The following is a 57,512-nucleotide window of genomic DNA, read 5'->3' on the forward strand; positions in this document are numbered from 1 at the left end:
AAACCCCACAGGTAACCCCTGTGGGGTTTTGTCTTTTGTGAGAGCCCATTGCGGGCGCCTGTCGAGTCCGCTCCAGGCCCGTGCATCGGTCTCCCGGCAGAATTGGAGCGTTTGCCCCGATAGGGCACACACTCAAGCAGTTACGCCTGACAACAATAGCAAGGTGGTCCCACTCCTTCCCATCCCGAACAGGACAGTGAAACGCCTTTGCGCCGATGATAGTGGACGGACGTCCGTGAAAGTAGGTCATTGTCAGGCTTTGATTCCAAGAACCCCGCAGCTCGCGCTGCGGGGTTTTTTCTTTTGTCTGGTTGCGCGATGAGGTAGAAGGCTGTCGCCGCGGCTGCGCGCCGCCAGGCCTTTTTGGCGTGCGGTTGCGGACCGTCAATCAGGCTGCGAGCCGCGCCAGCATTGAATGTGCACAAATAACAACGGGCGTGGGCGGGGTAGCTTTGTGCGGTAAGATTGACCGAGTCAATTCGTTGGAGCGTTATCGTGAGTGATCCCCAGACCCCCGTGCCCGGAACGACGTTAGACCTGCGCACGTTGACCCACGTTGCCTACGGCTTGTACGCCCTGGGCTTCCTGACGAGCGGTTTCCTGGGCATCGCCACGCTGGCAGCCGTAGTGCTGATGTACCTGAAGCGCTCCGACGCCGCAGGTACCGTCTATGCCGCTCATTTCGACTGGTTGCTGCGTACCTTCTGGTGGGCCCTGCTTTGGCTGGCCATCAGCGGCATCGCGACGCTCATCTTCATCGGCTGGATCGGCCTGGCCGCGACTGTGATCTGGGTGTTGTATCGCTTGATCAAAGGCTGGCTGTCGCTGCTGGAAGGCTCCGCGCCGACCACCTACGCCTGAGGGTAGGTGGTCAAACAGAAGGCCGGCATATGCCGGCCTTTTGCTTTGTCGAACATGCCAACTGCCTGAAGAGGCGCGCCAGGCTTGGCTTTCGGGAAACGCTGGTGTGGGGAATCAGGCCATGCCGGTGAGGTTGTGGCGTGGCTGTCGCGGTGAGAGAAAGCTGCGCTGGGGAGGCGAGCTCGCCCAGGAATGAACCGGGGCGTCGCGACGATATGAAGGCAGGGACGTACGGGGTACGCCCTTTGCCTGCTTACTTCAGATGTGCGTTGACCAGCTTGGTCAGTTCGAACATCGTGACCTGATCTTTACCGAAGATCGGGCGCAGCTTGGCATCGGCGTTGATGTTGCGCTTGTTGCTGGCATCTTGCAGGTTGTGCTTCTTGATGTATTCCCAGATCTTTTTGGTGACCTCGGTACGCGGCACGGCTTCCGAGCCGATGACGGCGGCCAGGTCGGCGCTGGGGGTCAGGGGCTTCATGAATGCAGCGTTCGGCTTGCGCGCGGTCGCGGGTTTGGAGGTTGTGGCCATAATGCGGCGCTCCTTCTCTGGCTGTTGGAAAAATTGTCCTGCGGCCGGAGCATAACGTGTCTCTCTCGTAAAGACAAAGGCATTTATCCTCTGTAGCAACTAAAATGCACAGACTGTCCCCTCTATATCGTCATTCTGTAACCTCCTATGTACGCACGATCTCCTTTGGAATCAATTCGCCTCTTTCATGACGAATTGACGGCGCTGCGGCGCGATTTGCATGCGCATCCCGAGCTTGGCTTCGAGGAAGTCCGGACCTCCGGGATCGTGGCGGGCGCGCTGGAGGCGCTGGGGATCGAGGTGCACCGCGGCATCGGCAAGACCGGTGTGGTGGGCGTGATCCGCGGCAAGCGCTGCGACAGCGGGCGCATGATAGGCCTGCGTGCCGACATGGACGCCTTGCCCATGACCGAAGACAATGACTTCGGCCACAAGTCGACCAAGCCCGGCCTGATGCACGGTTGCGGTCACGACGGTCACACCGCGGTGCTGATCGGCGCGGCCAAATACCTGTCGCAGACACGCAATTTCGATGGCACCGCGGTACTGATCTTCCAGCCAGCGGAAGAGGGGCGCGGCGGCGCGCGCGCCATGCTGGAAGACGGCCTGTTCGATACCTTTCCGTGCGACGCGATTTACGCGCTGCATAACTGGCCGGGCCTGAAGCCGGGCACGATAGGCATCAATCCCGGGCCGATGATGGCCGCCGCCGACCGCTTCGAGATTCTGATCACCGGACGCGGCGGCCACGGCGCGCATCCGTACCAGACCATCGATCCCGTCACCATCGCGGGGCAGATCATCACCGCGTTGCAGACCATCGTGTCGCGCAACGTCAATCCGCTGGATTCGGCGGTGGTGTCCATCGGATCCCTGCAGGCCGGGCATCCCGGCGCCATGAGCGTGATTCCGCGCGAAGCGAGAATGGTCGGCACGGTGCGCACGTTCCGCAAGTCCGTCCAGGAAATGGTGGAGACCCGCATGCGCGAGTTGGTGTCCGCGATTGCGGGCGCTTTCGGCGGCACCGCCGAGGTCACTTACGAACGGATCTACCCTGCGACCTTGAACACGCCGCAGCACGCCAATCTGGTGGCCGATATCGCCACCGAGATGATAGGCAAGGAGAACGTCGTGCGCGATCTGACGCCGTCGATGGGCTCCGAGGATTTCTCTTTCATGTTGCAGAGCAAGCCTGGCGCATACTTCCGCCTGGGCCAGGGCGGAGCCGATTCCGGCTGCGTGCTGCACAACTCGCATTTTGATTTCAACGATGCCGTCATCCCCTTGGGCAGCGCGATGTTCAGCGCGCTGGCCGAACGGGGCATGCCGCTGGCAGATTAAGAAGCCTTCCCATGTCTACTCAAAGCACGACTCAGCTCACCATCACCCGGCCGGACGACTGGCACCTGCATCTGCGCGACGGCGCTGCCCTGGAGGCCGTGGTGGCGGATACCGCGCGCCAGTTCGCGCGCGCGATCATCATGCCCAACCTGAAGCCGCCGGTCACGACCACCGAGCAGGCGCTGGCCTATCGCGGCCGCATTCTGGAGGCTTTGAAGAAGGCGGGCGGCAATCCGGATGCCTTCACGCCGTTGATGACGCTGTATCTGACCGACAACACCACGTCGGAAGAGATTTTCCGCGCCTACGAGTCGGGCCAGGTTTATGCGGTGAAGCTGTATCCTGCGGGCGCCACGACCAACTCCGATGCCGGTGTGACCGATCTGCTGGGCAAGTGCACGAAGGCGCTGGAAGCGCTGGAAAAATGCGGCATGCCGTTGTTGGTGCACGGCGAAGTGACGGACCCGTCGATCGACCTGTTCGACCGCGAAGCCATCTTTGTCGAGCGCGTGATGAAGCCGCTGCGCCGCGCCTTCCCTGCCTTGAAGGTGGTGTTCGAACACATCACGACGAAAGAGGGCGCGGAATACGTGCGCGACGCGGAAGGCCCCATCGCAGCCACGATTACGCCGCAGCACCTGCTGTACAACCGCAATGCGATTTTCCAGGGCGGCGTGCGGCCGCACTTCTACTGTCTGCCGGTCCTCAAGCGCGAGACGCACCGCCTTGCGCTGGTCGAGGCGGCGACCAGCGGCAGCCCGCGCTTTTTCCTGGGCACCGACAGCGCGCCACACGCGCGCGGGTTGAAGGAACATGCCTGCGGCTGCGCTGGTTGCTACACGGCATTGCACGCGATGGAGCTGTACGCGACGGCGTTCGATGCTGTCGGCAAGTTGGACAAGCTGGAAGGCTTCGCTAGTTTCCATGGCCCGGATTTCTACGGTTTGCCGCGCAACACCGGCACGCTGACGCTGGTGCGCGAGACCTACCAGGTGCCGGAGGAAGTGGCGTTCGGCAACACGACGTTGGTTCCGCTGGCCGCGGGTGAAGCGCTGACCTGGCGCGCACGGGGCTAGGCAACCGGGTTGCCCGGCTGCTCCCGGACAAGAAAATGCCCCCGAGATCCCGGGGGCATTTTTCATGCGCCTCTATATGTATATAGAGACAAGCTGATTACAGCGTACCTTCGCGGCGCGCTTCCAGCAGTTCCCAGCGGGCGAAGCGCTCTTCGAGTTCGCCTTCCAGCTTGGCGAGTTCGCCGTTGATGCGTTCGACTTCGGCGGGCGCGTCGCGGTAAAGGCTGCCATCGGCGAGCTTGCCGGCGAGCTCGGCCTGTTGCGCTTCCAGGGCGGCGATGGCGTCAGGAAGGCCTTCCAGCTCGCGCAGCTCCCAGGAGTTCATCTTGGCGGACTTGGCCGGTTTGGGCTTGGCGGCCTTGGCGCGCGCGGCGGCATCGTCGGCAGGCCTGGCGGCAGGAGCTGCGTCTTCGGCCGGGGCCGCGGGCGCGGGCCGCTGCGCGACCCATTCGTCGTAGCCGCCCACGTAATCGCGCCAGCGGCCATTGCCTTCGTAGGCGATGGTCTGGGTGACGACGTTGTTCAGGAAGGCGCGGTCATGGCTGACCAGCAGCACCGTGCCCTGGTACTCCTGCAGCAATTCTTCCAGCAGCTCGAGCGTTTCGATGTCGAGGTCGTTGGTGGGTTCGTCCAGCACCAGGATGTTGGCGGGACGGGCGAACAGGCGCGCCAGCAGCAGCCGGGCGCGTTCGCCGCCGGACAGGCTGCGCACGGGCGAGCCGGCGCGGGCGGGCGAGAACAGGAAGTCGCCGAGGTAGCTCATGACGTGCTTGCGGGCGCCGCCGATTTCCACCCATTCGCTACCCGGGCTGATGATGTCGACGAGCGTGGCGTTTTCGTCCAGCTGCGCGCGCATCTGGTCGAAATACGCAACCGCGACGTTGGTGCCAAGCCGCGTCGTGCCGCTGTCGGGCTGCATCTCGCCCAGGATCAGCTTGAGCAGGGTGGTCTTGCCCGCGCCGTTGGGGCCGATGATGCCGATGCGGTCGCCGCGCAGGATGGTCGTGGAATAGTCGTCCACCACGATCTTGTCGCCGAAGGCTTTGTTCACATGGTCGAGTTCGGCGACCAGCTTGCCGGAGCGCTGGCCTTCGGCCAGGGCGAGCGAAACGTCGCCGACGCGTTCGCGGCGCTCGGCGCGTTCGACCCGCAGCCGTTCCAGGCGGCGCACGCGGCCTTCGTTGCGGGTGCGGCGGGCCTCGACGCCCTTGCGGATCCAGACTTCTTCCTGCGCCAGCAGCTTGTCGAAGCGGGCCTGTTCCAGGCGCTCGGACTCGAGCCACTGGGCCTTGCGCTCTTGCCACTGCGAGAAGTTGCCGGGAAAGCTCAGCAACCGCCCGCGATCGAGTTCAACGATGCGAGTGGCCACCGCATCCAGGAAGCGGCGGTCGTGGGTGATGATGACCGCGGCGCCTTTCCAGGCGCGCAGCATGTCTTCCAGCCAGGCGATGCCTTCGAAGTCCAGGTGGTTGGTGGGTTCGTCCAGCAGCAGCAGATCGGGCTCGTCGACCAAGGCGCGAGCCAGCGCGACGCGCTTGCGCGTGCCGCCCGACAGGCCCGCGATCTGTACGTCAGCGGGCAGGCCGAGCTTTTCGAGCACCGAGCGCACGCGCGAGGGGCGCTGCCAGTCTTCATGATCGCCCTCGACATTGCAAACCACATCGAAGACGGTGGCGTTTTCGTCGAGTTCGGGTTCCTGTTCGACCGTGGCGACGCGCAGGCCCGAACTGCGGGCGATGTCGCCGTCGTCGGGCTGGGTCCTGCCGTCCAGCAGCCTCAGCAACGAAGACTTGCCGGCACCATTGCGGCCGATGAGGCCTATGCGCTCGCCCGCCTGGATGGCGAAATCGGCATGGTCCAGCAGCGGGTGGTGGCCATAGGCCAGCTGGATGTCGGTAAGGGTGATGAGAGTAGCAAGGGCCATGTGATGGGTATTGTCTGCGGCGTCTGAGCGGATCAAGGCGTATTGTCGCAGGAACCCCGCAACGCCGTTTGCGCGGCAGGGTATCGAGGTCTCTTCGGGGACGGAGCCGGCAGGTGTAATAGAATACGCACCGCAAGGCGGGTCGGACGATCGCGGTGGATGCGAATCCATCGAGGAAGGTCCGGACTCCATAGGGCAGGGTAACGGCTAACGGCCGTCCGGCCGCGTCTTCGGGCGCGGTTGAGGAATAGGGCCACAGAGACGAGTCTGCGGGGCGGGCGCGCAGCGCGCGCACAGATACGGCCATCTCCGTATCGCGCCGTCCGGCAACGGGCGGCGGCATCGCAGGGTGAAACGCGGCAACCTCTATCCGGAGCAACATCAAATAGGCATGCGTGCGGTCTTCGGACCGCGTAGGGCGGCCCGTCCAAGCATGCGGGTAGATGGCTAGAGCGGCTCAGCAATGATCCGTCCAGAGGAATGATCGTCCGCCAGGGAAACCTGGTGTACAGAATCCGGCCTATAGACCCGTCTTGCAACTCATTCTCAACGCGAGCCGGGTCCGGGCTGGAGCCCGGCGTCGCGCTGGCCGGGCCGGACCATTTTTGGGGCCGCTCCAATCGGCGGGGCCGGCTGGAAGCCTTGCCAACCGGAGCTAACGACCGACCGTAAAACAATGCAAAGCCATTGTTAGCCGCCACTTCTGAAGAAGGACTTTTAGATAGTGCCGCAACCTCCTGATTTATTGGGAGGTTTTTCTTTTTGCGGATTTACATGTTGATCTAAGTCCTTGTTGTGATTGAAAAAATTGCAACCACGCGCTTGACCGCCCCGATCCCATACCGTAGAGTGGGAAATAGTAGGAAATTGTGCAATTAAGTGGGGTAAAAGTGGTGTTTCAGGGAAGCAGCGCGCTCACGCTGGATGCCAAGGGACGGATCTCGATTCCGACCCGGCACCGTGACGCGCTCATGTCGCAGGCCGATGGCCGGCTGACCCTGACACGCCACCCTGACGGCTGCTTGCTGGTCTACCCGCGGCCGGAGTGGGAAAAGAAGCGCGAGCAGATTGCCGCCTTTCCCATGACGGCGCGCGCGTTGCAGCGGCTGTTGCTGGGCAACGCTCAGGACGTGGAACTGGACGGCTCCGGCCGGGTCTTGATCGCTCCTGAACTGCGCAACGCTTCCGGTATGACGCGCGATGTGATGCTGCTCGGTCTGGGCGCGCACTTCGAGCTGTGGGACGCCGCTACTCTGGCCAGCCGCGAGGCTGAGGACCTGGCCAAGGGTATGCCGGATGTGTTGAATCAGTTTTCGTTCTGAAAAAGTTATGGAATTCGAACATCGGCCCGTTCTGCTGGAGCCGACGGTGGACGCGCTATTGCTGCCCGACTTCGGCGGCAAGGGTGCGGCACGGTCGCATCAGCATGCCGGGCCGGCTGCGGCTACGCGGGCGGAAGACGGCGTCTTCGTCGACGGCACCTTCGGGCGTGGCGGGCACAGCCGCGAATTGCTTGGCCGTTTGGGGCCGAGCGCCAGGCTGGTGGTGTTCGACAAGGATCCGGAGGCGATCGCCGTAGCCAGGCAACTGGCGGCAGCGGACCCGAGGGTCACCGTGGTGCATGGCGGCTTTGCCACCATGGCCGAAGAATTGGAGCAGCTCGGCATCGGCAAGGTCGATGGCGTGATGCTGGATCTGGGCGTTTCCTCGCCTCAGATCGATGATGCCGAGCGCGGTTTCTCGTTCATGCGAGATGGCCCGCTCGATATGCGGATGGACACCACTCGTGGTCCCACGGTGGCGGATTGGCTGGCGCAAGCCAGTGTGGATGAGATGCGGGAGGTCATAGCGGATTATGGCGAAGAACGGTTTGCTTTTCAGGTTGCAAAGGCGATTGCTGCTCGCCGCGCAACAAGGCCGCTGCGCACCACGCTCGAACTTGCCGAGTGCGTCGCCAGCGCCGTCCGCACGCGCGAAAAGGGGCAGCATCCGGCCACACGCACCTTTCAAGCTCTACGGATTTACATCAATCGGGAACTCGAAGAGCTCGCGCGCACCCTCGCGGCAGCTCTAGACCTGCTCGCCCCGGGAGGGAGGTTGGCGGTGATCAGCTTTCATTCGCTTGAAGACCGCATGGTCAAGCAATGCATCGCGGCGGCGGCTCGTCCGGCTGCCGCGCATGCGCGCCTGCCCCTGCGGGAAAGCGAAATGCCCCAACCGGTCCTGCGTTCCCTGGGCCGCGTGCTGGCCGAAGACGACGAAGTCTCGGCCAACGCCCGCGCCCGTTCCGCCGTCCTGCGCGTTGCCGAACGCACCGAGACGCCGCTGCCCGCCGAGGGTGGTTTTGCGTTCGTGAAGATCGGCTCGCTGCCGGGCAGCGACCTGGCACCCCCGCCGCGCCGCGGCAAGGGAGGGCGCCGCTAATGGGTCGCGTCAACCTGATCGTTGCGGCTTTGCTGATGCTGTCGGCCATTTCCCTGGTCACCAGCCGGTATCAGTCGCGCCAGCTCTTCATCGAGCTGGGACGTGATCAGGCGCAGGCGCGCGACCTCGAAACCAATTGGCGGCGCCTGCAGCTGGACCGCGCCGAACTGGCCCGCAACGCGCGGGTCGATGCCATCGCACGCGACGGCCTGAAGATGATCTCCATCGTTCCGGACCGCACGCTGTACATGAACCAGCCGCCCGTCTCCGCCAACGGAGGCGCGCAATGAAACGCGTCCCTTTCTTCGACAACCCTGTGCTGCGCGGGCAATTGCCCACCTGGCGCGCGCGCCTGGTGCTGATCCTGCTGTTCGGCGGATTCACCGTGCTGGCTGGCCGCGCCCTGTTCCTGCAGGGGCTGTCCACCGAATTCCTGCAGCAGCAGGGCGAGCGGCGCTATGAGCGCACGCTGACCCTGGCCGCCACGCGCGGCAAGATCATGGACCGCAATGGCGCCGTGCTGGCCTCCAGCGTGCCGGCGCGCGCCATCTGGGCGATTCCCGAAGACGCCAAGCAGGCCACCCCGGCGCAGATGGATACGCTGGCGAAGCTGCTGGAAACGCCGCCGGCCGACCTGCGCCACCGCCTCGTCGACGAAGACAAGAACTTTGTCTACCTGAAGCGCCAGGTCTCCATGGACGTGGCCGACAAGATCAAGCAATTGGGCATGCCGGGCGTGCATCAACAGCCCGAGACCCGCCGCTACTACCCGGACGGCGACGTGATGGCTCACGTGGTGGGCTTTAACAGCGTCGAGGACCAGGGGCAGGAAGGCGTTGAGCTGACGTTCAACCAGCAGTTGTCCGGCCGCCCCGGCAGTCGCCGCGTGATCAAGGACCGGCTCGGCCGCGTGATCGAAGACGTGCAGGCCGTGACCCTGCCGGTGGATGGACGCGACCTGCGCCTGTCGATCGACACGCGCTTGCAGTACCTGGTGTTCAAGGCGTTGAAGGACGCGATGGACAAGCACCAGGCCAAGGGCGCGACCGCGGTGGTCGTGGACGTGCACACGGGCGAGATCCTGGCCCTGGCCAACGTGCCGACCTTCGATCCCAACAAGCGCGAGACCTTCCACGGTTCCAAGCTGCGCAACCAGGCTATCACCGACACCTTCGAACCCGGTTCGATCATGAAGCCGTTCACCGCCGCGCTGGCGCTGGACCTGGGCCGCATCAGCACCAAGACCCTGTTCGAAACCGGCAACGGCCGCTTCCAGTACCAGGGCAGCACGATCAGCGACGTGAGCCGCAACGGCACGCTGGACGTGGCGGGCGTGCTGCGCAAGTCCAGCAACATCGGCATGACGATGATCTCCGAGAAGCTGGAATCCCGCGAAATGTGGGACCGCTTCACCGAACTGGGTCTGGGGCAGGCGCCCCAGGTGGGATTTCCCGGCGCGGCGCCCGGCCGCCTGCGTCCGTGGGACCGCTGGCGCCTGATCGAAAAGGCCACCATGGCCTACGGCTACGGCCTGTCGGTGTCGCTGCTGCAGGTGGCGCGCGCCTATACCGTTTTCGCCCGTAACGGCGACATGGTGTCGCTGACCCTGGTCAAGCGCGACAGCGACCCCACCAGCGTCAAGATCTACACGCCCAAGACCACCGAAATGGTGCGCGGCATGCTGGAAGCGGCCGCCGGCCCCGAAGGCACCAAGGCCGCCCAGGTGCAGGGCTACCGGGTCGCCGGCAAGAGCGGCACGGCGCGCAAGATCGTCGACGGCAAGTACAGCATGCAGCGCTATCGGAGCTCTTACGTGGGCTTCGCTCCGGTATCCGATCCGAAGATCGTCGTGGCCGTGTCCATCGACGAGCCGACGGTCGGCGGCTATTACGGCGGCGCTATCGCCGCGCCCGTGTTCTCCCAGATCGTGGGGGGGAGCTTGCGGCTGATGGGGGTGCGCCCGGACGCACCCTTCGAATCCACAATTGTTGCTGGTCTTAAGGAGCCAGGCAGATGAGCGCCAAAGGCTTCCTCTCCAACCCTGTCGCCACGGTTGCCGAAACCGTGGCGTGGTTGCATTCGCGCGTGTCGTTGACCGCGCACCTCAAGCTGGACTCCCGCGATATCGAGCCGGGCGATGTATTCGTCGCGTGCCCGGGCCTGTCCAGCGACGGACGTCTCTATATAGAGAAGGCGTTGGCGCTGGGCGCCAGTGCAGTGTTGTTCGAAGCTCCCGCCAACGAGGCCGTGACGGCCGTGGCGGACCACGCTGCAATGCTGCCGGTGACCGGCTTGCGCGGCCTGCTGGGCGAGTTGGCCGACACCTGGTACGGCCGGCCCTCGGCCGAGCTGGCGGTGGTGGCGGTAACGGGCACCAACGGCAAGACGTCATCGGTGCAATGGATTGCCCATGCGCTGAGCCGCAATGACAAGCCCTGCGGCACCATCGGCACCCTGGGCGCCGTGTTGCCCGATGGGCAGACGCTGGGCGGCGACCTGACGACGCCCGACGTGCTGACCGTGCACCGCACGCTGGCCGCGATGCGCGACGCCGGCGCCAAGGCCGTGGCCATGGAAGCCTCTTCCATCGGCATCGAACAGGGCCGCATGGACGGCGTGCGTGTTGCGCTGGCCGCCTTCACCAACCTGACGCGCGACCATCTTGACTACCACGGCACCATGGAACGGTACGAAGCCGCCAAGGCGCGCCTGTTCCGCTGGCCGGGCCTGACCGCCGCCGTGATCAACGCCGACGACGAAGCCGGCCGCCGCCTGATCGCCGACCTGCCTGCCGGCATGGCGATGGGCTACAGCCTGAGCGAAGCGCAGGACATTCCCGCCGGCATGCGCGCGCGCGATCTCCAGGCTACCGCGCAGGGGCAGATCTTCACGCTGGTGTCGCCGCATGGCGAGGCGCAGATCGTGACGCGCCTGCTGGGCGCGCATAACGTATCGAACCTGCTGCTGGTTGCGGGCGTGCTGTATCAGCTGGGCCTGCCGTTTGCGCAGATCGCGCGCGAACTGGCGGCGACTGACCCCGTCGACGGCCGCCTGCAGACCGTCGAACCGGTGGCGCATAGCACCCAGGCCAGCACGGGCCGCGGCCCGCTGGTGGTGGTGGACTATGCCCATACCCCGGATGCGTTGTCACGCGCGCTGGCGGCCTTGCGCGCCGTTGCGACCGCCCGATCGGGCCGCTTGATCTGCGTGTTCGGCTGCGGCGGCGAGCGCGATCCGGGCAAGCGTCCGGTGATGGGCCGCATCGCTGCGGACTTGGCCGACCATGTAGTCGTGTCCAGCGACAACCCGCGCACCGAGTCGCCCGAAGCCATCGTCGAACAGATCCTGACGGGTATTCCCGACAACGTGACGCCCGACGTGCAAGTGGACCGCGCACGCGCCATCATGCAGACCATCTGGGCCGCGGCGCCCGATGATGTGGTGCTGCTGGCCGGCAAGGGCCATGAAACCTACCAGGATATCGGGGGCGAGAAGCTGCCGTTCGATGACCGGGAGTGGGCGCGGCTGGCGCTGCTGTTGCCGCAGGTCAAGGGCGTGTCGACCGACACCCGCCGTATCGGCGAAGGCGAACTGTTCGTGGCGCTGGTGGGCGAGAACTTCGACGCCCATAACTATCTGGATCAGGCCGAAGCGCGCGGCGCGTGCGCGGCCGTGGTGGCGCATGCCGTGCCCGACGCCAAGCTGCCGCAACTGGTGCTGGGCGATACCCGCGTCGCGTTGATGCGCATCGGCGCCGCGTGGCGCGCGCGGTTCACGCTGCCCGTGGTGGCGGTGACCGGCAGCAATGGCAAGACCACCACCAAGGAAATGATCTCGGCGATGCTGGCCGAGTGGCAGGGCGAGACGGGCCGCCTGGCGACCGCCGGCAACCTGAACAATGACATCGGCGTGCCGCTGACCCTGCTGCGCCTGCGGCCGGAGCACCGCGCCGCCGTATTCGAACTGGGCATGAACCACCCCGGCGAGATCGCGCAGCTGGCCGCCCTTGCGGCGCCCTCGGTGGCGCTGGTCACCAACGCCCAGCGCGAACACCAGGAATTCATGCACAGCGTGGAAGCGGTGGCGCACGAGAACGGCGCCGCCATCGCGGCGCTGCCCGAGGACGGCGTTGCCGTGTATCCCGGCGACGAGCCGTATTCGGCGATCTGGGATGCCCTGGCCGAGCCGCGCCGCGTGCTGCGTTTCGGCCTGCAGCCCGGCCTGGACGTGTACGCCGAGCAGATCCTCGCCGACGTGAACGCCACGCGTTGCCGTGTGGTGACGCCGGTGGGCGTTGCCGACCTGACGCTGCCGGTGCCGGGCCTGCACAACCTGCGCAATGCGCTGGCCGCCATTGCCAGCGCGATCGCCGCGGGGGCTCCGCTGGACGGCGCGGTGCGCGCACTGGCTGGTTTCAGCCCGGTCGCGGGGCGCATGCAGCACAAGAGTATGAGTGACGGAACGTTGCTCATTGATGACACTTACAATGCCAACCCCGACTCGGTCCGCGTAGCCGTGGACGTGCTGGCCCGCATGGCCGGCAAGCGCGTCCTGGTGCTGGGCGACATGGGCGAGGTCGGGGACAACGGCCCCGCCATGCATGTCGAGGTGGGCAATTACGCGCGTGAGCAAGGGCTCGACGCGCTCATCACGCTAGGCGAAGCCAGCCGGGCGGCCGCCGCCGCATTCGGAGTGGGCGCACACGCCTGCGCATCGGTAGACGAAGTGGTTGCCGCCATGCGCGGCCTGCGCGCGTCCTGCGTATTGGTAAAGGGATCGCGCTTTATGCGCATGGAGCGGGTAGTGACGGCTTTTTCTACGAATGAAGGTGTGACGGCCAAGGGGCAGGGAGAGCAGAATGCTGCTTGAAATCGCCCGCATGCTGTCTGACGATGTGCGCGCACTGGGGGTGTTCGAATACATCACCCTGCGCGCTGTTCTGGCATGCGCGACTGCGCTGTTGATTGGCCTGGTGGCGGGTCCGCGCGTGATCCGCAAACTGACCGAGATGAAGATCGGCCAGGCCGTGCGCTCCTACGGTCCGGAAACCCATCTGGTCAAGACCGGCACCCCCACCATGGGCGGCGTGCTCATCCTCATTTCCATCGCCATCAGCACGCTGCTGTGGGCGGACTGGACCAACCGCTTCGTGTGGGTGGTGTTGCTGGTGACCTTCGGCTTCGGCTGGATCGGCTGGATGGACGACTACCGCAAGGTGGTCTATCGCGATCCCGAAGGGATGCCCGCGCGCCAGAAGTTCTTCTGGCAGGCCACCATCGGCATCGTGGCCGCGGTGTATCTGGCTTTCGCTGTGTCCGCGCCCGCCAACACTGAACTGTGGCCCCTTTTCAAGGCCTGGGTGGGCAGCGGCTTCACGATGCCGCTGCCGACGCGCGCTGACCTGATCGTTCCGTTCTTCAAGAGCGTGAGCTATCCGTTGGGCGTGCTTGGCTTCGTGGCGCTGACCTGGGCGGTCATCGTCGGCACCAGCAATGCCGTGAACCTGACCGACGGCCTCGATGGCCTGGCCATCATGCCTACCGTCATGGTGGGCAGCGCGCTGGGCATCTTCGCCTATGTGGTCGGTCGCGTGGACTATTCCAAGTACTTGCTGTTCCCCTACATCCCGGGCGCGTCGGAACTGATGGTGCTGTGCGCCGCGATCGGGGGCGCCGGGCTGGCATTTTTGTGGTTCAACGCGTATCCGGCCCAGGTCTTCATGGGCGACGTCGGCGCGCTTGCTCTGGGTGGCGCGCTGGGCACCATTGCGGTCATCGTGCGCCAGGAAATCGTGCTCTTCATCATGGGCGGCGTGTTCGTGGTCGAGACCCTTTCCGTGATGATGCAAGTGACTTGGTTCAAGTACACCAAGCGACGTTATGGAACAGGTAGACGCATTTTCCGCATGGCCCCGTTGCATCATCACTTTGAAGTGGGCGGCTGGAAGGAAACCCAGGTGGTCGTGCGTTTCTGGATCATCAGCATGATGCTGGTGCTGATTGGCCTCTCTACCCTGAAGTTGCGATGAATACGATGGAAACCTCCCGCGCAGACGCGCCGCTCGTCCTAATCCTCGGATTGGGCGAGACGGGTGTCGCCGCCGCTCGCTGGTGCGCCCGCCTGGGCACCCGCCTGCGCGTGGCCGACACGCGCGCCGAACCGGGCGGGCTGGCTGCGCTGCGCGAATCGCTGGCGCAAAGCGAAGTGGAATACCGCTTGGGCTGCGACGAGTCGTTCGACACGGCGCTGCTGGACGGCGTGAGCCAAGTGGTGCTGAGCCCGGGCTTGGCGCCTGCCCAGGCGCCCGCGGCCGATCTGCTGCGCGAGGCCGAGGCCCGCGGCATCGAGATCGTCGGCGAGATTGAATTGTTTGCGCGCGCGCTGGCCGATCTGGCTGAAACGCGCGAGTACCGGCCGCGCCTGTTGACCGTGACAGGTACCAACGGCAAGACCACCGTTACCGCGCTGACGCGCCAACTGATCGAAGCCAGCGGTCTTTCGGCCGTGGCGGCGGGCAACATCAGTCCCGCGGCGCTGGCCGCGCTGATGGAAGCGCTGGATGCCGAATCGCTGCCGCAGGTCTGGGTGCTGGAGCTGTCCAGCTTCCAGCTGGAAACCACGCGCTCGCTGATGGCCGACGCGGCCGTCGTGCTGAACGTCACCCAGGATCATCTGGACTGGCATGGCAGCATGGAAGCCTACGCGCAGGCCAAGGCCCGCCTGCTGAAGATGGCCCGGGTCGCCATCGTCAACCGCGACGATCCGTACACCGTGGACATGGTTGCCACGCTGAACGCGCTGAATGTGCGCAGCTTCGGCCGCGACGTGCCGGAGCTGGTCGGCGACATGGGCCTGGAGCTGGGCCAGGGCGTGGCGTGGCTGGCGGCCTGCGAACCCAACGATTTCGATGAACCCGCGCCGCCGGTGCGCCGCAAGAAGGACGCGCCCGAGCCGGTGCGCGCCAAGGGCCGCATGAGCCGCCTGATGCCGGTGGACGCCCTGCGCATCCGCGGCATCCACAACGCCTTGAATGCGCTGGCTGCGCTGCAGTTGGCGCGCTGCCTGGACCTGGGCTGGGGCCCGATGTTGCGCGCGTTGCGCGAATACACGGGCGAACCGCATCGCGCAGCCTTCGTGCGCACGATCGGCGGCGTCGACTACATCAACGACAGCAAGGGCACCAACGTGGGCGCTACCGTCGCCGCGCTGGAAGGTCTGGGCCAGCCCGTCGTGCTGATCGCCGGCGGCCAGGGCAAGGGCCAGGATTTCTCGCCGCTGATTCCGGTGGTGGCGCAGCACGCGCGCGCCGTGATGCTGATTGGCCAGGACGGTCCCGAGATCGGCCGTGTGCTGGCGTCGACCGGCGTGCAGTGCGTGACGGTTGAAACCCTGCGCGACGCCGTGCGCGGCGCTGCCGAGTTGGCTCAGCCCGGCGATGCCGTGCTGCTGTCGCCCGCCTGCGCCAGCCTGGACATGTTCCGCAACTATCCGCACCGCGGACAGGTGTTCGTGGAAGAGGTCGAAGACCTGGCCCGCGACCGTGGAGAGATCGCATGAGCTTGATCGCCGATCTCACCGCCAGCGTCAACGCCGTACGGCCCGGCCGTACCCGCATGCGCAATTTCGATCTGCCGCTGGTCATCGCGGCGTCGACCTTGCTGCTGCTTGGCCTGCTGATGGTGTATTCGGCGTCGATCGCGCTGGCCGACGGCCCGCGCTATGCGTCCTATGGCCGCTACTACTTCGTGATCCGCCATGGCTTGTTCATCAGCGCCGGCCTGGTGGGCGCGGCGGTGGTGCTGGCCGTGCCGATCCGCGTGTGGCAACGCCTGGCGGTGCCGCTGTTCGTGGTGGCCATGGTGCTGCTGGTGGCGGTGCTGATCCCCGGCATCGGCCGCGAAGTCAATGGCGCGCATCGCTGGATCCCGCTGGGTCCGCTGAACTTCCAGCCCTCCGAATTGATGAAGCTGGCCGCACTGCTCTACGCCGCCGACTACACCGTGCGCAAGCAGGAACACATGCAGGCCTTTGCCCGCGGCTTCCTGCCCATGGCATTCGCGCTGGCCGGCGTCGGCATGCTGCTGCTGCTGGAACCCGACCTGGGCGCCTTCATGGTGATCGTGGCGATTGCCATCGGCATCCTGTTCCTGGGCGGCATCAACGGCAAGTACTTCAGCAGCCTGCTGGCCGTGCTGGTCGGCACCTTCCTGATGCTGATCTGGCTGTCGCCGTGGCGCCGCGCGCGCCTGTTCGCGTATCTGGATCCCTGGAACGAAGACAACGCCTACGGCAGCGCTTACCAGCTATCGCATTCGCTGATCGCCCTGGGCCGCGGCGAATGGCTGGGCGTGGGCCTGGGCGCCAGCGTCGAGAAACTGCATTATCTGCCGGAAGCGCATACCGACTTCCTGATGGCGGTGGTAGGCGAAGAATTGGGCTTTGCCGGCGTGATGCTGGTCATCACCCTGTTTGCCATCATCGTTTATCGCGGCTTCGACATCGGCCGCCAGGCCATCGCCATGGAACGCACTTTCGCGGGCCTGGTGGCGCATGGCGTGGCCATGTGGTTCGGCGTGCAGGCCTTCATCAACATGGGCGTCTGCCTGGGCCTGCTGCCCACCAAGGGCCTGACCCTGCCCCTGATGAGCTATGGCGGCTCCGGCATCGTGATGAACCTGTGCGCGTTGGCCATGCTGATCCGGGTCGACGTGGAAAACCGCGTCATGATGCGTGGGGGGCGAGTATGACCTCCCGCACCATCCTGATCATGGCTGGGGGCACCGGCGGACACATCATGCCGGGCCTGGCCGTGGCCGACGTGCTGCGCGAGCGCGGCTGGCGCGTGCTGTGGCTGGGCAATCCTGAAAAGATGGAAGGCCGGCTGGTGCCGCCGCGCGGCATCGAACTGGTGCCGCTGCGCTTCCAGGGCGTGCGCGGCAAGGGCGCCTCGGCGCTCTTGAAGCTGCCGTTCCTGCTGCTGCGCGCCTTTGGGCAAGCGTGGTCACGCCTGTCCGACGTGCGGCCCGACGTGGTGCTGGGCATGGGCGGCTATGTGGCTTTCCCGGGCGGCGTCATTGCGGCGCTGCGCGGCACGCCGCTGGTCGTGCATGAACAGAATGCCGTGGCCGGCACCGCCAACAAGTGGCTGGCCAGGATGGCCCGCCGCGTACTGAGCGGTTTTCCCGGCGTGCTGCCCAAGGGCGAGGCCATGGGCAATCCGGTGCGCGCGGACCTGTGCGCGTTGCCGGATCCCGCGCAGCGCTATGCTGGCCGCAGCGGCCCGCTGCGCCTGCTGGTGGTGGGCGGCAGCCTGGGCGCCCAGGCGCTGAACACGACCTTGCCGCAGGCGTTGGCGCGTCTGCCGCAGGAAAGCCGGCCGGTGGTGGTGCACCAGGCCGGCGAACAGCATTTGCCCGCGCTGCAGCAGGCCTACGCCCAGGCGGGCGTGGAGGCCGACTGCCGCGCATTCATCGATGACATGGCGGGCGCCATGGGCGAAGCCGATCTGCTGATCTGCCGTGCGGGCGCCATGACGGTGTCCGAAGTGGCCGCGGCGGGCGTCGCGGCCTTGTTCGTGCCGTTCCCGCATGCCATCGATGACCACCAGACCGCCAACGCGCGCTTTCTGAGCGACGCGCAGGCCGCCTGGCTGCAGCCGCAGACCGGCCTGACGCCCGAATGGCTGGCGCAGTGGCTGGGTCTACGCTCCCGACAAGAACTTCAAGCCGTGGCCGAACGGGCCCGCGCGCATGCGCGCCCCGAAGCCGCGGCCCATATCGCCGACGTCTGTGAACAAGCAGCGGGGCGCGCATCATGAAACACAGAATTCAACACATCCATTTCGTAGGCATCGGCGGCTCGGGCATGAGCGGCATTGCCGAGGTGCTGCTCAACCTGGGCTACACCATCAGCGGTTCCGACCTGAACGAGTCGGCCGTGACGCGCCGCCTGGCCGGCCTGGGCATGAAGATCGCGATCGGCCACGTGGCCAGCAACGTCACGGGCGCCGCCGCCATCGTCACCTCCACCGCGGTGGCGGGCGACAACCCCGAAGTGATCGCCGCCCGCGCGGCGCGCATTCCGGTGGTGCCGCGGGCCATCATGCTGGCCGAGCTGATGCGCCTGAAGCGCGGCATTGCCGTCGCCGGTACGCACGGCAAGACGACCACGACCAGCCTGGTGGCCAGCGTGCTCGCCGCTGGCGACCTGGACCCGACCTTCGTGATCGGCGGCCGCCTGAACTCGGCCGGCGCCAATGCGCGCCTGGGGCAGGGCGACTACATCGTGGTGGAAGCCGACGAATCCGACGCCTCGTTCCTGAACCTGCTGCCGGTGATGGCCATCGTGACCAATATCGATGCCGATCACATGGACACCTACGGGCATGACGTGGCGCGCCTGAAGAGCGCCTTCATCGAGTTCACGCAGCGCCTGCCGTTCTACGGCAGCGCGGTGCTGTGTTCGGACGACGCCAATGTGCGCGAGATCATGCCTTTTGTGTCGCGGCCCATCACGACCTACGGCCTGAACGAAGAGGCACAGGTGCGCGCCTACGAAGTGCAGCCGGAAGGCACGCGCATGCGCTTCAACGTGCAGCGCACGCACCGCGACACCTTGTTGCCGCCGCTGCAGGTCGAACTGAACCTGCCGGGCCTGCACAACGTGCGCAACGCGCTGGCCGCGATCGCCGTGGCGACCGAGCTGGGCGTGGCCGATGCAGCCATCTGCGAAGCGCTGTCGTCCTTCCGCGGTGTGGGCCGCCGCTTCACGCAGACGGGCGAATTCCCTGTGCCGGCCAGCCACGGCGGCGGCACTTTCACGGTGATCGACGATTATGGCCATCACCCGGTGGAAATGGCCGCCACGCTGGCCGCCGCGCGCGGCGCCTGGCCCGACCGTCGCATCGTGCTGGCCTTCCAGCCGCACCGCTATACGCGTACCCGCGACTGCTTCGAGGATTTCGTGCGCGTGCTGGGCACGGCCGACGCGGTGCTGCTGACCGAGGTCTATGCCGCGGGCGAGCCGCCGCTGGTCGCGGCGGACGGCCGGGCCTTGTCGCGCGCCCTGCGCGTGGCCGGCAAGGTTGAGCCGGTGTTCGTCGAGGACGTGGCGGAACTGCCGCAGGCCATCGTGGATTTCGTGCGCGACGGCGACGTGGTGATTTGTATGGGAGCGGGTTCGATCAGCAAGGTCCCCGCCCAAGTTGGAGAACTGGCATGAGCACGCAATTCGGCAAGGTGGGTGTGTTGTACGGCGGTCGCTCCGCTGAGCGCGAAGTGTCCTTGATGTCGGGCGCGGGCGTGCACCAGGCGCTGGTCAGCGCCGGCGTGGACGCGCACCTGTTCGACACGGGCGAGCGCAGCCTGTCCGAGCTGGCCGCCCAGGGCTTTGACCGCGTGTTCATCGCTTTGCACGGCCGCTACGGCGAAGACGGCACCATCCAGGGCGCTCTGGAATTGCTGGGCATCCCCTACACCGGAAGCGGCCCGCTGGCCTCCGCGCTCGCCATGGACAAGACCATGACCAAGCGCGTCTGGCTGCAGCATGGCCTGCCCACGCCTGACTTCGAATTGCTGGACGCCGACACCGAGCTGCGCCTGGTGCCGGACCGCCTGAGCTTGCCTCTGATCGTCAAGCCGCCGCACGAAGGTTCGACGGTGGGCATCACCAAGGTGGTGGGCTATTCCGACATGAAGGAAGCCTACGCCGCAGCCGCGCGTTTCGATGCCGAAGTGCTGGCCGAGCAGTTCATCACCGGCCGCGAGCTGACCGTGGCGGTGCTGGGCGGCGGCAAGACCGCGCGCGCGCTGCCCGTCATCGAGATCGCCGCGCCCGGCGGCAACTACGACTACGAGCACAAGTACTTCTCCGACGACACGCAGTATTTCTGCCCGGCCACGCTGCCGCCCGAAGTGGCCGCGGAAGTCGCCGAGATCGCGGTCAAGGCTTACCAGGCGCTGGGCTGCGAAGGTTGGGGCCGCGCCGATTTCATCCTCGACCGCGACAACCGGCCGTGGCTGCTTGAAATGAATACCTCGCCTGGCATGACCAGTCATTCACTCGTTCCCATGGCCGCCAAGGCGGTGGGAATCAGCTACGCCGAACTGTGCGTGGCGATCTTGTCCGAGGCTGCGTGCAAAGTGCGCAGCCCGGCCCGCAACGCTTGACCCGGATACTCTGTGTGGAACGACGCTCGCACCACCAACCTGATCGCCAACACGCTGGCCGTGCTGGCGGTTTGCGCCATGCTCATCGCGGGCGTGGTGTGGGTGGCGCAACGCCCGTTCTTCACGCTGCAGGCCATCGAGCTGGAATCGATGCCGGACACCGAGCTGCACTACGTGTCCACGGGGGCGGTGCGATCGGCGATCGCGGGCCGCTTCAAGGGCAATTTCTTCACGGTGGACCTGGACGACGCGCGCGAGATCTTCGAATCGGTGCCGTGGGTCCGGCACGCCACCGTGCGGCGGATCTGGCCCAATGTGTTGCGCGTGCGGATCGAGGAACAGCAGCCCCTGGCGCTGTGGAACGAGAACCAGATGATCAACACCTGGGGCGAGGCGTTCACGGCCAACACGGGCGAGGTGGACGACGAGACGGTGCTGCCGCAGTTCTCCGGTCCGGAGGGGACCGAGTCGCTGGTCGTGCAGCGTTACGCCGAGTTGGCGCGCTGGTTCGCTCCACTGGACATGCACGTCACGCAGTTGGACCTGAGTCCGCGCTACGCCTGGCGCGTGGTGCTGTCCAATGGCATGTCGCTGGACCTGGGCCGCGATCCGGGCGCCGATGCGCCGGATCCGCATGGCCTGCCGGGCGCCTTGCCGTTTGCGGCCCGCATTCAACGTTTTGTGCAGGCGTGGCCCGCCGTTGCCGGACGCCTGGAAGGGCGCACCGTGACGCAGGCCGACCTGCGCTATCCCAATGGTTTCGCCCTGGCGCTGGCCCCGTTGCCGCCGTCGGAAACCAAATCCAAATCCACACCGAAACCTCCCAAGAAACGCTAACGCCATGACCCGTGACATCAAGGACCTTATCGTCGCCCTCGATATCGGCACCAGCAAGGTGGTGGCTGTGGTGGCTGAAATTTTGCCTGAAGGGCGATTCGAAGTGCTGGGCCTCGGCCAGCACGAATCGCGCGGCATGCGCAAGGGCGTGGTCGTCAATATCGAGACCACTGTGAATTCCATCCAGCGCGCGCTTGAAGAAGCCGAGCTGATGGCAGATTGCAAGATTCGCGACGTCTACACCGGCATTGCCGGCAGCCATATCCGCAGCTTCAATTCCAGCGGCATGGTCGCCGTGAAGGACAAGGAAGTCACCGCCACCGACGTTGCCCGCGTCATCGAGACCGCCAAGGCGGTGAACATCCCGACCGACCAGCAAGTGCTGCACGTGCTGACGCAGGAGTTCATCGTCGATGGCCAGGAAGACATCCGCGAACCCATCGGCATGAGCGGCCTGCGCCTGGAAGTGCGCGTGCACATCGTGACGGGCGCGGTCAGCGCCGCCCAGAACATCGTGAAGTGCGTGCGCCGCTGCGGCCTGGAAGTGCAGGACCTGATCCTGCAGCCCCTGGCCTCCAGCCTGGCCGTGCTGACTGCCGATGAAAAGGAACTCGGCGTCGTGCTGGTCGACATCGGCGGCGGCACCACCGACGTGGCCATCTTCACCGGCGGCGCGATCCGCCACACCGCCGTGCTGCCGATCGCCGGCGACCAGATCACCAACGACATCGCCGCGATGCTGCGCACGCCCACGCCCGATGCCGAGGAAATCAAGCTGCGCTATGGCGTGGCCAAGCAGGTCCTGGCCAGCCCGGACGAGTCCGTTGAAGTGCCGGGCCTGGGCGACCGCGGCCCGCGCCAGGTCAAGCGCCAGGCGTTGGGCGCTGTGATCGAGCCGCGGGTGGAAGAGCTGTTCACGCTGGTGCAGCAGGTCGTGCGCGACTCCGGCTACGAGGACTTGCTGGCTTCCGGCGTGGTCCTGACCGGCGGTTCGGCGCAACTGCCCGGCATGATCGAACTGGCCGAGGACGTGTTCCTCAAGCCGGTGCGCGTGGCGGTGCCCGAATACGAAGGCAGCCTGGCCGACGTGATGCGCAATCCGCGCTTCTCGACGGTGATGGGCTTGTTGCAGGAAGCAAGAATGCAGCGTGTGCGCGGCCGCAAGGTCGCCGCCCAGACCGGCAATTTCAAGAGCCTGCTGGCGCGCATGAAGGAATGGTTCATGAACTGAGTTGTACAGGGCAGGTTGGGGCCTGTCCTTGGTGCGGTTCGCGGCGGTATCGCGGGCCGGGCCAGAAGAGGGGAGGCGCTTCAAACCCGTTGCGGGCCCGTCCGGCGACGAGTTTGAGGCGATTCACAAAACATAGGTTGGTTGGGGAATTTTTGTGATTTGCGAAATCGGACTTGTGAGGGAGTCATCATGATGAACTTTGAGATGCTTGAGAACAACACCAAAGGGACCGTTATCAAGGTCGTTGGTGTGGGCGGTGCGGGCGGCAATGCCGTGGCGCACATGATTCGCAGCGGCGTGCACGGCGTGGATTTCATCTGCGCCAACACCGATGCGCAGGCACTGGCGGCGACCAACGCCCCGGTGCAGATCCGTCTGGGCCGCACCGGCCTGGGCGCGGGCGCCAAGCCCGAGCAGGGACGCGCGTCGGCTGAAACCGCGCGCGAGGAGATCCGTGCCGCGCTGAATGGCGCGCACATGGTCTTCATTACCGCCGGCATGGGCGGTGGCACCGGCACCGGCGCAGGTCCGGTCGTGGCCGAAGTCGCCAAGGAACTGGGCATCCTGACCGTGGGCGTGGTCACCAAGCCGTTCACCTTCGAAGGCAACAAGCGCCTGAAGATGGCCGAGGACGGCATCTCGGAACTGGCCAAGCATGTGCATTCGCTCATCGTGGTGCTCAACGAGAACCTCTATGAACTGATGGACGAGGACGCGACGCAGGAAGACTGCTTCCGTTCCGCCGACGACATCCTGCACAACGCTTGCGCGGGTATCGCCGAAATCATCAACGTCGAAGGCAACGTCAACGTCGACTTCGAAGACGTCAAGACGATCATGGGCGAGCAGGGCCAGGCCATGATGGGCACGGCGTCGGCTTCGGGCGCTGACCGCGCCCGCGTGGCCGCCGAGCACGCCATCGCTTGCCCGCTGCTGGAAGGCGTGGACCTGAACGGCGCTCGCGGCGTGCTGGTCAACATCACCGCCAGCCGTTCGCTGAAGATGCGCGAAACGCGCGAAATCATGGAAACGATCCGCAGCTACGCTTCGGACGACGCGACCGTGATCTTCGGCACCGCCTACGACGAGTCCATGGGTGAGAACCTGCGCGTGACCGTGGTTGCGACCGGCCTGGGCCGTGCGCAAGCGCGTCCGCAGCTGGTGCAGAACACCGCTGAAGTGCTGCGTACCGGCACCGACAACATGCCCATGGGCGCGATGCCGGCTGGCGGTCAAGGCGATTACCGCAACCTGGACATGCCGTCTGTCATGCGCAATCCGCGCAGCCAGGCGTCGGCCCAGGTGCGTGCACTGGAAAGCTCGGGCATGGATCATTTCGACATCCCGGCATTCCTGCGCAAGCAGGCGGATTGAACCTAAGAGCCTGTTTCAGGCTCTAAACGCACTCCCTCATCTCCGGCCCGCCTGTCCCCACAGGCAGGCCGGAGGCGAAGCGGTCCGTGTTCCCCTTGCACGGTTCCAATAAGGGACGGAGGTATCGGTCGATCCGGACGCCAAATGGCGCCAGGGATCGGACAGAGTTACAATACGTCAGTTACGCCGGCAATCTGCTCGTCTTCTTGCCGGCTTCCTGGCTCAAAACACCCAAGTCTCATGTTCCGACAGCGCAGCATTCAGAATCTCGTCCGCACGACAGGCGTCGGCGTCCACTCCGGACGGCGGGTCGAGCTCACCTTGCGCCCGGCACAACCGAATACGGGCATCGTTTTCCACCGCGTCGACCTGCCGCAAGTCGTGGACCTGCCCGCGCAGGCCACCGGCGTGGGCGACACGCGCATGGCATCGGTGCTGCAGCAAGGCAATGTCCGCGTGTCCACGGTGGAACACCTCATGTCGGCGCTGGCCGGCCTGGGCATCGACAACCTGCATATCGACCTCACTGCCGAAGAAGTCCCGATCATGGACGGCAGTGCGGCCACGTTTGTCTACCTGCTGCGCTCGGCAGGCATCGTCGAACAGAACGCGCCCAAGCAATTCATTCGCGTTCTGAAGCCGGTGGAAGTGCGCGAAGGCGAAGGCCGCAACGAGAAATGGGCCCGGCTGGAACCGCACGAAGGCTATGCGCTGGCGTTTTCGATCGATTTCCGCCACCCCGCCATCGACTCCACGGCCAATTTCGCCGAGATCGATTTCGCCACGCATTCGTATGTGCGTGAAATCGCCCGCGCGCGCACCTTTGGCTTCGTCAACGAAGTCGAGGCCTTGCGCTCCATGGGCCTGGCCCGCGGCGGCAGCCTGGATAACGCCATCGTCATGGACGAGTACCGCGTGCTCAACAGCGACGGTCTGCGCTACGACGACGAATTTGTGAAGCACAAGATCCTGGACGCCATCGGCGACCTGTATCTGTTGGGCAAGCCCCTGGTGGCGCGCTACGTCGCGTGCAAGTCGGGTCACGGTCTGAACAATCAGCTGGCCCGTGCGCTGCTGGAGCAGCGCGACGCCTGGGAGCTGATCACCTACGAATCGCAGGCGGAGGCGCCGCAGGCGTTCCGCCACGAGTGGCAGCTGGCCTAGCGTCAGACCCACCCCCTACCCCCCGCTGCGCGGGTCCCATCCAGGGGCGGCGCTGGCGGACCGGCAAAGCCGGCCTCCGCTGCGCCCGCGCTATCATTGTGCGCGGCTAGGTTCCTGATCGTTCGCGGTAATTCCCTGGGCGGCTCCCAGCGGATGGCTGCGGTCGTCATCCCCTAGCGCTTAAGGCGCAAACCGGCGGCAAACCATAGTATCGATCCGTCCGAGAACTTGGTTTCGCTTCGTTTCCGGGGGGCGCCGGATCAAGGACAACCCTGCCGGCTTCAGCTACTCTTGTGGTGCTTCAAGAGCTTGGCGACCGCGTCGGCCAGAGGGCCGGGCCGCAGGTTGCCGTGCAGTGTCTCGAACGCGCCCAGGGCGGTGTTGCCCAGCGGTTGCGCCTCTTTGGGAGGGCGCGGCTGACGGGCGCCGGGCTTGGGCAAACCCGCTTGTACCTTGACGGCGATTTCGTTAAGGTTCCAGCCTTGGTCTGCCAGGGACCGCGCGATGCGCGGTGCCAATTGACGCATCTTGGCCGCATGCGCGGCACTCGGCACCACCAGGTGGAGGCACTGGTTTTCCAGCTTGCCCACCTGGCATACGGCGCCCAGCGGGGCGGGCAGAACCGCCGCCACCGCGTACTGAATTTGCAGGTGCTTGCGGGCGGTCGCCAGAACTCCGGCGCCCCGCATGTCATGACCCAGCCATCCCAGGGCGGTATCTTCTTTCCGCCGGCTGGAACTGGAACGTTGACGGTATGAAGTGGGTCTATTCATCCCGGCTCTAAGAATTAGGAAGCAAACCTTGAAAATCGTGATTATGCACGCCCGCGACGGGCAGGACGGGCATTTCACCCTGGGCGGCGCGCGCCTCGCGCTGTTTCTGGGGGGCGCCTTGATCACGGCCGCCATCTTTGGCGCCGCATTACAACGATACCTTACTCCGATCCTCCCGGCCGTACATGCCGTGGGCTGGCCCCTGGCGGGCCAACCCGGGCGCGATGCCGATTTCCTGCGCGGCAACATGAATTTGCTGGCCGCCAAGGTCGGGGCGCTGCAGGCCAAGCTGGTGAGCATTGACGGATTGGGCCAGCGCGTGGCCAAGGTGGCCGGCGTGGCCTATACCGACCCCGAATTGGCCAAGCAGCTGGCCGTGGCGCAGCCCGAGGCGCTGACCCAGCCCGAGGCCACCCAGGTCATGGACGATCTGTTCACCGACCATCCGCCGCCCAGCGCGGCCTCGGCCGAGGCGCTGGGCCGCCAGCTCGACGAGATCCAGGCCAGGCTGGCCCAGCAGTCCGACAATCTGAAGCTGTTGGACGCGGCGCTGACCAAGCGGTCGGCGGACCAGGCGCGCATGCCGACCGCCATGCCCATCACCGATTACCCCTATCTCAGTTCGTCTTATGGCTGGCGCCGCAACCCCGTGACCGGGCGCAGCGCCATGCACGAAGGCCTGGATTTCGCCGCGCCTCCGGGCACGCCCATCCTGGCTGCCTCGGGCGGCGTGGTGCTGGAGTCCAAGTTCCAGCCGGGTTACGGCAACATGGTCGAGATCGATCATGGCGACGGCCTGATCACCCGCTATGCCCACGCTTCCTCCCTGATGGTCAAGCAGGGTCAGCTGGTTGAACGCGGCCAGCAAGTGGCCCGCGTGGGCAGCTCCGGCCGTTCCACTGGCCCGCATTTGCACTTCGAAGTGCGCCTGGCCGGGCAGCCGCTGGACCCGCGCCTGTTCCTGGGGCCGCACCAGACCGCGCCTCCTTCCGCGGTCGCCCACGCCGCCCAGTGAACCTGGGCGGTCCGCGCCGGTCAAACCGGCCGGCAGTGCTGCCCTGGCCATAGGTTCAGGCTATTGCGCTCCAGGTGCGTTAAACTGGTTCGTTTTCCAGCGGACCCCCGCTCAACCAATAACATCAAGTCACGGGTGACGCTGCTCCGGCCTTTCGTGGGCGCGGCGTGGCTCGTGCGGCCGACATACGCATGGTTTCTCTGCTCAAAAAACTCATAGGCAGTCGCAACGACCGGCTGCTTAAGCAGTATCGCAAGCTGGTAACCCAGATCAATGGGCTCGAACCCAAGATCTCCGCGCTCTCCGACGCGGAACTGGCGGCCAAAACCGAGGAATTCCGGTCCCGTCACGCCCAGGGTACGTCCCTGGACGATCTGCTGCCCGAAGCTTTCGCGGTTGTGCGCGAAGCCGGCAAGCGGGTGTTCGGCATGCGCCACTTCGACGTGCAGATGCTGGGCGGCATCGCCCTGCACAGCGGCAAGATCGCCGAAATGCGCACGGGCGAAGGCAAGACCCTGATGGCGACGCTGCCGGTCTACCTGAACGCGATCGCCGGCAAGGGCGTGCACGTGGTCACGGTGAACGATTACCTGGCGCGCCGCGACGCGGAATGGATGGGGCGCCTGTACCACTTCCTGGGCCTGAGCACCGGCGTGGTCGTGCCGCAGCAGCCCAACGAGGAAAAGAAGGCGGCCTACCAGGCCGACATCACCTACGGCACCAACAACGAATTCGGCTTCGACTACCTGCGCGACAACATGGAATACCGTGTTGAAGACCGTCGCCAGCGCGGCCTGTTCTACGCCATCGTCGATGAAGTGGACTCGATCCTGATCGACGAAGCCCGTACGCCGCTGATCATCTCCGGTCAGGCCGAAGACCATACCGAACTCTACGTCCGCATGAACGCGGTGCCGCCGCTGCTCAAGCGCATGGCGCACGAGCCCAAGCCGCAGGAGCCGGAACCCGAAGGCGACTACTGGGTTGACGAAAAGAGCCAGCAGGTCTACCTGTCCGAAGCCGGGCACGAGAACGCCGAAGGCATCCTGTCGCGCCTGGGCATCCTGCCGGAAGGCGAATCGCTGTACGACCCGCGCCATATCGCGCTGATGCACCACCTGATGGTGGCGCTGCGCGCCAACACGCTGTTCTTCCGCGACCAGCAATACGTGGTGCAGGACGGCGAAGTGGTCATCGTCGACGAATTCACCGGCCGCCTGATGGTGGGCCGCCGCTGGTCCGACGGCCTGCACCAGGCGGTCGAAGCCAAGGAAGGCGTGAAGATCCAGCACGAGAACCAGACGCTGGCGTCGATCACGTTCCAGAACTACTTCCGCATGTACGAAAAGCTGTCCGGCATGACCGGCACGGCCGATACGGAAGCCTACGAATTCCAGGAAATCTACGGGCTTGAAACGGTCATCATCCCGACCAACAAGCCCATGGTCCGCAAGGACCAGAACGACCAGGTCTTCAAGACCGACGGCGAAAAGTACAACGCCATCCTCGAAGACATCCGCGACTGCCACGAACGTGGCCAGCCGGTGCTGGTGGGTACCACCAGCATCGAAAACTCCGAGCTGCTGTCGGGCCTGCTGAAGAAGGCCAAGCTGCCGCACGAAGTGCTGAACGCCAAGCAGCACGCCCGCGAAGCCGAGATCGTTGCCGAGGCCGGCAAGCCTGGCCACATCACCATCGCCACCAACATGGCGGGCCGCGGTACCGACATCGTGCTGGGCGGCAGCGTCGATAAGCAGGTCGACCTGATTCGCGCCGACGAATCGCTGTCCGATGCCGAAAAGAGCGCCCGCATCGAGAAGGTGCGCGCTGAATGGAAGCCGCTGAACGAGCAGGTCAAGGCTGCCGGCGGCCTGCGCATCATCGGCACCGAACGCCACGAATCGCGCCGTATCGACAACCAGCTGCGTGGCCGTGCGGGCCGCCAGGGCGATCCGGGCTCGTCGCGCTTCTACCTGTCGCTGGAAGACTCGCTGATGCGCATCTTCGCGGGCGACCGCGTGCGCGCCATCATGGAACGCCTGAAGCTGCCCGAGGGCGAGCCCATCGAGGCCGGCATGGTGACGCGTTCGATCGAGACCGCGCAGCGCAAGGTGGAAGGCCGCAACTTCGACATCCGCAAGCAATTGCTGGAATACGACGACGTCGCCAACGACCAGCGCAAGGTGCTGTATTCGCAGCGCAATGACGTGCTGGAAGCCGCCAGCGTGGGCGCCACCGTGCAGAACCTGCGCGACGCCGCCGTGACCGAGATGTTCAACACCTACGTGCCGCCGGAATCGGTGGAAGAACAGTGGGATGTGCCGGCGCTGCAGACGGCGCTGGAGGCTGACTGGCATGTGCAGTTGCCGCTGACGGAAATGCTGGAAAAGGAAGCCAACCTGACCGACGACGACCTGCGCGAACGCGTGGTGGGCGCCGCGCGCGAGGCCTACCAGGCCAAGGTCGACCAGGTGGGCACGGAATCGTGGTCGCAGTTCGAGCGTTCGATCATGCTGCAGGCGATCGACACGCACTGGCGCGAACACCTGTCGGCGCTGGACTATCTGCGCCAGGGCATCCATCTGCGCGGCTATGCGCAGAAGAACCCCAAGCAGGAATACAAGCGCGAAGCCTTCGAACTGTTCTCGGGCATGCTGGATCGCATCCGCGACGACGTGGTCCGGGTGCTGATGACGGTGCGCGTGCAGTCGCAGGAACAGGTCGAACAGGCCGAGGCCGAAGCGGCGCAGCCGCACGTGCAGAACGTGCAGTACCACCATTCCGACTACGAAGCGCTGGCCCAGTCTGAATCGGACAGCGGCGCGCAGCCCGTGCGCAATGCCTTGCCCAAGGTCGGCCGCAACGACCCGTGCCCTTGCGGCAGCGGCAAGAAGTACAAGCAGTGCCACGGCAAGCTCGTCTGATCCAGGAGTCATCATGCTGCATTCCGTCGGCCGCACTGAATTCGACCATGCCGTGGTCATGGTGCGCGACCGGCTGGATGCGCTGGCCCCGCATTTCGAGCGCCAGGGTTTTCACCTGAGCGACAAGGCGGTGCATAACCTGGGGTCGTGCAACCGCTTGATCGTGCTGGAAGGCACGTACGTCGAATTGCTGGGCTGGCCGCCCGGCGCGCCGCCCGCGCGCAAGGAAATCGCTGATTCCCCGTTCGGGCTGGAGGCGCTGGTGTTCCGCACCCATGACGCCGAAGCCACCCGCGAACGCCTGCTGGCGGCAGGCTTTGCCGTCAATCCCGTCCAGGAACTGAGCCGTCCCGCCATGATGGATGGCCAGGAAGTCCAGGCCCGTTTCCATACCGTGCGTTTCGCCGAGCAACCCTTGCCCGGCATCCGCATGTATTTCTGCCGCCATCTGACGCCCGAATGCGTGTGGTCGCCTGAACTCATGGCGCATCCCAACGGCGCGCGCAGCTTGCTGCGCATCGATGCCCGCGCGCCCGACGCGCGTGCGGTCGCCGAACGCCTGGCGCTGGTGGCCGGCGTACCAGCCGAAGCCGCCAGCGGCGGCTGGGACGTGCCGCTGGCCAACCTGCGCATCCACGTGAGCCAGGATGCCGCCGCGGCGGGGCCTACGCTGTCGACGTTGACCCTGGAAAACAAGGACGGCGCGCACTACACGCTGGATACCGGCCTGTAAGCGCCAGGCGGCAGATGCCGCTGAAGAACAAATCGCCCGCAGCGTCCGCGCCGCGGGCTTTTTTTCGTCCCGAGGGTCATGGCGAGTGCGGCTGACAATAGCCCGCTTTCGGGGAAACCCGGGGTTGTTGGGTCAAGTGTATGCACTTTAGTATGCAATTCATTCCCGACGATCCAACCGAACCCAGGTGATCCGGCATGACGCAACCCTCAGTCGCAATCCGGCCTGCAGCGCGCACCAAGGAAGCGCAGGCCGAGCTGTATGGCGCGGTCAAGGCGATGGCCGTGCGCTTCGAATTCAAGCCTGGTGAACGCATCAACGAGGTCGAGCTGGCCCGCAGGCTGAACGTCAGCCGCACGCCGCTGCGCGAGGTGCTGAACCAGTTGATGGTCGAAGGTTTCCTGACCCGTTCGGTCAACCGCGGCTTTATTGCCCGCCTGCTCGACGCCAAGCAGATCCACAGCCTTTACGAATACCGCGCCGTGCTGGAGGCGGGCATCGTACGCGCGGCCTGCGAGCGCGCCACCGACCAGGAGCTGGCGAGCCTGCGGGAATTCGTCGAGCGTTCCCGCGACGTACCCGAGGACAGCGACGCCACCCGCTTGCTGGAACTCGATGAGGCCTTTCACCTGACGCTGGCGCGCTACTCGCGCAACGAGGAGTTCGTGCGCGCGCTGGAAAGCGTCAATGCCCGCATTCATTTCGTGCGCTGGATCGACATGCAGCAAGGACGCCGCAGCCATACCCAGGGCGAGCACCTGCGCATCGTCGAGGCGCTGGAGCGGCGCGACATCGACGCCTTGCCGGGACTGATGAGCGCGCACATCGGCCGCCGCCTGGACCAGATCACCGACGTCATACGCACCGGTTTTTCCACGATCTACATGCGGGACCAGGCCGAACCCGCCACGGCAGCGCCGGCCAACACCATACAAGCAGGGGAAATGCTATGAATCACGGGATAAAGCGCGGACTGGCTGCGCTATGCATGCTGTCCGCCACGGCGGGGGCCTTCATTGCGGCGCCGGCCGCGGCCGAAGAGCGGCCGCTGGTGCTGGTCGTGCCGTATCCGCCCGGAGGCAGCACCGACATCCTGGCGCGCATCCTGCAGCCGCGCCTGTCGCAGCAATTGGGCGGCCGTGCGGTCGTGGTCGAAAACCGGCCGGGGGCGGCCAGCCAGATCGCCACCGCCTTCGTGGCGCGCGCCGAACCCGACGGCAACACGCTGCTGGTCAGCTTCGACAACCACGGCATCAACCCTGCCGTGAAGCCCAAACTGCCCTACGACACCTTCAAGGACTTCGTCGCCATTTCGCAGACCGTGCGCTTCCCGCTGGTGCTGGGCGCCAATCCCAGCGTGCCGGGAGACAACCTGAACGAGTTCCTGGCCGCGGCCGCCAAGCAGCCGCCCAACAAGTTCAACTACGCGTCCACCGGCGTGGGCTCGCTGAACCATCTGGCGCCCGAAGAGCTCAAGCGCCTGTCGAAGGTGGAGTTGCTGCACGTGCCGTACGGCGGCGGCGGACCGGCCATCCAGGCGGTGGTGGGCGGCCAGGCCAGCATGACCTGGCTGAGCTTTGCGGCGCTGCGCGGCCAGATCCAGGCCGGCAAGATCAAGCCGCTGGCGGTGGCCGGCGACAAGCGCCTGCCCGATCTGCCCAACGTGCCGACCGTGGCGGAGTCCGGCTTCCCAGGCTTTGTCGCCTATTCCTGGAGCGGCATGTTCGCGCCCAAGGGCACGCCGGAAGCGACCGTGAAAAAGCTGACGGCCGACTTCAAGGCGGTGCTGGCCGACCCGGAAATCCGCAAGAAGGTGACGGACGCGGGTTTTGAGATCGTGGCCTCCGACGGCCCGGCGCTGGACGCCTACGTGAAGTCGGAATACGACCGGTGGAGCGCCTTCATCAAGAGCAGCAACATCAATCTGGACAACTGAACGAGGCGCGGCCGGCGGAGCGCCGTGCGGCCGCGATGCGTGCAACACAAATGGAGATGACATGGAAAACATGACCGGCGCCGAAGCCATGGTGCGCATGCTGCAGCACAACGGCGTCAAGCACATATTCGGCCTGTGCGGCGACACCAGCCTGCCGTTTTACGACGCGCTGTACCGGCTGGACCACGGCATGCAGCACATCCTGACGCGCGACGAGCGCAGCGCCGGCTACATGGCGGACGCCTATGCTCGCGTGACCGGCAAGGTCGGCGTGTGTGAAGGCCCCAGCGGCGGCGGCGCGACCTATCTGCTGCCCGGCCTGGTGGAGGCCAACGAATCGTCCATACCGGTGCTCGGCATTACTTCGGACGTGGCAGTGGGCTCGCGCGGCAAGTATCCGCTGACCGAGCTGGACCAGGAAGCCTTGTACCGTCCGCTGACCAAGTGGAACCGCACCATCGACCGCGCGGACCAGATTCCCGGCATGGTGCGCGCGGCCTTCCGCGCGATGACGACGGGCAAGCCCGGCGCCGCCCATTTGTGCCTTCCGTACGACGTGATGAAGCAGCAGGTGGACGCGTCCGATGTCTGGGCCCAGCCCGAACATGGGCGCTTCCCGTCCATGCGCTACGCGCCGGATCCCCTGGACGTCGCGCGCGCCGCGCAGCGGCTGGTCGGCGCTCGCGCGCCCGTGATCATCTGCGGCGGCGGCGTGGTCATCGCCGGCGCCAGCGGCGCCCTGCAGGAGTTGGCCGAATCGCTCAAGGCCGCGGTCTGCGTGACCGTGAGCGGGCAGGGCAGCCTGGCCGACACCCATCCCCTGAATGCGGGCGTGGTCGGCTCCAACGGCGGCGTGATGGCGACGCGCGATGTGGTGGCCGCGGCCGACGTGGTGCTGTTCGTCGGCTGCCGCGCGGGCTCCACGTCGACCGAGCACTGGCGCTTCCCCAACCGCGACGTGCCCATCCTGCACATCGACATCGACCCCATGGTGATCGGCGCCAATTACCTGACCGAAGTCGGCATGGTGGGCGACGCCAAGCTGGCGCTGGAAGCCCTGGGCGTGGAGGTGGCGGCGCGCCTGGCGCACCGTCCGTCCGACGCCGCCGACGGCGCGGTGCTGGCCGGCCGCGCCAAGGAGGCGCGCCGCGCGCAGCTGGAGCCGTTGGCCCACAGCCTGGACGCGCCCATCCGCCCCGAACGTGTGGTGCAGTCCTTGAACCGCCTGCTGCCCGACGACGCGGTGGTCTGCGCCGATCCCGGCACGCCTTGCCCGTATTTTTCCGCCTACTACGACGTGTCGCGCCCCGGCCGGCACTTCATCACCAACCGCGCCCACGGCGCGCTGGGCTTCTCTATGTCGGCCGCCCTGGGCGCCTGGGTGGGCCGGCCCCAGTCCAAGTGCGTGTCGGTGATGGGCGACGGCAGCTTCGGCTTCACGGTGGGCGAACTGGAAACCATCGTGCGGCACAAGGCGCCGCTGCTGATGGTGGTGTTCTCGAACTCGGTCTATGGCTGGATCAAGGCCAGTCAGAAAGCGGGCTACGACAAGCGCTACTACAGCGTGGATTTCAACCGTACCGACCACGCCCGCATCGCCGAGGCCTATGGCGTCAAGGCGTGGCGCGTCGAAGACCCGTCCAAGCTGGATGCCGCCATCAAGGCAGCAATGGAGCACGACGGTCCGGCGCTGATCGACGTGGTGGCGCAGCCGCTGCAGGACGCGGCCGCGCCGGTCAGCCAGTGGATGGGTTGACACTGTCGACCAGGTGATTGACGCCGGTGCAGAGATCGTCCCGGGCCATGCCGTAGATGTGCAGCGACACGGCAATGTCCGGGCCGGCATTGCCCAGGCGGTGGATCTGGCGCAGGCCTTGCGTGGCGGTGACGATGTCGCCAGGGCGGCGGATCACCGTGCCGCAGGCCTGGGCGACGGCGGACTCCTGATCCCAGCGATAGTGGGTTTCCGTGAGTTCGCCCTGCAGCACCTGATAGGTGCACCAGGTCTTGTGGGCATGCACCGGGCTGAATTGGCCGGGCCGCCAGATCAGGTAGGCCATCGTGAAGGCGCCGTGCGGATCGGCGTAGGCGATATGGCGGGTGTAGGACTCGGCCCGTCCGGCGCGCAGCTCCGCGGGCAGGTTCTGCAGCATGTCGCCGGCGCTGGCGACGCTGGCGGCCAGGTCGCGCAGCAGGGCGCGCGCGGCGTTCAATTGGGCGGACTGCACCGATGCGCATAGCGATTGCAGGCCGCCGCCGGCGAGTTGGATGGAAGACATGGCAGGCCTCCAGGCAGAGCTTCCATGGTAGGAGCTTGCGCTGGAATGCCTTTGCCAAATTCGGCGCGTCAGGGCCGCGGATTGGAAAAATATTCCATTCCGCCCGGCAGCCCCGCGCTCCTATACTGGTCTGCTTTGGCGCAACGCTGCGCCGGGCAGCGCAATGACAGGGGAGTCAGGCATGGATCTGGGGATCAGCGGCAAGTCGGCACTGGTATTCGGCGGCAGCCGCGGCATGGGCCGGGCCTGCGCCCTGCAACTGGCGCGCGAGGGCGTGGCGGTCACGATCGCCGCCCGCAACCCCGCCACGCTGGAGCAGGCCGCGGCCGAGATATCGCATGAGACCGGGATAGGCGTGGGCTGGGTGTCGGCCGACCTGACGCAGGCGTCGGGCCGGGATGCGGCCATGGCCGCCTGTCCCCATCCGGACATCCTGATCAACAATGCGGACGGCCCGCTGCCGGGCGACTTCCGCAACTGGAGCCACGACGACTGGATCGCGGCGCTGGACGGCATGATGCTGGGCCCCATCGACATGATCCGGCGGGTCGTGGACGGGATGATGGAACGGCGCTTCGGACGCATCGTGAACATCGTCTCGCGCAGCGTGAAGGCGCCGCATGCTGAACTCGGCCTGTCCAACGGCGCGCGCTCGGGCCTGATCGGCTTCGTCAGCGGCCTGGCGCGCCAGACCGTGCGCCACAACGTCACCATCAATAACCTGCTGCCTGGGGCCTTCGCCACGGACGCGCAGGTCCGGCACATACAGGGCATGCTGGAGCAGGCCGGCGGCAAGAGCTTCGAACAGCTCTGGGACGAGCGCGGACGCGCGAATCCGGCCGGGCGCTACGGCCAGCCCGAAGAGCTGGGGGCGCTGTGCGCCTATGTCTGTTCCGCGCAGGCCGGCTACATGACCGCGCAGAACATCCTGATCGACGGCGGCGGCTACCCCGGGACCTACTGAAGTCCGGCGCCCCGGGGGGAGCAGGCTGGACGCGGGCTGGCGGAACGGGCAAGATTGGGGCCGATCCAGCCGAGGAAACCCATGGACCAGACGGACATCAAGATACTGGCCTTGCTGCAGAAGGACGCCACCTGTTCGGTCGCCGAGATCGCCGAGCAAGTGCACCTGTCCGTCACGCCCTGCTGGCGCCGCATCCAGAAGTTGAAGGATGACGGCGTCATCGCCCGCAACGCCATCTTGCTGGATCCCTGCGCGCTGGGCCTGAACCTGACGGTCTTCGTCTCCATCAAGACCAGCCAGCACAACGAGAAATGGACGCAGAGTCTGATCAATGCCGTGATGGCCTTGCCCAACGTGGTGGAGTTCCACCGCATGGCAGGCGACGTCGATTATCTGCTCAAGGTCGTGGTCGAGGACATGGCGGCCTATGACCGCTTCTACCGGCGCCTGATCGCTGCCGTGGACCTGCTGGACGTCAGCGCCAGCTTCTCGATGGAAGTCATCAAAAGCACCACGGAATTGCCGCTGGACGCGGTGTAGGCGGGCGCGCGCAATTTTTTTTCCATGGCAGGGGGCGGCGGGGATGCAAATTCCATTCGGCCCGCCGGCCGGCCCCCATCACGCAATTCTTTTGCGCAGGCTACGGCGTAGGATATCCGCACTCCCATCATGGGATGAATCGGGATATCAGAGGACCCTATGTCGTTGGCAGTACCCGCCGGCTGCGCCGGTACGGAAAATTCGCGGCGCGCGCTTTCGGTGGATGACCTGCTGGGCGGCTGGAACGGCGTCGACGACCTGTGGGTGTTCGCCTACGGTTCCCTGATATGGCATCCCGGTTTCACCTGGCGCGAACGTCGGCTGGCAACAGTGCGCGGCTACCACCGGTCCTTGTGCCTGTGGTCGCACGACCATCGCGGCTCGCCCGACAACCCCGGCCTGGTGTTCGGCCTGGACCGCGGCGGCTGCTGCCGCGGCGTGGCCTTTCAGATCGCCGCCTGCGACGTGCCGGCGGTGTTCCAGGCGTTGTGGCGCCGGGAAATGGTCACCGGCGCCTACACGCCGCGCTGGCTCACCTGCCATACCGAAGCCGCGCCGGTGCGCGGGCTGGTGTTCCTGCTGAACCGGGCCTGCCAGGAATACGCGGCCGGCCTCAGCGACGACCGTCTACTGGCGTCCGTGCGCAATGCCGTGGGGCATTCCGGGCCTTGCCTGGACTATGTCGTGGAAACCGAGCGCGCCCTGCGCGCGCACGGCATCGACGATTGGCGCCTGGGTGATCTGGTGCGCAGGCTGGGTCAGGCGTTCTGACGCCTGAAGGTAAGCGTCAGAAGCGCCAGCGGCCGAACATGAACAGCACGTTGCCCGCGCCGGCTGACCCCGGGATGTAGGTCGCGTAGAGCATCGTGTCCTTGTAGCTGGCGCTCACCAGCGGCAGGATGCCGGGGAACGGCACATAGCTCATGATGTCGTGGCGCGCCGTCAGGAAGACGGTGTAGCCTGCGCCCAGGCGGACGTTTTCACTGACCCGCCCGATCTTCAGGAAACCGTAGCCGGCGATGGGTTCGACCTTGCTGTGCGAATCCAGGAAGGCCATGGCGTACAGGCCCTGCCAGTCGCCGTCTTCGTCGTAGATGCTGCGGCCGTAGCCGCCGCCCCATGCCAGCTCGTTGAAGCTGTCGATCTTCTCTTTGCTGTAGGTGGCGCGGTTGTGCCAGGAATAGCCGGTGAAGTACAGGTCGTTGCCGCCTTCCGTCCAGATCTGGTCAAGGCGGTTACAGGCGGACTGCGCCCATGCGGGCATGCTGTCACAGGCCTGGGCAGTGGCGGCGAAGGTGGCGAGCAGCAGGCAAAGGATTGCCGCCCGGAATCTTGCGGTCATTGTGGGCGCTGAAAGGGGGAAGATGACAATCCCATTACTGTAATGGAACAGTCGTCCTCGACCCTGTCAGCTAGCTGTCAAGCAGGCGCCGCCAGAGGGAAGCGGATTTTTCCTGCTGTTGTATCCCCACTACAGCAGGAAAATCGTGGCCAGGCCCAGAAAGATGAAGAAGCCCAGCGAATCGGTGGCGAAAGTCAGGAGCACCGAAGAACCCATGGCAGGATCCTTGCCGAAGCGGGCGCGCACCATCGGCACCAGCACGCCGACCGACGCGCCGACCAGCATGTTGCAGACCATGGCGGCCATCATCACCAGCGCGATCGACACCGAGTGCGAGATGACCCAGGCGAACAGCGCTGCCACCAGGCTGCCGCACAGGCCCACCATCAGGGTGACGAAGAGTTCGCGCTTGACCAGCTGCCACAGGTTGCGGCCGGTGATCCGGCCCATCGCCAAGGCCCGGATGATCAGGGTCATGGTCTGGTTGCCGGAGTTGCCGCCGATGCCGGCCACGATGGACATGAGGAAGGCCAGGATGACGATCTGGCTGACCGTGCCTTCGAACTGGGAGGCCACGAAGGATGCCGTGGCGGCGGTACAGAGGTTGAACAGCAGCCAGGGGGCGCGGTTGCGCAGGGCGGTGGAGACGGGCGCGAAGATGTCTTCTTCCTGCAGACCGGCGCGCGACAGCGCCTGCTCCTGGGAGTCTTCGCGCATCACGTCCACCACGTCGGCGATGGTCACGCGGCCGATCAGGCGGCCCTGGTCGTCCATGACCGGCGCGGAAACCAGGTCGTAGCGTTCGAAGGCGCCGGCCGCGTCAGCGTCGGAATCCAGCGGGTTGAGCGTCAGGAAATCCGAGTTCATGACGGCGCGCACTTCGGTTTCAGGCTCGCTGACCAGCAGCTTGGACAGCGGCAGGATGCCCTGCAGCTTGTCCTGGCGGTCCACCACGAAGATCTGGTCGGTGTGGTCGGGCAGTTCGTGCAGCCGGCGCAGGTAGCGCAGCACCACTTCCAGGGTGACGTCCTCGCGCACCCGGACCATCTCGAAGTCCATGATCGCGCCCACGCTGTCTTCCGGATAGCCCATGGCTTCCAGCAGCTGCGCGCGTTCTTCTTCGGTCAGGCCCTTCTGGACTTCGGCCACCACGTCGGGCGGCAGGTCGGGCGCCAGGTCGGCCAGCTCGTCGGCGTCCATGTTGCCGGTGGCGGCAACCAGGTCCTGGCGGTCCATCGCTTCGATCAGCGATTCCCGCACCCAGTCTTCGACTTCCAGCAGCACGTCCGCGTCGTGCTCGGGGCTGACCAGCTTCCAGATGGCTTGCCGTTCGTCCTTGGGCAGCGACTCCAGGATGAAAGCGATATCGGCCGGATGCAGCCCGTCCAGCAGGGTCTTGAGTTCGGCCTCGTGCTGGCGGTGCACCAGGTCCTCGACCAGCGAGGCCTTGGAGTCGCCTTCCTCCTGGCGATGCACCAGATCGGCAACCAGTTGCTGGCGGCGCAGGCGTTCCTGCACTTCCGCCAGGGCGTGTTGGGCGTCTTCCGGGTCGAGGCGGCGGGGCGTCGCGGGCGGTTTCTGCGCGGCGGCGGACTGCGTCATGCGTTACGGCTCAAAGAGTGGGGAGGGGACGGCGGCGGCGGGCTTCGTCGGTGGCGACGTAGGTCAGCGTGGCCTCGGTGACCTTGACGATCTCGGCGTCCAGCCGCTGGCGCTCCGCGTAGACCTCGACGGACACCGTGACCGACGTCGTGCCGGTCTTGATGATGGCTGCGTAGAAACTGAGCAGGTCGCCCACGAACACCGGCTCTTTGAACTGGAAGGCGTTGACCGCCACGGTGGCCACGCGTCCGGCGGCGCGGCGCGCGGCGGGGATGGATCCGGCGATGTCGACCTGGGACATGATCCAGCCGCCAAAGACGTCCCCGTGGATATTCGCGTCCGCCGGCATCGGCATGACGCGCAACACCGCGTCGCGATCGGCGGGCAAAGTCGTAAACGGGGTTTTGGTGCTGGAGGTCATGCGGCCGACTCCACTGCTAGGGAACCAGCCGATTATGCAGGAAAAACGCGACAGCGGCGTGCGTGCGCAAAGCCCGCCGCGGCCTTGGGCGCGGCGGGCCAGGGATCAGGACGCCAGCTTGACGATGGCGTAGCCGCCGACCAACAGCCAGAGGTACAGGATCAGGCCCAGCGCCATCACCCGGGGGCCGGCCTTGCGGATCTGGGCAAAGCGGGTTTCGATGCCCAGCGCGGTCATGGCCATGGTCAGGGCGAAGATGTCCAGGCGGCGGATGGCGGCCACGGCGTCGGCGGGGATGATGTTCAGCGAATTGATGATGGCCAGCACCAGGAAGCCCACCGCGAACCAGGGAATGGGCAGCTTGGCGCCCTTGCCCTGGCCGCCGGCCGCATGCGAGGCCGCGCTGCGCAGATACAAGCCCAGGATCAACAGGACCGGCACCAGCAGGGCCACGCGGGTCATTTTCACGATGGTGGCGACTTCGGTGGTGGCGGGGTCGACATTGCTGGCTGCGCCGACGACCTGGGCGACTTCATGGATGGTGCCGCCGATATAGATGCCCAGGGCTTGGGTGTCGAGATTCAGCCAGCCTGCGTGATAGAGCACCGGGTACAGGAACATGGACAAGGTGCCGAACAGCACCACGGTCGCCACGGCCACCGCGCTCTTGTGCGGGGCGGCCCGCAGCGTGGGCTCGAAAGCCAGCACGGCGGCGGCGCCGCAGATGGCGCTGCCGGCGGCGGTGAGCATGGCGGTGTCGCGGTCCAGGCCCAGCAGGCGCTGGCCCACCACGGTGCCCAGCAGCAGCGTGCCCACCACCACCGCTACCGAAACCGCCAGCCCGGGCAGGCCCACGGCGGCGATCTGCTGGATGCTGATGTTCAGGCCGTAGAAGGCCACGGCGATGCGCAGCAGGCGCCTTGCGGTGAAGTTCACGCCCACGCCCCAATCGGCGGGCATGGTGCCGCGCAGGAAGTTGCCGTAGAGCATGCCGCAGACAATGCCCACGACCAGCGGCGAAAAGCCCAGCTGGCGGATCGCGGGCAGGTCCGCCAGCTGCATCACCGCGGCGGCCATCAAGCCGACGAACAGCACGCCATTGAGTTTGTCCCGCCACGGCGTGGCGGCGGGAGCGGCGGCGGGCGAGGCCGGGGTGGCGGGCAGGGGGACGGCGGTGCTGGAAGAGGTACTCATGGCTGGCCTTTTGGAGGAGGCATATCTAAATAACTTCACGAAATATTAATTTCCCGCCTACTATTTGAAAAATTTTTATTTCAGATATGTAATATCAGTAATTCTGATATTTAGGCGGCCCCGACCCGGCAACTATGACGCCCGACCAATTGCTTACCTTTGCCGCCGTGGCCGATGCCGGCAACATCAGCCGCGCGGCGCAGTTGCTGAACCTGTCCCAGCCCGCCGTTTCCGGCCAGCTGCGGATGCTGCAGGAATGGTTCGGCGAGCCCTTGTACCGCCGCAGTGGCCACGGCATCGCGCTGACTGAAGCCGGCGAACGCCTGGCGGAGCAGGCCCGCCAGTTGCGCCAGGTGTACCGGCAGGCCCAGGCGGTGCGCGAATCCTGGCGCGGACTGGAAACCGGCGATCTGCGCCTGGGCGCCAGCACCACCCCCGCCAGCTATCTGCTGCCCAGCCTGGTGGCGGATTTCCGCCATGCCTTTCCGGCGGTCAGCCTGCATCTGTCGGACGGCAACACGCGTGAAATAGTCGAGCGCCTGCCGGCCCTGGACCTGGCGTTCATCGAGGGCGACGTGCCTGCGGGGCTGCCCGCCGACACGGCCGTGCACGCCTGGCGGCAGGACGAAGTGGTGGCGGTGGTGCGCGCGGACCACGCGCTGGCGGGCAAGGGGGCGGTGATGCTGCGCGACCTGGCGACGTCGGCGCTGGTCATGCGCGAGCCTGGTTCGGGCGTGCGCCGGCTGGTGGAGCGTGCGTTTGCGGATGCGGGCCTGGCGCCGTCGGTGGGGTTGGAGCTGGCCGGCGTGGAGGGCGTGAAGCAGGCGGTGCGTGCCGGACTGGGCGTGGGCTTCGTGTCCGTCATGTCGATGCGTCACGAAGATGGGGCGCTGGCGGCCTTGCGCCTGTTGCCCAAGCCTCTGACGCGGACCTTGAGCATCCTGGTGCCGCACGCGGACGCAGCCGCCCGCGCCGCCGAACGCTTCCTGGCGATGTGCCTGGCGGTCGGGGCGGCGGACGGCGTTTGAGGGTCAGGCCTTGGCCAGGCGTTTGAGCGCCAGCTGGACCCAGTACGTGCCGCCCAGCGGCAGCAGCTCGTCGTTGAAGTCGTAGCTGCCGTTGTGCAGCATGCAGGGGCCCAGGCCGTGGCCGCTGTCTCGGTGTTCGCCGGTGCCGTTGCCGATCCACACATAACAGCCCGGCAATTCCTGCAGCATGAAGGCGAAGTCTTCCGCGCCCATGGTGGGCTGCACGTGATCGTTGACGTTGGCCTCGCCCACAAGGTCGCGCAGCACGTCGGCGCAGAACGCGGCTTCTTCAGCGTGGTTGATGGTCGGCGGATAGTTGCGCTGGAAGGTGAACTGCACCTCGCAGTCCATCGCCGCGCAGGTGTGGCGCGCGATCTCTTCCATACGGCGTTCGATCAGGTCCAGCACGTCCAGCGTGAAGGTGCGCACGGTGCCGCGCAATTCAGCATGGTTGGGCACGACGTTGTCGGCGCTGCCCGCATGGATCTGCGTGATGCTCAGCACCGCGGCGTCAAGCGGATTGCGGTTGCGCGTGATGATGGTCTGCAGCGATTGCGCCAGCTGCACTGCCGCCATGACGGGATCGATGCCCAGGTTGGGCATGCCGGCGTGCGTGCCCTTGCCCTTCACGACGATGGAGAACTCGTTGCTGGACGCCATGATGGGGCCGGCGGTCAGGCCGAACTGGCCGGCCTTCATGCCGGGCCAGTTGTGCATGCCGAACACCGCTTCCATGGGGAAGCGCTTGAACAGGCCGTCGTCGATCATGCGCTTGGCGCCGCCGCCGCCTTCTTCCGCGGGCTGGAAGATCACGTAGACCGTGCCGGCGAAATCGCGGTGCTGCGACAGGTATTGCGCGGCGGCCAGCAGCATGGCCGTGTGGCCGTCGTGACCGCAGGCGTGCATCTTGCCGGCGTGGGTGCTGGCATGCTCGAAGGTATTGACCTCCTGCATGGGCAGCGCGTCCATGTCGGCGCGCAGGCCCACAGCGCGGTCGCCCGGCAGATTGCCGCGGATGATGCCGACCACGCCGGTGCCGCCAAGCCCGCGGTCGATTTCGATGCCCCATTCTTCAAGTTTCGCCGCCACCACGTCGGCGGTGCGGAACTCCTCGAACGCCAGTTCGGGATGCGCGTGGATGTCGCGTCGGATCTTGGAAATGTCGTGATGCCACGCGACGATGGGTTCGAGCAGTTTCATGGGGCTCTCGGGCGAAAAAAGGGAACGCAACAAGGGTATCATCAATCAAAAACCAATTTAATGGAGACAAATACCATGACGCGTCCGTGGCTTGCCCATTATCCGCAGGGGGTTCCGGCGGAGATATCGACAGACGGTTATGCCTCCCTGACTGACTTGCTGGACCGGGCCTGCAAGCAGTACGCCTCGCGCATTGCGTGCACCGCAATGGGCAGCAACATCACCTATGCGCAACTCGATGCGCACGCGCAGGCTTTCGCCAGCTGGCTGCAAAGCGTGGGCCTGTCCAAGGGCGAGCGCGTGGCATTGATGATGCCCAACGTGCCTGCCTATCTGGTCAGCATGCTGGGCACGCTGCGCGCGGGCCTGGTCGTGGTGAACGTGAATCCGCTCTATACCGCCGAAGAGCTGCAGCGCCAATTGCTGGACAGCGGCGCGTCGGCCATCGTCATCCTGGAGAATTTCGCGCATACCTTGCAGCGCGTCACGGACCGCGGGCAGCTCAAGCACATCGTCGTGACGGGTCCCGGCGATCTGCTCGGCGGCCTGAAGGCGCCGCTGGTCAACCTGGCCGCGCGCTACGTCAAGAAGATCGTGCCCGCGTGGCAGATCGACGGCGCCCGCATGCTGCCCGACGTGCTGCACGACGGCGCGCGCCAGCGCTTTGCGCCGCCGGCGCTGTCGATGGACGATGTGGCCGTGCTGCAATACACCGGCGGCACCACCGGCGTGCCCAAGGGCGCGATGCTGTCCCATCGCAACCTGGTGGCCAATGTGCTGCAGACGGAAGCGGTGGCGCAGCCGGTGGTGCATGACCTCGCGGACCGGCAGCTCACCATCATCAGCGCGCTGCCGCTCTACCATGTGTTCGCAATGACCGTGTGCGGGCTGTATGGCCTGCATGCGGGCATGCGCAATGTGCTCATCATCAACCCGCGCGACCAGCCTTCGCTCATCAATGCATGGCGCAAGGTGCCGATCAACGTGTTCCCCGGCGTCAATACGCTGTTTAACGCGTTGGCGCACAACGAAGACTTCGCGCGCCTGGATTTCTCCGGCTTGCGGCTGACCTTGGGCGGCGGCATGGCGGTCCAGCAGCAGGTGGCCGAACGCTGGCTGAAGATCACCGGCAGGCCGCTGATCGAAGGCTATGGCCTGTCGGAGACCTCGCCGGTGGCGACCGTGAATCCCACCAATGCGACCGCGTATTCGGGTTCCATCGGCCTGCCGTTGCCATCCACCGACGTGGCCATCCTCGATGACGAAGGCCGTGAAGTGCCGCTGGGCGAACGCGGTGAAGTCGCCATCCGCGGCCCGCAGGTCATGCTGGGATACTGGCAGAAGCCCGAAGAAACCCGCCACTCCATGACCGCCGACGGTTACTTCCGTACGGGCGATATCGGCATCATGGACCAGCAGGGCTACACCCGCATCGTCGACCGCAAGAAGGACATGATCGCGGTCTCGGGCTTCAAGGTCTACCCGAACGAGGTCGAGGCGGCCGTGGCCCAGCATCCGGGTGTGCTGGAATGCGCGGCAATCGGCGTGCCGGACGAGCACTCGGGCGAGGCCGTCAAGGTGTTCGTGGTACGGCGGGATCCGACGCTGACCGAGGCGCAGATCCAGGATTGGTGCCGGGAAAAGCTGACCGGCTACAAGCGTCCGCGCTACGTGGAGTTCCGCGACGAGCTGCCCAAGAGCAACGTGGGCAAGATACTGCGCCGGGAACTGCGTCCCGACGCGGTGGCGGGCGTACCCGCAGACAAGGCGGCTTAGGGCCGTCAGTCCTTCTTGTCGAGGTGCGGCGCAATCATCTCGTGCAAGGCGCGCTCGATGGCCTTGTTGCCGGCCACGACGCGCCCGCCGATGGGCCAGGGATCCTGGCGGTGCATGTCGGAACACGCGCCGCCCGCTTCGCGCAGGATCAGCGTGCCGGCGGCCACGTCCCAAGGCGCCAGGCCCATTTCCCAATAGCCGTCGTAGCGGCCGCAAGCGGTCCAGGCCAGGTCTAGCGCGGCCGCGCCCATGCGGCGCACGCCGCGCGCGCGGTTGATGGCGTCATGCAGCATTGGCATGTATTGCGCGGCGAATGAAAAATCGCGGAACGGGAAGCCGGTGGCCAGCACCGCGTCTTCGATGGTCGGCGTGCGCGAGCACTTGATGCGCCGGCCGTTGAGCCAGGCGCCCAGTCCGTAGACTGCGGTAAAGAGCTCTTCGCGGCTGGGGTCGTAGACCACGCCGACCACGGGCGTGTCCTCGGCCAGCGTTTCGGAAGCCGAGATGGCGGTGCCAGCGTGCGCGATCAGCGCGATCGACACCGCGTAGTGCGGGATGTCGTGCAGGAAGTTGGTGGTGCCGTCGAGCGGGTCGATATACCAGGTGGCGCTGCCCTTGGGCTTGCCGCCGGTTTCTTCGGCGACGATGCCGAACTTGGGCGTGCGGGTTTGCAGCTCCTGGATAATGGCGGTTTCCGCCTCGCGGTCCGCTTGGGATACGAGGTCGTTGCGCGCCTTGCGGTCGATCACGAGATCGGCGCGGTGATGCGCGTAGGATTGCAGTATGGCCGCGCCTGCATGGGCCGCAGTGACTGCCGCGTCGATCGCGGCGCACAGGTCGATGGGCGAGGTCTGCGAACGGGGCTGATCATAGGTATCCATGAAACCAGTGTAAGCCTATGTATGCGTCAAACCTGTGGCTGAGCCCCGAAACTGCCGTGCCGCGTGGCGTCCGCCCAACGCGGCTGCATACAACTATTCGCGCTGATTTTCATTCTCCATTTCGTCTGCCGCCGCCGTTTCCATGTCCTTTTCCTATGCTCCCCTCATCCCCGCCAAGGCTGAATTCGATGCTGACGGCCGGCTCTATAGTCCGGCTTATGGCGACGTCTACCATTCGCCGTCGGGCGCGCTGGGGCAGGCGGAACACGTGTTCCTGCGGGGCAACGGCCTGCCTGAGCGTTGGCGCGGGCGCCGCGCGTTCACCGTCTGCGAAACGGGCTTCGGCCTGGGGCTGAATTTCCTGGCCCTCTGGAAAGCATGGCGCGACGATCCGCAGCGCAGCGCCGCGCTGCACGTGGTGTCGCTGGAAGCGCATCCCTTTGAACGCGAAGACCTTGCTGCTCTGTTGGCGCGTTATGCCCCCGAGCCCTTGGCCGGCCTGGGGCGGCAATTGGCGGCGGGATGGCCGGTCTTGTTGCCCGGACTGCATCGCCTGGAGTTCGAGGGCGGCGCAGTCACGCTGACCCTGGGCTTGGGCGATGCGCAGGTTCTGGCGTCGCGCCTGAGCGTCGGTGTGGACGCATTCTTCCTGGACGGTTTCGCGCCCGAACGCAATCCGCGCATGTGGGAGCTACCTTTGCTGCACAACCTGGCCAGGCTGGCGGCGCCGGGCGCCACGCTGGCCACCTGGGCCTGCACCGGCGAACTGCGCCAGGCCTTGCGGACGGTGGGTTTCGAGGCGCGGCGCGCGCCAGGCTACGGCGGCAAATGGCATATGACGGCGGCGACCGCCGTTGCGGCTGGCAGCGCAGCGCAGAGCGGCCCGGACGGGGGGTCCCGCCACGCCGTGGTGGTGGGGGCGGGGCTGGCGGGTTCGGGCATTGCCCAGGCGCTGGCCGCGCGCGGATGGCGCGTGACCGTGATAGACGCGGGCCGGGCGCAGGGCGCGGCGGCGCATGCAGGCCATGTCGCCGCGGCCTTGACGCCGGTAGTGGCGCGCGATGACAACGCGCGGGCGCGCCTGTCGCGCGCCGGCAGCCTGCGGGCGCTGGCGCGCTGGCAGGGTTTGCCGGCAGGCGCGGCGCCCCTGGTTTGCGGCACGGTCCAGCTGGAGCGCGACGAAGGCCGGTCCGCGGCCTTGGCCGGCACCTTGGAGACCCTGGCTTTTCCCGAACACTGGGTACGCCAGGTCAGCCGCGACGAAGCCAGCGCCTTGGCCGGCCTGCCGCTGGCGCGCGGCGGCGTGTATTTCGGACAGGGCATGCTGTTGCGGCCTGACCTGCTGATAGAAGCCCTGCTGGCGACGGACGGCGTGACCCTCTTGCCCGGCACGGCTGCCAGGGTCGAGCGCATCGGCGCGGGCTGGAGCGTGCGTGATGTTGCCGGCGCCGAACTGGCGTGCGCCGATGCCGTCATCCTGGCCAATGCGTTCGGCGCGCGCGCCGTCCTGGCCGATAGTGGGCTGCTGGATCCCTTGCCGCGCGTGGGCCAGATGCACGCGCTGGCAGGCGAGGTCACGCTGGTGCCCGCGCAGGCGCTGGGCGGCGGTCCCCGCTGCATCGTCGGAGGCGAGGGCTATCTGCTGCCCGATGTGGGCTCGGGCTGCGTGGCCGGCAGCACCTACGTGCATGGCGCGTCCGAAGCGCGGATCGGCGCCGAGGGCCAGCGTGTCACCCTGGGCAAGGCGGCTGGCCTGCTGGGCGGCGGCTTCCCCGACTTTGAATCCCTGGAACCCGGCAGCCTGCCGGGCTGGGCCGGTTGGCGGGCCGTGCTGCCAGGGCGCTTGCCGGCGGTAGGAGAACTGCCTCACGCTCCGGGCCTGTGGCTGGCCGTCGGTTATGCGTCGCGGGGCTTGTCGTGGTCGGCGCTCATGGGCGACCTGATCGCCGCGCGTCTGGCGGGGGAGCCGTCCCCCTTGGAAACGGACCTGGCGCAACTTATTTCGCCACGATGAAAAAAAGCCGGAAGCGGCGTCGGGGGCATGTCCCAGGTGGCGTAGAATGGCAGGAATTGCCGGGATTTGGCGCCAAATTGGCCTGAGTTGGCCGCGAACCTGGCATTTTGGCGGCTCGACGGCCGCTCCTTTTGGGGGGCGCTGGCCGAAGGCTTTAGACCCCTTTTATGGATGAGATCGCAGTCCAAATGAGGGACCGAGTTTATTTCAAAGCCCAAATCCGTCAAAATAGCGTCTTTTGATGGTTTTTGGCTTAAGCCGGGGGATGCTCTGTGCCGCCCAAGTTCGACTTTGCCCATACTACCCAGCTCGAAACCGTCGAGCTGCTGACGTCCCGCCCCAGTCGCATCGATTTCGACGCGGGCGATGGGTTGCACCTGGTAGTCGAGGCGCATGCGCCGGGCGTCTTTCGCCTGCGCTGCGGCGAGGCTAATCACCTTACCGATGACAAGCCCGGCGCGCGTGCGCGCGCCGTGGCGGAAATGCTGCTCGCGCGCCAGGAGGCCGTGGGCGAAGCCGTTATCGCTCCGCGCGACGACGGGGAGGGCTGGCGGATCACCCAGGGCGACGTCTCCCTGGAAATCCTGTCCAACCCCGTGCGCGTCGCGATCTACCGCAACGATGAACGGGTGTTCGAGTCCGAGGTATCCGCGCATACGCCCGCATTCGGGCACAACGCGCTGGACCAGGCCGACGACGCCGTCTGGACGGCGGGCTTCACGCTGCAGTCCGACGAGCGCGTATACGGCCTGGGCGAAACCCCGGGCGACCTGAACCGCCGCGAAGAATCCGTGGTGTCCGACGACCCCGAGCACCGCGCCCTGCCTTTGGCATGGAGCCCACGAGGCTGGGGCGTCTATGTCAACACCATGCGCCGCGTCGAGCATTCGGTGGGCGTGGCACCAGCGGATTCCGCCTACGTGCTGACCGTGGACGATGTCGTGCTGGACATGTTCCTGTTCGCTGGCGAACCGGGCGAAATCCTTAACCAGTACACCGCCTTGACCGGCCGCGCGGGTCAGCCCTCGCTGTGGGCAATGGGCGCATGGCTGCAGCAGGCCCCGGGCGAAATGCCCACGGACACCGTGGCCTTGGTCGCCCGCATGCGCGAAAACCAGATTCCGGTGGATGCCGTGACGCTGGCGCAGCCGGCGGCCTGGGGCTTCCAGTCGGACAAGACGGTTTTCGAATGGAACGCCCAGCGTTTCCCGGACGCCAAGCAGATGCTGGCGCTGTTCCACAAGCACCATGTGCATGTCGCCGCTTCCGGCTTCCCGGGCGTGCTGAAGACCAGCCCGCTGTTCGAGGAACTTGAAGACCGCGGCTGGCTGCTGGCCAAGGACGACGGTTCGGCCCAGGTGTTCGACGGCAACGCCGCCACCTCCGGACAGCCCTACGGCCTGCTGGACCTGACCTACCGCGACATCTACAACCTGTGGGTGGAGCGCCATCGCCAACTGGTCGAAGACGGCCTGGACGCGCCTGCGTGCGACGCCCAGATCGCCATCCCCGACGGCGTCACCGCCCGCAACGGCGAAACCGGCCCCGCGCTGCGCAGCATGTATCCGCTGCTGGTGCGCCGTGCGCTGTTCGATGCGGTCGCTGGCCTGAAGGTGCCGCCCGAAGGCGTGGTGCCCAGCTCCGACCTGTTCCCCGCCGCCCAGCGCCTGCCGTGGCAGGTGGGGCCGCAGGCTGAAAACACCTGGGAAGGGCTGCGACATACGTTGCGCACCGCCTTGTCGATCGGCGCCAGCGGCTTGCCCGTCCAGGTGCATGGCATCGGCTCGGCCGCGCGCGACCGTGCCGGCATGACGCCCGAGCTGTACCTGCGTTGGCTGACCGCCGGCGTGTTCTCGTCGAACTTCGCCTTCCAGGGCGTGGAAGGCCTGATGCCCTGGGACTTCGGCGAAGAAACCCTGGCGCATGCCAAGACCTGGATGCAGTGGCGCTACCGCCTGGTGCCTTACGTGCTTGGCGCCATCGAGGACTCGGCGCGCACCGGCCTGCCGGTGCAGCGCTCGATGGCCATGTCGTTCCCGAACGATCCGCACGCGCACGACTGGGACCTGCAATACCTGCTGGGTCCGGCCCTGCTGGTGGCGCCCGTGACGGAATCCGGCAAGCAGGTGCGCGTGTACCTGCCCAAGGGCGAAGCCTGGTGGGACCTGAACACCGGGCACCGCTACGAAGGTGGCACCACCTGGACCATCGATTGCGAACTGGGCCAGTTCCCGGTTTTCGGCCGCGAAGGGCACATGCTCTGTCTTGGACCGGCCGCGCAGCATACGGGCGAGTTCAACTCGGCTCGTATCCTGGACGAGGTCTGGATGTTCGGCATGCCGGTGCATAACCCGGTCGTCATGCGCAACAAGATCCGCGTGATGCAGATGCAGGGCTCCAGCTACATCAAGGGGCTGGAAGGCTTGCGCATCTCTCCGTCCGAGGGGCTGGAAGTCAAGCGCCGCGGCGCGGAAGTCCGCATCTCGCGCGCACGCTGAAAAAACCGGCTGCGGCCGGTCCGGCACAAAATGGGCAGTCAGGAAGGCTTTCCTTCCTGACTGCCCTTTCCGCGTTATGGCATTGCTCCTTGGGGACGCAACCGGGCGCGGGTTCGGGCTTTTATATTACTTGTAGTTATTAAAAATGAAAGAAACAGTCGTTCTCTGTAGAAGAGAAAAGATACAAAATCGCTTGCCATGATTCAGATCGAGAACCTATCCAAGACCTACGCCACGCCGCACGGACAATTCCAGGCGCTGCGCGGCATCAACCTGCATATCCAGCAGGGCGAGGTCTTCGGCATCATCGGCCCCAGCGGGGCCGGCAAAAGCACGCTGGTCCAGTGCATCAACCTGCTGGAGCGGCCCAATGAAGGCTCGATCGCCATCGGCGGTCAGTCCCTGACCGGCCTGAACGAAGCGCAACTGCGCGAGCAGCGCCGTCGCATCGGCATGGTGTTCCAGGGGTTCAACCTGCTGTCGCGCCGCACCGTGTACGGCAATGTTGCGCTGCCGCTGGAAATCGCCGGCGTGGCCAAGGCCGAGATTCCGGCCCGCGTCGAGCGCCTGCTGGCACTGGTGGGCCTGGAACATCTGCGCGACCGCTATCCCAGCCAGATCAGCGGCGGCCAGAAGCAGCGTGTCGGTATTGCCCGCGCTTTGGCCAACAACCCGGACGTGCTGCTCAGCGACGAAGCCACGTCCGCGCTGGATCCGGAAACCACCCACAACATCCTGGCCTTGCTGCGCGACATCAACCGCAAGACCGGCGTGACCGTGGTCATGATCACGCACCAGATGGAAGTCGTGCGCGAGGTCTGCGATCGCGTCGCCGTGCTGTCGCAGGGCGAAGTGGTTGAAATAGGCAGCACGCGCGAAGTGTTCGCGCAGCCGCGCCACGAAGTGACCCGCGCCATGGTGTCGGCCGCCACCGCGTCCGACCTGACCGACGCCACGCTGGCGGCAGTCAAGGAGCGCATCCAGGCGCTTGCCGCCGCCAAGCCGGGCCAGGCCGTGCGGCTGCTGCGCCTGTCGCTGACCGGCACCGACGCGTCGGGTTCCTTCCTGTCCGACCTGTACAAGCAGTATTCGCTGGATGTGGGCCTGATCCAGGCGCGCGTGGAAGACATCCAGGGCGTGGCCGTGGGCACGATGTTCGTGCTGGCCCAAGGCGCGCCCGCATCGGTCAAGGACGCGATTGCCGCGCTGGCCGCCCGTGACATTACCGTTGAAGAAATAGCTCATGAGTCCGCAACTGATCGACCTGCTTATTACGTCGCTGCTTGACACCCTGCTGATGGTGGGCGTGGCCAGCGCCATCGCGGTGGTGGTCGGCATTCCGCTGGGCGTGATCCTGACGGTGACGGCCCGCGGCAACATGCTCGAGAATCAATCCGTCAACCACGTGCTGGGTGCGGTGATCAACGCCACGCGTTCGGTGCCGTTCGTCATTTTGATGGTCGCGATCATTCCGTTCACGCGCCTGGTGGCCCAGACCTCCATCGGCACCACGGCAGCCATCGTGCCCTTGTCGGTGGCCGCGATTCCGTTCATGGCCCGCATCGCCGAAAACGCCATGCGCGAAGTCGACCCGGGCCTGATCACCGCGGCGCGCGCCATGGGCGCGTCGCCCATGCAGATCATCATGAAGGTGCTGCTGCCCGAATCCTTGCCCGGTCTCATCGCCGCGACCGTCGTCACTGTCGTCAGCCTGATCGGCTACTCGGCCATGGCCGGCGCCATCGGCGGAGGCGGCCTGGGCGACCTGGCCATCCGCTATGGCTACCAGCGCTTCCAATCCGACGTGATGGCCGCAGTCGTCATCGTGCTGATCGTCCTGGTCCAGGTAATCCAAAGCCTGGGCGACCGCTACGTGCGCCGCATCTCGCATCGCTGATCCTGCCGGCGCCGCACTTATTTCTCCTCACTTCCGACATTCGGGATACTGCAACATGAGCATCAAGGTTTTGAAGTCGCTGGCCGCGTTCGCGCTCGGCGCCGCCGTATTCGCCCAGCCCGCGCTGGCCCAGGACAAGCCCCTGAAGATCGGCGTGACCGCGGGCCCGCACGCCCAGATCTTTGATGTGGTGAAGCAGGAAGCGGCCAAGCAGGGCCTGAACATCCAGGTCATCGAATTCACCGACTACGTGCAGCCCAATGTCGCGCTGTCCGCGGGCGACCTGGACGCCAACAGCTACCAGCACCAGCCCTACCTGGACAATGCCAACGCAGACCGCGGCTACAAGCTGGTCAGCATCGCCAAGACGGTGATTTTTCCCATCGGCATCTACAGCAAGAAGATCAAGTCGTTGTCCGAGCTGAAGGAAGGCGCTCGCATCGCGCTGCCGAACGACCCGACCAACGGCGGCCGCGCCCTGTTGCTGCTGCAGGCCAACGGCCTGATCAAGCTGCGTCCCGACGTCGGCCTGAAGGCGACCCCGATCGACGTGGTCGAAAATCCCAAGAAGCTGCGTTTCATTGAATTGGACGCCGCCCAACTGCCGCGCTCGCTGGACGACACCGACGCGTCGGCCGTGAACACCAACTTCGCGCTGGAAGCGGGCCTGAACCCCGCCAAGGACGCCATCGCCCAGGAATCACCCGACTCGCCTTACGCTAACGTGCTGGTCGTGCGTGAAAAGGACAAGGATCGCCCCGAGTTCGCCAAACTGATCGCGATCTACCACAGCCCGGCCGTGAAGCAGTTCATCGAGACCAAGTACAAGGGTGCGGTGGTGGCCGCCTGGTAAGCCCAGCACCGTCAGCCTCAGGAACGGTCGCCGCGAGCGGCCGTTTTTGTTGCAGGGACAGCGTTTTGGTCTGGGGCCTTGCATCGAATTTTGACAAACGGCGCCAAATCGGCCATAATTTCTGGCTTCGGTCGGGTTGTTAGCTCAGTCGGTAGAGCAGCGGACTTTTAATCCGTTGGTCGCGAGTTCGAGTCTCGCACAACCCACCACCCAATTCCTGTACCAAGCAATGGCTGTCCAAGCATTGCTGTACTAAAGAAAAACGCCGCTATTTCTAGCGGCGTTTTTTTTGCTTCTCGGTCATCGTGGTTCATGACCCGGCCATGGACTCGGCTTGTGGCCGGATTGAAGCCGCTGTTGGACCGGCGCGCGTCGCGGTTGGTCCATTTGTGTTGCTCTCTTTACGTAGAGCCTGCAAACGCGATGAGCGTCGGCTCTGCCATCGGCACATGCCGCGGGGACAGGGACGATGCCGTCTTGAACACTTCGACTGCCTGCAGCAGATCGCGCGCCTGTTCCGCCATGGAATGCGCCGCTGCGGCAGATTCCTCGACCAGCGCAGCGTTTTGCTGCGTTACGGAGTCCAGTTGCGCGATGGCGACGTTGACCTGTTCGATACCGATGGCTTGTTCGCGAGACGCGGTGGCGATCTCTCCCGTTATTGTCTTCATGCGCATCACGGAGGTCACGACTTCTTCCATGTCCCGGCCCGCTCGGGCGGCGAGATCCCGTCCGGCCTGGACCACGGAAGTGGAGGTCTCGATCAGGTCTTTGATTTCCCTTGCGGATGTGGCGCTGCGTTGCGCCAGCGCCCGGACCTCGCCGGCCACCACGGCGAAGCCCCGGCCTTGATCTCCGGCCCTGGCGGCTTCCACCGCGGCGTTCAATGCAAGAATATTCGTCTGAAATGCAATGCTCTCGATCAGCGACACAATCTGTGCGACCTTTTCCGAGTTAGCGGAAATTTCCGTCATGGCCGCGAGCATCTCGGATACGACGCCACCCGCTTTCTCCGCGGCCTTGGCTCCTTCGCTGGCCACTTCGTCGCCGCTCGCCGCGTTGTCTTGATTCAGCCGTACGGTGGACGTCAGCTGTTCGATGCTGGCCGCGGTCTCTTCCAGTGACGCGGCCTGCTCCTCGGTACGATGTGACAGATCGGCATTGCCTTGGGCAATCTGGCCTGCAGCCGTCGAGATCGATGCAGCCGATGATTTGATTGCATCGACGATTCTGGAGAGACGCGAGCGCATGGATTCCAGGCCATGCATCAAGCTATGGTCGTAGCGGGAATCGAGCTGCAGTCGGCTGGTCAGGTCGCCATCGGCGATGTTCACTGCCAGAAGTTGCGCATCGCCGGGATCGCCGCCCAACTGGCGCAGGATGCTGCGCGCTGTGAGATAGGCCGCAAATACCCCAAGCATCAGCGCGGTCAAGACGGTCGCCCCGACGGCCCATTGCAACTGGCTCGCGAGAGATCGGGTATCTTCCGCGCGTGCATCGTTGATCTTCGTTTCGAGCGCAGCCAATGTCGATAGCGTTTCCTGGAGCACGCGCTGCTTGGGCCGCAGTTCGTCTTCCAGCAGATGTTGCGCGTTCTGGCGGTCGCCATTCAATCCTTCTTCCATGACGCGCATGAACTGCGAACGCATGTCTTGTTGCGCAACGCCTGCGGCGGCGAACAGGCGCCTTTCCTCGTTGGTGGTGCCAGAACGGCTCGAGAACATGCCGCCGAGCCTGTCTCGAGATTCGTTGTAGAGCTTATCCGCTTCATTCGCCCGCGACACTTCGGCCTTCAGCACTGACGGATCCGTGAGGATCAGGATGTTGCGGATTGCGATGGCCTGCTCCTGGACCTGGTAGCGCATATCGATCGCCAGGCGCCGTTGTTCGTTGTTGATAGCGGTGATCTGGTAGACATCCTGCTCCAGCGCGCGGATGCCAAACGCACCGAGAATGCCGGACACCAGCAGCGCCACCATGATCATCGCAAAACCCATGGCAAGGCGAGTACGCATTTTCAGCTTTGATGGCTTCATTTCAATTTCGCTTTCAAGAATGGAATTTCTGTATTCGGTTCACGCTGTCCGGACTATACGGACGCGCTGCGCACGACAAAAGACAGAAATTTTGTTCCGCCAAGCACTTTTCCTATTTTGCGGATGACCGCAGATCACCGTGCAAGCGCTGCAACGCGCAAGCGCAAGCTGTCTATCGATCGATTACGCCGCGTCGTCAGACTGTGTAATGACGCAGTTGCGGCCAGAGGCCTTGGCGCGATAGAGCAACTCATCGGCGTGCTTCAGCAGTGCGTCGACATCGATGATTTCATCGGTCCGCGCGCAGACCACTCCAAAACTGCTGGTGATCGACGCTATGGTCTTGCCGTCGGACGGCACCGCCAGGCGTTCGATGCGGCGGCGCATGCTCTGCGCCATTGCGCTCGCTTGCGCCATGCTGGGTACCGTGCACAGCACAGCGAATTCTTCACCGCCGATGCGCGCCACGATGTCGGTGCGCCGCCATGTCTGATGGCATGCCTGCGCCACCGCCACCAGAACATTGTCGCCGCCGGCGTGGCCGTAGGAATCATTGATCCGCTTGAAATGATCGATATCAAAGACGATTAAAGTCAGCATCTGTTCCGGCTGGTTCAGGCTCGCGCACAACGCTGCGGCGCGGGCGTGAAATGCACGCCGGTTGAGCAGTCCCGTGAGGAAGTCCGTCTCCGCCAACGTCGCCAGATCGGCGATGAGCCGCTCGCGTTCATGCTCCGTCTGGGACTTGGCGATGGCGTCTTCCTTCAATCTCTGGATGGCGTCGAACAGGCCGAGAACTTCCTTGCGATAGCCGGCGCCGGAGATCGGCGCGGGCGCGTTGTCATTGATGGAGTTGATGATTTCGGTGGCTACGACGAATGGCCGTATCAGACGCCAGCGGAACTTGGTGAACCCCCAGGTGGCGGCCAGCAGCAGTACGACGGCCACCGCGGTGGTCGTGACCAGCTCCGTCACCGCGTTGACGCGTTGGTGTTCCAGGAGTTTTCCCAACAAGCTCAATACTTCATCGCGGAAGTCGACGATGGATTGCATCAGCGGAACATAGCGCTCCTGCATGCCTCCCTTCAGATTCGACGAGTCGGCGGTTGACGGCGGCGTATGACGCAACGCCGCGATGTACTCCAGGCCTGCGCCAAAGTACTCATACTGAACTCGAGGATATGCGCGCGTCTCGAGGTCCGCATGGGTGGAGAGCTGTACTTCAAGCAGCGCACGTAATTGGGAAACGCGACCCAGTTGTTGTTCGATGCGTTGCGTTTCCACGTCGCTGAGAGGGCGGTGCTGTACTTGTGCAGGCATGAAGGAGGATCCCAGCAGACCGGCTTGCTCGCGCAGTCCTGCCGCAAGCATGGCAATGGTCATGAGGCCGGGATTTTCCACTTCATGCCGGATCACGACGGCTGAGTTGTCGAGCGCGGTTTCCTCGAGCGCCGGGATTAGTCCGGCCATGATCACCACCACGTCGTTCAGTTCTTGCGCGCTGATCAGCGCGCGCTGTCTGGCGATGAGCCGATCCGCGGCGGCGCGCTGTTGGACCAGGGTCCGCGCAATGTGTTGGATGGTGCCTCGAACGTCCCTGCAACTGTCGCAACTGCTGGTCTGGTGCAGTTCCAGCAGCTCGGCGATCCTGCTGTCGCTGGCACTGCGCGCAAGCAGCAGTTCGTGCTGTCTGGTTTCGGATACGGGCAAACCGTCGATCAGCGCGGCATTCATCGATCCGCGTTCCATCAGGACCGCAGCCATCGCCTCCAGCGTGCCCTGGACGACGTGCAGGCTTGACATCGCATCACGCGCCGCCGCGTGGGCGCGCCAGCTATGCGTAAGTTGAATGCCTATCAGCGCGCTCACCGGGATGAGAACGCCGATGACATATGCCACTGTGTAGCGGTTCAGAGATTTCAAAAGAACAGTGCAGACGAAGAGATTTCAGCGGGCTGGAGGCGTCGCCGCAGACTTGCCGCAATGCGTGGGGCTCACTCCTTTGCCCCAAGCGTGTCCTGCAGTATCACTTTGTTGAGCGCCAGGATGGCGATCAAGCGTTCAAGCCGGTTGCACTCGTTTTCGAGCCTGTTCAGCAATTTCATCTCATAGGATGCGAGACCGTCGTAGTGGACCTTCCACGCGTGGAAGGTCGCTTCGCTTACACCCATGCGCTTGCAGATGTCAGACATCGGCGTGCCAAGCGTCGCCTGCTTCAGTGCATGCCTGATCTGTTCTTCTGAAAAGCCCGACCGCTCCATGTTAAGCACCTTTCCGTATTCTGAGATGAAGCCAATTCCATTCAAACCGAGAACGGCATACGCCGTCGCGCAATCGCTTTGACTCAATGCGTCAAGCTGCCTGCAAGCCGCGTAGGGCCTGTAGCACCGCAACCCGGGTTTGCCCCAGCACCATGCCGTGCCAGTTCGCCTCGTTGCAATAGAACGCGTCCAGCGTGGTTTGCAGGATGGTTCGCCGCAAATCGTCGGGCGCTTCCGGATGCGCGTGCAGCCAGTTCCTGCCACATAGCGCATGCACCATGGCGTCGAAACGGACGGCCCCGAAAACGATGGCCATCGAGGTCGGAAGCGATAACGGGCAAGCCTGATAAATCAGATCGGCAAGCTGGCCGGAGATGTCGACCGACACCGAGTTGCCTTGGTAGGGAACGGTGA

At 65.5% G+C, this 57,512-nt stretch carries 48 protein-coding genes, 1 tRNA gene, 1 rRNA gene and 1 other RNA gene (1 of these 51 running past the window's edge); 37 read left to right on the forward strand and 14 right to left on the reverse strand.

All coding sequences use genetic code 11. The features are described 5' to 3' along the window. The first annotated feature begins 145 nt into the window (after positions 1-145). Positions 146-258 (forward strand): 5S ribosomal RNA (gene rrf / locus N5C88_RS12265). 237 nt (positions 259-495) lie between these two features. Further along, a complete protein-coding gene (locus N5C88_RS12270; protein WP_013391517.1) occupies positions 496-861 on the forward strand; it encodes a membrane protein in 366 nt (121 codons plus the stop codon). 253 nt (positions 862-1,114) lie between these two features. Here the strand turns inward: N5C88_RS12270 and N5C88_RS12275 are convergent, their stop codons facing one another. Then, the gene (locus tag N5C88_RS12275) at positions 1,115-1,393 is read right to left on the reverse strand and encodes an SWIB/MDM2 domain-containing protein (RefSeq protein WP_059373735.1); all 279 of its coding nucleotides are present in this window, start codon (positions 1,391-1,393) and stop codon (positions 1,115-1,117) included. A 147-nt stretch (positions 1,394-1,540) separates the two neighbouring features. Between N5C88_RS12275 and N5C88_RS12280 the strand changes: the two genes are divergently transcribed. Together N5C88_RS12280 and pyrC are read left to right on the forward strand one after the other, a co-directional pair. After that, positions 1,541-2,734: a M20 aminoacylase family protein gene (locus tag N5C88_RS12280; protein ID WP_054457611.1), complete on the forward strand. Its 1,194-nt coding sequence runs from the start codon at positions 1,541-1,543 to the stop codon at positions 2,732-2,734. A gap of 11 nt (positions 2,735-2,745) precedes the next feature. Then, positions 2,746-3,810 carry a dihydroorotase gene (gene pyrC / locus N5C88_RS12285; protein WP_059373734.1) on the forward strand — a complete coding sequence of 355 codons (1,065 nt, stop codon included), beginning with the start codon at positions 2,746-2,748 and terminating at the stop codon, positions 3,808-3,810. Positions 3,811-3,907: 97 nt separating this feature from the next. On the opposite strand, the gene N5C88_RS12290 is transcribed toward pyrC, so the two are convergent. Then, positions 3,908-5,734 (reverse strand): ATP-binding cassette domain-containing protein, encoded by a 1,827-nt coding sequence (locus tag N5C88_RS12290; RefSeq protein WP_280015388.1) that lies wholly within the window; start codon positions 5,732-5,734, stop codon positions 3,908-3,910. Between the two features lie 134 nt (positions 5,735-5,868). Between N5C88_RS12290 and rnpB the strand changes: the two genes are divergently transcribed. The 16 genes from rnpB (at position 5,869) to lpxC (ending at position 24,931) form a co-directional block, all read left to right on the forward strand. Continuing rightward, positions 5,869-6,273, forward strand: an RNA gene (gene rnpB / locus N5C88_RS12295) — RNase P RNA component class A. A 354-nt stretch (positions 6,274-6,627) separates the two neighbouring features. Continuing rightward, on the forward strand, positions 6,628-7,056 hold the full coding sequence (mraZ, locus tag N5C88_RS12300; protein ID WP_006226256.1) for a division/cell wall cluster transcriptional repressor MraZ: 429 nt from the start codon (positions 6,628-6,630) through the stop codon (positions 7,054-7,056). A gap of 7 nt (positions 7,057-7,063) precedes the next feature. Then, entirely contained in the window at positions 7,064-8,158 is a 1,095-nt protein-coding gene (rsmH, locus tag N5C88_RS12305) for a 16S rRNA (cytosine(1402)-N(4))-methyltransferase RsmH (protein WP_059373732.1), read from the forward strand. Beyond that, on the forward strand, positions 8,158-8,448 hold the full coding sequence (gene ftsL / locus N5C88_RS12310; protein ID WP_059373731.1) for a cell division protein FtsL: 291 nt from the start codon (positions 8,158-8,160) through the stop codon (positions 8,446-8,448). The genes rsmH and ftsL overlap by 1 nt, the downstream gene beginning before the upstream one ends. Next, complete coding sequence (locus N5C88_RS12315) at positions 8,445-10,175, forward strand: penicillin-binding protein 2 (RefSeq protein WP_059373730.1); 1,731 nt, start codon at positions 8,445-8,447, stop codon at positions 10,173-10,175. Before ftsL ends, N5C88_RS12315 begins: the two co-directional genes overlap by 4 nt. Further along, positions 10,172-13,027, forward strand: coding sequence for a bifunctional UDP-N-acetylmuramoyl-L-alanyl-D-glutamate--2,6-diaminopimelate ligase MurE/UDP-N-acetylmuramoyl-tripeptide--D-alanyl-D-alanine ligase MurF (gene murF, locus N5C88_RS12320; RefSeq protein ID WP_059373729.1), 2,856 nt, complete (start codon positions 10,172-10,174; stop codon positions 13,025-13,027). Before N5C88_RS12315 ends, murF begins: the two co-directional genes overlap by 4 nt. After that, positions 13,017-14,186, forward strand: a complete 1,170-nt coding sequence (gene mraY, locus N5C88_RS12325; protein WP_013391525.1) for a phospho-N-acetylmuramoyl-pentapeptide-transferase — start codon at positions 13,017-13,019, stop codon at positions 14,184-14,186. The genes murF and mraY overlap by 11 nt, the downstream gene beginning before the upstream one ends. After that, positions 14,183-15,715, forward strand: a complete 1,533-nt coding sequence (murD, locus tag N5C88_RS12330) for a UDP-N-acetylmuramoyl-L-alanine--D-glutamate ligase (RefSeq protein ID WP_280015389.1) — start codon at positions 14,183-14,185, stop codon at positions 15,713-15,715. The genes mraY and murD overlap by 4 nt, the downstream gene beginning before the upstream one ends. Further along, complete coding sequence (ftsW, locus tag N5C88_RS12335; protein ID WP_042796415.1) at positions 15,712-16,905, forward strand: putative lipid II flippase FtsW; 1,194 nt, start codon at positions 15,712-15,714, stop codon at positions 16,903-16,905. The genes murD and ftsW overlap by 4 nt, the downstream gene beginning before the upstream one ends. Beyond that, positions 16,902-17,975 carry an undecaprenyldiphospho-muramoylpentapeptide beta-N-acetylglucosaminyltransferase gene (gene murG, locus N5C88_RS12340; RefSeq protein WP_059373727.1) on the forward strand — a complete coding sequence of 358 codons (1,074 nt, stop codon included), beginning with the start codon at positions 16,902-16,904 and terminating at the stop codon, positions 17,973-17,975. Before ftsW ends, murG begins: the two co-directional genes overlap by 4 nt. Beyond that, complete coding sequence (gene murC, locus N5C88_RS12345; RefSeq protein ID WP_059373726.1) at positions 17,972-19,378, forward strand: UDP-N-acetylmuramate--L-alanine ligase; 1,407 nt, start codon at positions 17,972-17,974, stop codon at positions 19,376-19,378. The genes murG and murC overlap by 4 nt, the downstream gene beginning before the upstream one ends. Further along, positions 19,375-20,325: a D-alanine--D-alanine ligase gene (locus tag N5C88_RS12350; RefSeq protein ID WP_251877950.1), complete on the forward strand. Its 951-nt coding sequence runs from the start codon at positions 19,375-19,377 to the stop codon at positions 20,323-20,325. The genes murC and N5C88_RS12350 overlap by 4 nt, the downstream gene beginning before the upstream one ends. Positions 20,326-20,337: 12 nt before the next feature. Continuing rightward, positions 20,338-21,162 (forward strand): cell division protein FtsQ/DivIB, encoded by an 825-nt coding sequence (locus tag N5C88_RS12355; RefSeq protein ID WP_059373724.1) that lies wholly within the window; start codon positions 20,338-20,340, stop codon positions 21,160-21,162. A gap of 4 nt (positions 21,163-21,166) precedes the next feature. Beyond that, positions 21,167-22,393: a cell division protein FtsA gene (ftsA, locus tag N5C88_RS12360; protein WP_006217473.1), complete on the forward strand. Its 1,227-nt coding sequence runs from the start codon at positions 21,167-21,169 to the stop codon at positions 22,391-22,393. Positions 22,394-22,582: 189 nt separating this feature from the next. Next, a complete protein-coding gene (ftsZ, locus tag N5C88_RS12365) occupies positions 22,583-23,767 on the forward strand; it encodes a cell division protein FtsZ (RefSeq protein WP_054457598.1) in 1,185 nt (394 codons plus the stop codon). Between the two features lie 240 nt (positions 23,768-24,007). Further along, positions 24,008-24,931, forward strand: coding sequence for a UDP-3-O-acyl-N-acetylglucosamine deacetylase (gene lpxC, locus N5C88_RS12370; RefSeq protein WP_059373723.1), 924 nt, complete (start codon positions 24,008-24,010; stop codon positions 24,929-24,931). Positions 24,932-25,212: 281 nt separating this feature from the next. On the opposite strand, the gene N5C88_RS12375 is transcribed toward lpxC, so the two are convergent. Then, the gene (locus N5C88_RS12375; RefSeq protein WP_082401228.1) at positions 25,213-25,620 is read right to left on the reverse strand and encodes a DciA family protein; all 408 of its coding nucleotides are present in this window, start codon (positions 25,618-25,620) and stop codon (positions 25,213-25,215) included. 127 nt (positions 25,621-25,747) lie between these two features. Between N5C88_RS12375 and N5C88_RS12380 the strand changes: the two genes are divergently transcribed. From N5C88_RS12380 to N5C88_RS12405, 6 genes are all read left to right on the forward strand, one after another. Next, positions 25,748-26,719, forward strand: coding sequence for a M23 family metallopeptidase (locus N5C88_RS12380; protein WP_280015450.1), 972 nt, complete (start codon positions 25,748-25,750; stop codon positions 26,717-26,719). A gap of 191 nt (positions 26,720-26,910) precedes the next feature. Further along, complete coding sequence (gene secA / locus N5C88_RS12385; protein WP_280015390.1) at positions 26,911-29,643, forward strand: preprotein translocase subunit SecA; 2,733 nt, start codon at positions 26,911-26,913, stop codon at positions 29,641-29,643. A 13-nt stretch (positions 29,644-29,656) separates the two neighbouring features. Continuing rightward, entirely contained in the window at positions 29,657-30,376 is a 720-nt protein-coding gene (locus N5C88_RS12390; RefSeq protein ID WP_280015391.1) for a VOC family protein, read from the forward strand. Positions 30,377-30,573: 197 nt separating this feature from the next. After that, on the forward strand, positions 30,574-31,329 hold the full coding sequence (locus N5C88_RS12395) for a GntR family transcriptional regulator (RefSeq protein ID WP_059373720.1): 756 nt from the start codon (positions 30,574-30,576) through the stop codon (positions 31,327-31,329). Then, positions 31,326-32,312 (forward strand): tripartite tricarboxylate transporter substrate binding protein, encoded by a 987-nt coding sequence (locus N5C88_RS12400; protein ID WP_280015392.1) that lies wholly within the window; start codon positions 31,326-31,328, stop codon positions 32,310-32,312. Before N5C88_RS12395 ends, N5C88_RS12400 begins: the two co-directional genes overlap by 4 nt. A 61-nt stretch (positions 32,313-32,373) precedes the next feature. After that, complete coding sequence (locus tag N5C88_RS12405; protein ID WP_280015393.1) at positions 32,374-34,068, forward strand: thiamine pyrophosphate-binding protein; 1,695 nt, start codon at positions 32,374-32,376, stop codon at positions 34,066-34,068. Here N5C88_RS12405 and N5C88_RS12410 read toward each other — a convergent pair. Next, positions 34,049-34,591 carry a cysteine dioxygenase family protein gene (locus tag N5C88_RS12410; RefSeq protein ID WP_280015394.1) on the reverse strand — a complete coding sequence of 181 codons (543 nt, stop codon included), beginning with the start codon at positions 34,589-34,591 and terminating at the stop codon, positions 34,049-34,051. The two genes, N5C88_RS12405 and N5C88_RS12410, sit on opposite strands and share 20 nt — an antisense overlap. Before the next feature lie 181 nt (positions 34,592-34,772). Here N5C88_RS12410 and N5C88_RS12415 point away from each other — a divergent pair, with 181 nt between their 5' ends. The 3 genes from N5C88_RS12415 to N5C88_RS12425 all read left to right on the forward strand — a co-directional run bounded on the left by N5C88_RS12415 (position 34,773) and on the right by N5C88_RS12425 (position 36,866). Then, positions 34,773-35,555 (forward strand): SDR family oxidoreductase, encoded by a 783-nt coding sequence (locus tag N5C88_RS12415; RefSeq protein WP_059373717.1) that lies wholly within the window; start codon positions 34,773-34,775, stop codon positions 35,553-35,555. An 81-nt stretch (positions 35,556-35,636) separates the two neighbouring features. Beyond that, the gene (locus N5C88_RS12420) at positions 35,637-36,095 is read left to right on the forward strand and encodes an Lrp/AsnC family transcriptional regulator (RefSeq protein ID WP_042796425.1); all 459 of its coding nucleotides are present in this window, start codon (positions 35,637-35,639) and stop codon (positions 36,093-36,095) included. Between the two features lie 159 nt (positions 36,096-36,254). After that, complete coding sequence (locus N5C88_RS12425; protein ID WP_059373716.1) at positions 36,255-36,866, forward strand: gamma-glutamylcyclotransferase; 612 nt, start codon at positions 36,255-36,257, stop codon at positions 36,864-36,866. A gap of 16 nt (positions 36,867-36,882) precedes the next feature. Here the strand turns inward: N5C88_RS12425 and pagP are convergent, their stop codons facing one another. From pagP to N5C88_RS12445, 4 genes are all read right to left on the reverse strand, one after another. Continuing rightward, complete coding sequence (pagP, locus tag N5C88_RS12430) at positions 36,883-37,437, reverse strand: lipid IV(A) palmitoyltransferase PagP (protein ID WP_280015395.1); 555 nt, start codon at positions 37,435-37,437, stop codon at positions 36,883-36,885. A gap of 129 nt (positions 37,438-37,566) precedes the next feature. Further along, positions 37,567-39,039: a magnesium transporter gene (gene mgtE, locus N5C88_RS12435; protein WP_054457586.1), complete on the reverse strand. Its 1,473-nt coding sequence runs from the start codon at positions 39,037-39,039 to the stop codon at positions 37,567-37,569. 10 nt (positions 39,040-39,049) lie between these two features. Next, on the reverse strand, positions 39,050-39,460 hold the full coding sequence (locus N5C88_RS12440; protein WP_054457585.1) for an acyl-CoA thioesterase: 411 nt from the start codon (positions 39,458-39,460) through the stop codon (positions 39,050-39,052). Between the two features lie 105 nt (positions 39,461-39,565). Continuing rightward, positions 39,566-40,654 (reverse strand): YeiH family protein, encoded by a 1,089-nt coding sequence (locus tag N5C88_RS12445; protein WP_059373714.1) that lies wholly within the window; start codon positions 40,652-40,654, stop codon positions 39,566-39,568. Between the two features lie 134 nt (positions 40,655-40,788). Here N5C88_RS12445 and N5C88_RS12450 point away from each other — a divergent pair, with 134 nt between their 5' ends. Next, a complete protein-coding gene (locus N5C88_RS12450; RefSeq protein ID WP_059373713.1) occupies positions 40,789-41,682 on the forward strand; it encodes a LysR family transcriptional regulator in 894 nt (297 codons plus the stop codon). A 3-nt stretch (positions 41,683-41,685) separates the two neighbouring features. Here N5C88_RS12450 and N5C88_RS12455 read toward each other — a convergent pair whose 3' ends face one another. Further along, a complete protein-coding gene (locus N5C88_RS12455) occupies positions 41,686-42,882 on the reverse strand; it encodes a M20 aminoacylase family protein (protein ID WP_059373712.1) in 1,197 nt (398 codons plus the stop codon). A gap of 75 nt (positions 42,883-42,957) precedes the next feature. Here N5C88_RS12455 and N5C88_RS12460 point away from each other — a divergent pair, with 75 nt between their 5' ends. Then, the gene (locus N5C88_RS12460) at positions 42,958-44,658 is read left to right on the forward strand and encodes an AMP-binding protein (protein WP_059373711.1); all 1,701 of its coding nucleotides are present in this window, start codon (positions 42,958-42,960) and stop codon (positions 44,656-44,658) included. Positions 44,659-44,663: 5 nt separating this feature from the next. Here the strand turns inward: N5C88_RS12460 and N5C88_RS12465 are convergent, their stop codons facing one another. Next, complete coding sequence (locus N5C88_RS12465) at positions 44,664-45,539, reverse strand: inositol monophosphatase family protein (RefSeq protein WP_280015396.1); 876 nt, start codon at positions 45,537-45,539, stop codon at positions 44,664-44,666. A 142-nt stretch (positions 45,540-45,681) separates the two neighbouring features. Here N5C88_RS12465 and mnmC point away from each other — a divergent pair, with 142 nt between their 5' ends. From mnmC to N5C88_RS12495, 6 genes are all read left to right on the forward strand, one after another. Beyond that, positions 45,682-47,553 carry an FAD-dependent 5-carboxymethylaminomethyl-2-thiouridine(34) oxidoreductase MnmC gene (gene mnmC / locus N5C88_RS12470; RefSeq protein ID WP_280015397.1) on the forward strand — a complete coding sequence of 624 codons (1,872 nt, stop codon included), beginning with the start codon at positions 45,682-45,684 and terminating at the stop codon, positions 47,551-47,553. A gap of 272 nt (positions 47,554-47,825) precedes the next feature. After that, a complete protein-coding gene (locus tag N5C88_RS12475) occupies positions 47,826-50,051 on the forward strand; it encodes a TIM-barrel domain-containing protein (protein ID WP_280015398.1) in 2,226 nt (741 codons plus the stop codon). Between the two features lie 198 nt (positions 50,052-50,249). After that, a complete protein-coding gene (locus tag N5C88_RS12480; RefSeq protein WP_059373707.1) occupies positions 50,250-51,338 on the forward strand; it encodes a methionine ABC transporter ATP-binding protein in 1,089 nt (362 codons plus the stop codon). Beyond that, a complete protein-coding gene (locus N5C88_RS12485) occupies positions 51,295-51,948 on the forward strand; it encodes a methionine ABC transporter permease (protein WP_013391556.1) in 654 nt (217 codons plus the stop codon). The genes N5C88_RS12480 and N5C88_RS12485 overlap by 44 nt, the downstream gene beginning before the upstream one ends. 55 nt (positions 51,949-52,003) lie before the next feature. Then, the gene (locus tag N5C88_RS12490; protein WP_059373706.1) at positions 52,004-52,801 is read left to right on the forward strand and encodes a MetQ/NlpA family ABC transporter substrate-binding protein; all 798 of its coding nucleotides are present in this window, start codon (positions 52,004-52,006) and stop codon (positions 52,799-52,801) included. 133 nt (positions 52,802-52,934) lie between these two features. Beyond that, positions 52,935-53,010: transfer RNA gene (locus tag N5C88_RS12495), tRNA-Lys, on the forward strand. A gap of 192 nt (positions 53,011-53,202) precedes the next feature. Here N5C88_RS12495 and N5C88_RS12500 read toward each other — a convergent pair. From N5C88_RS12500 to N5C88_RS12515, 4 genes are all read right to left on the reverse strand, one after another. Next, positions 53,203-54,837 carry a methyl-accepting chemotaxis protein gene (locus N5C88_RS12500; protein WP_118932609.1) on the reverse strand — a complete coding sequence of 545 codons (1,635 nt, stop codon included), beginning with the start codon at positions 54,835-54,837 and terminating at the stop codon, positions 53,203-53,205. Positions 54,838-55,020: 183 nt separating this feature from the next. Continuing rightward, positions 55,021-56,760 carry a GGDEF domain-containing protein gene (locus tag N5C88_RS12505; protein WP_124260361.1) on the reverse strand — a complete coding sequence of 580 codons (1,740 nt, stop codon included), beginning with the start codon at positions 56,758-56,760 and terminating at the stop codon, positions 55,021-55,023. Between the two features lie 71 nt (positions 56,761-56,831). Beyond that, on the reverse strand, positions 56,832-57,185 hold the full coding sequence (locus tag N5C88_RS12510; RefSeq protein ID WP_251877927.1) for a transposase: 354 nt from the start codon (positions 57,183-57,185) through the stop codon (positions 56,832-56,834). Positions 57,186-57,189: 4 nt separating this feature from the next. After that, on the reverse strand, positions 57,190-57,512 hold the 3' end of the coding sequence (locus N5C88_RS12515) for a M14 family metallopeptidase (RefSeq protein ID WP_251877926.1). It continues 769 nt past the right edge of the window; 323 of the gene's 1,092 nt are visible here — the last part of the coding sequence; the start codon falls outside the window, past its right edge; it ends in the stop codon at positions 57,190-57,192.

Source organism: Achromobacter sp. GD03932, from assembly GCF_029839485.1.
Lineage (GTDB): Bacteria > Pseudomonadota > Gammaproteobacteria > Burkholderiales > Burkholderiaceae_B > Achromobacter > Achromobacter bronchisepticus_A.

Bases quoted from the DNA above. Each gene is read 5' to 3' on its own strand.
- N5C88_RS12500 (WP_118932609.1), bottom strand. From the start codon at position 54,837: ATGAAGCCATCAAAGCTGAAAATGCGTACTCGCCTTGCCATGGGTTTT.
- N5C88_RS12425 (WP_059373716.1), top strand. From the start codon at position 36,255: ATGTCGTTGGCAGTACCCGCCGGCTGCGCCGGTACGGAAAATTCGCGG.
- N5C88_RS12420 (WP_042796425.1), top strand. From the start codon at position 35,637: ATGGACCAGACGGACATCAAGATACTGGCCTTGCTGCAGAAGGACGCC.
- N5C88_RS12460 (WP_059373711.1), top strand. From the start codon at position 42,958: ATGACGCGTCCGTGGCTTGCCCATTATCCGCAGGGGGTTCCGGCGGAG.
- N5C88_RS12380 (WP_280015450.1), top strand. From the start codon at position 25,748: ATGCACGCCCGCGACGGGCAGGACGGGCATTTCACCCTGGGCGGCGCG.
- N5C88_RS12450 (WP_059373713.1), top strand. From the start codon at position 40,789: ATGACGCCCGACCAATTGCTTACCTTTGCCGCCGTGGCCGATGCCGGC.
- N5C88_RS12405 (WP_280015393.1), top strand. From the start codon at position 32,374: ATGGAAAACATGACCGGCGCCGAAGCCATGGTGCGCATGCTGCAGCAC.
- N5C88_RS12400 (WP_280015392.1), top strand. From the start codon at position 31,326: ATGAATCACGGGATAAAGCGCGGACTGGCTGCGCTATGCATGCTGTCC.
- murC (WP_059373726.1), top strand. From the start codon at position 17,972: ATGAAACACAGAATTCAACACATCCATTTCGTAGGCATCGGCGGCTCG.
- N5C88_RS12390 (WP_280015391.1), top strand. From the start codon at position 29,657: ATGCTGCATTCCGTCGGCCGCACTGAATTCGACCATGCCGTGGTCATG.
- murD (WP_280015389.1), top strand. From the start codon at position 14,183: ATGAATACGATGGAAACCTCCCGCGCAGACGCGCCGCTCGTCCTAATC.
- N5C88_RS12275 (WP_059373735.1), bottom strand. From the start codon at position 1,393: ATGGCCACAACCTCCAAACCCGCGACCGCGCGCAAGCCGAACGCTGCA.
- N5C88_RS12455 (WP_059373712.1), bottom strand. From the start codon at position 42,882: ATGAAACTGCTCGAACCCATCGTCGCGTGGCATCACGACATTTCCAAG.
- rsmH (WP_059373732.1), top strand. From the start codon at position 7,064: ATGGAATTCGAACATCGGCCCGTTCTGCTGGAGCCGACGGTGGACGCG.
- ftsL (WP_059373731.1), top strand. From the start codon at position 8,158: ATGGGTCGCGTCAACCTGATCGTTGCGGCTTTGCTGATGCTGTCGGCC.
- N5C88_RS12350 (WP_251877950.1), top strand. From the start codon at position 19,375: ATGAGCACGCAATTCGGCAAGGTGGGTGTGTTGTACGGCGGTCGCTCC.
- N5C88_RS12375 (WP_082401228.1), bottom strand. From the start codon at position 25,620: ATGCGGGGCGCCGGAGTTCTGGCGACCGCCCGCAAGCACCTGCAAATT.
- lpxC (WP_059373723.1), top strand. From the start codon at position 24,008: ATGTTCCGACAGCGCAGCATTCAGAATCTCGTCCGCACGACAGGCGTC.
- ftsW (WP_042796415.1), top strand. From the start codon at position 15,712: ATGAGCTTGATCGCCGATCTCACCGCCAGCGTCAACGCCGTACGGCCC.
- ftsA (WP_006217473.1), top strand. From the start codon at position 21,167: ATGACCCGTGACATCAAGGACCTTATCGTCGCCCTCGATATCGGCACC.
- N5C88_RS12280 (WP_054457611.1), top strand. From the start codon at position 1,541: ATGTACGCACGATCTCCTTTGGAATCAATTCGCCTCTTTCATGACGAA.
- secA (WP_280015390.1), top strand. From the start codon at position 26,911: ATGGTTTCTCTGCTCAAAAAACTCATAGGCAGTCGCAACGACCGGCTG.
- mnmC (WP_280015397.1), top strand. From the start codon at position 45,682: ATGTCCTTTTCCTATGCTCCCCTCATCCCCGCCAAGGCTGAATTCGAT.
- N5C88_RS12315 (WP_059373730.1), top strand. From the start codon at position 8,445: ATGAAACGCGTCCCTTTCTTCGACAACCCTGTGCTGCGCGGGCAATTG.
- murG (WP_059373727.1), top strand. From the start codon at position 16,902: ATGACCTCCCGCACCATCCTGATCATGGCTGGGGGCACCGGCGGACAC.
- mgtE (WP_054457586.1), bottom strand. From the start codon at position 39,039: ATGACGCAGTCCGCCGCCGCGCAGAAACCGCCCGCGACGCCCCGCCGC.
- N5C88_RS12395 (WP_059373720.1), top strand. From the start codon at position 30,574: ATGACGCAACCCTCAGTCGCAATCCGGCCTGCAGCGCGCACCAAGGAA.
- N5C88_RS12485 (WP_013391556.1), top strand. From the start codon at position 51,295: ATGAGTCCGCAACTGATCGACCTGCTTATTACGTCGCTGCTTGACACC.
- N5C88_RS12440 (WP_054457585.1), bottom strand. From the start codon at position 39,460: ATGACCTCCAGCACCAAAACCCCGTTTACGACTTTGCCCGCCGATCGC.
- ftsZ (WP_054457598.1), top strand. From the start codon at position 22,583: ATGATGAACTTTGAGATGCTTGAGAACAACACCAAAGGGACCGTTATC.
- murF (WP_059373729.1), top strand. From the start codon at position 10,172: ATGAGCGCCAAAGGCTTCCTCTCCAACCCTGTCGCCACGGTTGCCGAA.
- N5C88_RS12490 (WP_059373706.1), top strand. From the start codon at position 52,004: ATGAGCATCAAGGTTTTGAAGTCGCTGGCCGCGTTCGCGCTCGGCGCC.
- N5C88_RS12465 (WP_280015396.1), bottom strand. From the start codon at position 45,539: ATGGATACCTATGATCAGCCCCGTTCGCAGACCTCGCCCATCGACCTG.
- N5C88_RS12290 (WP_280015388.1), bottom strand. From the start codon at position 5,734: ATGGCCCTTGCTACTCTCATCACCCTTACCGACATCCAGCTGGCCTAT.
- pyrC (WP_059373734.1), top strand. From the start codon at position 2,746: ATGTCTACTCAAAGCACGACTCAGCTCACCATCACCCGGCCGGACGAC.
- N5C88_RS12410 (WP_280015394.1), bottom strand. From the start codon at position 34,591: ATGTCTTCCATCCAACTCGCCGGCGGCGGCCTGCAATCGCTATGCGCA.
- N5C88_RS12480 (WP_059373707.1), top strand. From the start codon at position 50,250: ATGATTCAGATCGAGAACCTATCCAAGACCTACGCCACGCCGCACGGA.
- N5C88_RS12445 (WP_059373714.1), bottom strand. From the start codon at position 40,654: ATGAGTACCTCTTCCAGCACCGCCGTCCCCCTGCCCGCCACCCCGGCC.
- pagP (WP_280015395.1), bottom strand. From the start codon at position 37,437: ATGACCGCAAGATTCCGGGCGGCAATCCTTTGCCTGCTGCTCGCCACC.
- N5C88_RS12415 (WP_059373717.1), top strand. From the start codon at position 34,773: ATGGATCTGGGGATCAGCGGCAAGTCGGCACTGGTATTCGGCGGCAGC.
- mraY (WP_013391525.1), top strand. From the start codon at position 13,017: ATGCTGCTTGAAATCGCCCGCATGCTGTCTGACGATGTGCGCGCACTG.